The organism is Nitratireductor mangrovi, assembly GCF_007922615.2.
GTDB classification, from domain to species: Bacteria; Pseudomonadota; Alphaproteobacteria; order Rhizobiales; family Rhizobiaceae; genus Mangrovimarina; species Mangrovimarina mangrovi.
Genome location: NZ_CP042301.2, coordinates 113,905 through 171,176, shown reverse-complemented (window position 1 = coordinate 171,176; position 57,272 = coordinate 113,905). Strand labels below are relative to the sequence as shown.

The 57,272-nt window shown below is 64.6% G+C and carries 53 protein-coding genes and 1 tRNA gene (2 of these 54 only partly in view); 29 read left to right on the top strand and 25 right to left on the bottom strand.

Annotated elements, in window-relative coordinates:
* The 8 genes from FQ775_RS00795 to FQ775_RS00760 all read left to right on the top strand — a co-directional run.
* Positions 1-65, top strand: the final stretch of a protein-coding gene (locus FQ775_RS00795) for a long-chain-fatty-acid--CoA ligase (protein ID WP_146301884.1). Its footprint begins 1,582 nt before the window's first position; only the last 65 of its 1,647 coding nucleotides appear in the window; the start codon falls outside the window, past its left edge; it ends in the stop codon at positions 63-65.
* Positions 66-158: 93 nt separating this feature from the next.
* Positions 159-1,280, top strand: coding sequence for an acyl-CoA dehydrogenase family protein (locus FQ775_RS00790; protein WP_146299023.1), 1,122 nt, complete (start codon positions 159-161; stop codon positions 1,278-1,280).
* 15 nt (positions 1,281-1,295) lie between these two features.
* On the top strand, positions 1,296-2,072 hold the full coding sequence (locus FQ775_RS00785; RefSeq protein WP_146299022.1) for an enoyl-CoA hydratase/isomerase family protein: 777 nt from the start codon (positions 1,296-1,298) through the stop codon (positions 2,070-2,072).
* An 11-nt stretch (positions 2,073-2,083) separates the two neighbouring features.
* Positions 2,084-3,235: an acyl-CoA dehydrogenase family protein gene (locus FQ775_RS00780; RefSeq protein WP_146299021.1), complete on the top strand. Its 1,152-nt coding sequence runs from the start codon at positions 2,084-2,086 to the stop codon at positions 3,233-3,235.
* 88 nt (positions 3,236-3,323) lie between these two features.
* Positions 3,324-4,076: an ABC transporter ATP-binding protein gene (locus tag FQ775_RS00775; RefSeq protein WP_432420078.1), complete on the top strand. Its 753-nt coding sequence runs from the start codon at positions 3,324-3,326 to the stop codon at positions 4,074-4,076.
* Positions 4,069-4,815, top strand: a complete 747-nt coding sequence (locus FQ775_RS00770; protein ID WP_146299019.1) for an ABC transporter ATP-binding protein — start codon at positions 4,069-4,071, stop codon at positions 4,813-4,815. The genes FQ775_RS00775 and FQ775_RS00770 overlap by 8 nt, the downstream gene beginning before the upstream one ends.
* Positions 4,816-4,819: 4 nt before the next feature.
* Positions 4,820-5,701 (top strand): branched-chain amino acid ABC transporter permease, encoded by an 882-nt coding sequence (locus FQ775_RS00765; protein WP_146299018.1) that lies wholly within the window; start codon positions 4,820-4,822, stop codon positions 5,699-5,701.
* Entirely contained in the window at positions 5,701-6,675 is a 975-nt protein-coding gene (locus FQ775_RS00760; protein WP_167812718.1) for a branched-chain amino acid ABC transporter permease, read from the top strand. The genes FQ775_RS00765 and FQ775_RS00760 overlap by 1 nt, the downstream gene beginning before the upstream one ends.
* A 24-nt stretch (positions 6,676-6,699) precedes the next feature.
* On the opposite strand, the gene FQ775_RS00755 is transcribed toward FQ775_RS00760, so the two are convergent.
* Positions 6,700-7,479: an IclR family transcriptional regulator gene (locus tag FQ775_RS00755; RefSeq protein WP_146299017.1), complete on the bottom strand. Its 780-nt coding sequence runs from the start codon at positions 7,477-7,479 to the stop codon at positions 6,700-6,702.
* 374 nt (positions 7,480-7,853) lie between these two features.
* On the opposite strand from FQ775_RS00755, the gene FQ775_RS00750 reads away from it, so the two are divergent.
* From FQ775_RS00750 to FQ775_RS00720, 7 genes are all read left to right on the top strand, one after another.
* Positions 7,854-8,612, top strand: coding sequence for an SDR family NAD(P)-dependent oxidoreductase (locus tag FQ775_RS00750; protein WP_146299016.1), 759 nt, complete (start codon positions 7,854-7,856; stop codon positions 8,610-8,612).
* Positions 8,613-8,697: 85 nt separating this feature from the next.
* Complete coding sequence (locus tag FQ775_RS00745) at positions 8,698-9,921, top strand: ABC transporter substrate-binding protein (protein ID WP_146299015.1); 1,224 nt, start codon at positions 8,698-8,700, stop codon at positions 9,919-9,921.
* Positions 9,879-10,892, top strand: coding sequence for an SMP-30/gluconolactonase/LRE family protein (locus FQ775_RS00740; RefSeq protein ID WP_246730236.1), 1,014 nt, complete (start codon positions 9,879-9,881; stop codon positions 10,890-10,892). Before FQ775_RS00745 ends, FQ775_RS00740 begins: the two co-directional genes overlap by 43 nt.
* Positions 10,892-13,006, top strand: coding sequence for an acetate--CoA ligase family protein (locus FQ775_RS00735; protein WP_146299014.1), 2,115 nt, complete (start codon positions 10,892-10,894; stop codon positions 13,004-13,006). Before FQ775_RS00740 ends, FQ775_RS00735 begins: the two co-directional genes overlap by 1 nt.
* 16 nt (positions 13,007-13,022) lie before the next feature.
* Complete coding sequence (locus FQ775_RS00730; RefSeq protein WP_146299013.1) at positions 13,023-13,562, top strand: nuclear transport factor 2 family protein; 540 nt, start codon at positions 13,023-13,025, stop codon at positions 13,560-13,562.
* 95 nt (positions 13,563-13,657) lie between these two features.
* A complete protein-coding gene (locus FQ775_RS00725; RefSeq protein WP_146299012.1) occupies positions 13,658-14,245 on the top strand; it encodes a flavin reductase family protein in 588 nt (195 codons plus the stop codon).
* Between the two features lie 24 nt (positions 14,246-14,269).
* Positions 14,270-15,868 (top strand): SDR family oxidoreductase, encoded by a 1,599-nt coding sequence (locus FQ775_RS00720; RefSeq protein ID WP_146299011.1) that lies wholly within the window; start codon positions 14,270-14,272, stop codon positions 15,866-15,868.
* A gap of 220 nt (positions 15,869-16,088) precedes the next feature.
* Here FQ775_RS00720 and FQ775_RS00715 read toward each other — a convergent pair.
* Positions 16,089-16,162, bottom strand: a tRNA-Gln gene (locus FQ775_RS00715).
* A gap of 245 nt (positions 16,163-16,407) precedes the next feature.
* Here FQ775_RS00715 and FQ775_RS00710 point away from each other — a divergent pair.
* Together FQ775_RS00710 and FQ775_RS00705 are read left to right on the top strand one after the other, a co-directional pair.
* The gene (locus FQ775_RS00710) at positions 16,408-17,817 is read left to right on the top strand and encodes a Ppx/GppA phosphatase family protein (RefSeq protein WP_246730235.1); all 1,410 of its coding nucleotides are present in this window, start codon (positions 16,408-16,410) and stop codon (positions 17,815-17,817) included.
* A complete protein-coding gene (locus tag FQ775_RS00705; RefSeq protein WP_146299009.1) occupies positions 17,814-18,515 on the top strand; it encodes an RlmE family RNA methyltransferase in 702 nt (233 codons plus the stop codon). Before FQ775_RS00710 ends, FQ775_RS00705 begins: the two co-directional genes overlap by 4 nt.
* On the opposite strand, the gene FQ775_RS00700 is transcribed toward FQ775_RS00705, so the two are convergent.
* The 3 genes from FQ775_RS00700 to FQ775_RS00690 form a co-directional block, all read right to left on the bottom strand.
* Entirely contained in the window at positions 18,503-19,927 is a 1,425-nt protein-coding gene (locus tag FQ775_RS00700; protein WP_146299008.1) for an MFS transporter, read from the bottom strand. The two genes, FQ775_RS00705 and FQ775_RS00700, sit on opposite strands and share 13 nt — an antisense overlap.
* A gap of 79 nt (positions 19,928-20,006) precedes the next feature.
* On the bottom strand, positions 20,007-21,080 hold the full coding sequence (locus FQ775_RS00695; protein ID WP_246730234.1) for a M48 family metallopeptidase: 1,074 nt from the start codon (positions 21,078-21,080) through the stop codon (positions 20,007-20,009).
* A complete protein-coding gene (locus tag FQ775_RS00690; RefSeq protein ID WP_146299006.1) occupies positions 21,070-22,170 on the bottom strand; it encodes a YjgN family protein in 1,101 nt (366 codons plus the stop codon). Before FQ775_RS00690 ends, FQ775_RS00695 begins: the two co-directional genes overlap by 11 nt.
* A 229-nt stretch (positions 22,171-22,399) precedes the next feature.
* Between FQ775_RS00690 and guaB the strand changes: the two genes are divergently transcribed.
* The 3 genes from guaB to FQ775_RS00675 all read left to right on the top strand — a co-directional run bounded on the left by guaB (position 22,400) and on the right by FQ775_RS00675 (position 25,167).
* A complete protein-coding gene (gene guaB, locus FQ775_RS00685; RefSeq protein ID WP_146299005.1) occupies positions 22,400-23,896 on the top strand; it encodes an IMP dehydrogenase in 1,497 nt (498 codons plus the stop codon).
* A 102-nt stretch (positions 23,897-23,998) separates the two neighbouring features.
* Positions 23,999-24,724 (top strand): FkbM family methyltransferase, encoded by a 726-nt coding sequence (locus FQ775_RS00680; protein WP_167812717.1) that lies wholly within the window; start codon positions 23,999-24,001, stop codon positions 24,722-24,724.
* A gap of 23 nt (positions 24,725-24,747) precedes the next feature.
* Positions 24,748-25,167 carry an MAPEG family protein gene (locus FQ775_RS00675; protein WP_146299003.1) on the top strand — a complete coding sequence of 140 codons (420 nt, stop codon included), beginning with the start codon at positions 24,748-24,750 and terminating at the stop codon, positions 25,165-25,167.
* 96 nt (positions 25,168-25,263) lie between these two features.
* On the opposite strand, the gene yacG is transcribed toward FQ775_RS00675, so the two are convergent.
* The 11 genes from yacG to FQ775_RS00620 all read right to left on the bottom strand — a co-directional run bounded on the left by yacG (position 25,264) and on the right by FQ775_RS00620 (position 36,345).
* A complete protein-coding gene (gene yacG / locus FQ775_RS00670; RefSeq protein WP_146299002.1) occupies positions 25,264-25,494 on the bottom strand; it encodes a DNA gyrase inhibitor YacG in 231 nt (76 codons plus the stop codon).
* Between the two features lie 161 nt (positions 25,495-25,655).
* Complete coding sequence (locus FQ775_RS00665) at positions 25,656-27,299, bottom strand: ABC transporter substrate-binding protein (protein WP_146299001.1); 1,644 nt, start codon at positions 27,297-27,299, stop codon at positions 25,656-25,658.
* A 149-nt stretch (positions 27,300-27,448) separates the two neighbouring features.
* On the bottom strand, positions 27,449-28,429 hold the full coding sequence (locus FQ775_RS00660; protein ID WP_146299000.1) for an alpha/beta hydrolase: 981 nt from the start codon (positions 28,427-28,429) through the stop codon (positions 27,449-27,451).
* Between the two features lie 45 nt (positions 28,430-28,474).
* The gene (locus FQ775_RS00655; RefSeq protein WP_146298999.1) at positions 28,475-29,158 is read right to left on the bottom strand and encodes an isochorismatase family protein; all 684 of its coding nucleotides are present in this window, start codon (positions 29,156-29,158) and stop codon (positions 28,475-28,477) included.
* Entirely contained in the window at positions 29,159-30,463 is a 1,305-nt protein-coding gene (locus tag FQ775_RS00650) for a M24 family metallopeptidase (RefSeq protein ID WP_146298998.1), read from the bottom strand.
* A gap of 86 nt (positions 30,464-30,549) precedes the next feature.
* Positions 30,550-31,533, bottom strand: coding sequence for a GlxA family transcriptional regulator (locus FQ775_RS00645; RefSeq protein ID WP_146298997.1), 984 nt, complete (start codon positions 31,531-31,533; stop codon positions 30,550-30,552).
* 152 nt (positions 31,534-31,685) lie between these two features.
* Positions 31,686-32,909 carry an ABC transporter substrate-binding protein gene (locus tag FQ775_RS00640; RefSeq protein ID WP_146298996.1) on the bottom strand — a complete coding sequence of 408 codons (1,224 nt, stop codon included), beginning with the start codon at positions 32,907-32,909 and terminating at the stop codon, positions 31,686-31,688.
* 33 nt (positions 32,910-32,942) lie between these two features.
* Positions 32,943-33,953, bottom strand: a complete 1,011-nt coding sequence (locus FQ775_RS00635; protein WP_146298995.1) for a branched-chain amino acid ABC transporter permease — start codon at positions 33,951-33,953, stop codon at positions 32,943-32,945.
* Position 33,954: 1 nt separating this feature from the next.
* On the bottom strand, positions 33,955-34,833 hold the full coding sequence (locus tag FQ775_RS00630) for a branched-chain amino acid ABC transporter permease (protein WP_146298994.1): 879 nt from the start codon (positions 34,831-34,833) through the stop codon (positions 33,955-33,957).
* Between the two features lie 7 nt (positions 34,834-34,840).
* Positions 34,841-35,554 (bottom strand): ABC transporter ATP-binding protein, encoded by a 714-nt coding sequence (locus FQ775_RS00625; RefSeq protein ID WP_146298993.1) that lies wholly within the window; start codon positions 35,552-35,554, stop codon positions 34,841-34,843.
* Positions 35,551-36,345, bottom strand: coding sequence for an ABC transporter ATP-binding protein (locus FQ775_RS00620; RefSeq protein ID WP_246730233.1), 795 nt, complete (start codon positions 36,343-36,345; stop codon positions 35,551-35,553). Before FQ775_RS00620 ends, FQ775_RS00625 begins: the two co-directional genes overlap by 4 nt.
* Before the next feature lie 227 nt (positions 36,346-36,572).
* Between FQ775_RS00620 and FQ775_RS00615 the strand changes: the two genes are divergently transcribed.
* Positions 36,573-37,391 (top strand): IclR family transcriptional regulator, encoded by an 819-nt coding sequence (locus FQ775_RS00615; protein ID WP_206064815.1) that lies wholly within the window; start codon positions 36,573-36,575, stop codon positions 37,389-37,391.
* A 40-nt stretch (positions 37,392-37,431) separates the two neighbouring features.
* Here the strand turns inward: FQ775_RS00615 and FQ775_RS00610 are convergent, their stop codons facing one another.
* Positions 37,432-38,097 carry a TetR/AcrR family transcriptional regulator gene (locus tag FQ775_RS00610; protein ID WP_206064814.1) on the bottom strand — a complete coding sequence of 222 codons (666 nt, stop codon included), beginning with the start codon at positions 38,095-38,097 and terminating at the stop codon, positions 37,432-37,434.
* 186 nt (positions 38,098-38,283) lie between these two features.
* Between FQ775_RS00610 and FQ775_RS00605 the strand changes: the two genes are divergently transcribed.
* The 5 genes from FQ775_RS00605 to FQ775_RS00585 are packed head-to-tail and all read left to right on the top strand — an operon-like array spanning position 38,284 to position 44,868.
* A complete protein-coding gene (locus tag FQ775_RS00605) occupies positions 38,284-39,426 on the top strand; it encodes an ABC transporter substrate-binding protein (RefSeq protein WP_146298990.1) in 1,143 nt (380 codons plus the stop codon).
* A gap of 10 nt (positions 39,427-39,436) precedes the next feature.
* Positions 39,437-41,290, top strand: a complete 1,854-nt coding sequence (locus tag FQ775_RS00600) for a feruloyl-CoA synthase (protein ID WP_146298989.1) — start codon at positions 39,437-39,439, stop codon at positions 41,288-41,290.
* A gap of 51 nt (positions 41,291-41,341) precedes the next feature.
* The gene (locus FQ775_RS00595; RefSeq protein ID WP_146298988.1) at positions 41,342-42,379 is read left to right on the top strand and encodes a branched-chain amino acid ABC transporter permease; all 1,038 of its coding nucleotides are present in this window, start codon (positions 41,342-41,344) and stop codon (positions 42,377-42,379) included.
* A 45-nt stretch (positions 42,380-42,424) separates the two neighbouring features.
* A complete protein-coding gene (locus FQ775_RS00590) occupies positions 42,425-44,149 on the top strand; it encodes a branched-chain amino acid ABC transporter ATP-binding protein/permease (RefSeq protein WP_146301880.1) in 1,725 nt (574 codons plus the stop codon).
* Complete coding sequence (locus FQ775_RS00585) at positions 44,146-44,868, top strand: ABC transporter ATP-binding protein (protein ID WP_146298987.1); 723 nt, start codon at positions 44,146-44,148, stop codon at positions 44,866-44,868. The genes FQ775_RS00590 and FQ775_RS00585 overlap by 4 nt, the downstream gene beginning before the upstream one ends.
* Before the next feature lie 31 nt (positions 44,869-44,899).
* On the opposite strand, the gene FQ775_RS00580 is transcribed toward FQ775_RS00585, so the two are convergent.
* From FQ775_RS00580 to FQ775_RS00560, 5 genes are all read right to left on the bottom strand, one after another.
* A complete protein-coding gene (locus FQ775_RS00580; RefSeq protein ID WP_146301879.1) occupies positions 44,900-45,658 on the bottom strand; it encodes a FadR/GntR family transcriptional regulator in 759 nt (252 codons plus the stop codon).
* 11 nt (positions 45,659-45,669) lie between these two features.
* Positions 45,670-46,674, bottom strand: a complete 1,005-nt coding sequence (locus FQ775_RS00575; RefSeq protein ID WP_146298986.1) for an ABC transporter ATP-binding protein — start codon at positions 46,672-46,674, stop codon at positions 45,670-45,672.
* Positions 46,667-48,616 (bottom strand): dipeptide/oligopeptide/nickel ABC transporter permease/ATP-binding protein, encoded by a 1,950-nt coding sequence (locus FQ775_RS00570; protein ID WP_146298985.1) that lies wholly within the window; start codon positions 48,614-48,616, stop codon positions 46,667-46,669. Before FQ775_RS00570 ends, FQ775_RS00575 begins: the two co-directional genes overlap by 8 nt.
* The gene (locus tag FQ775_RS00565; protein WP_146298984.1) at positions 48,613-49,560 is read right to left on the bottom strand and encodes an ABC transporter permease; all 948 of its coding nucleotides are present in this window, start codon (positions 49,558-49,560) and stop codon (positions 48,613-48,615) included. Before FQ775_RS00565 ends, FQ775_RS00570 begins: the two co-directional genes overlap by 4 nt.
* 75 nt (positions 49,561-49,635) lie before the next feature.
* Complete coding sequence (locus tag FQ775_RS00560) at positions 49,636-51,192, bottom strand: ABC transporter substrate-binding protein (protein WP_146298983.1); 1,557 nt, start codon at positions 51,190-51,192, stop codon at positions 49,636-49,638.
* A gap of 116 nt (positions 51,193-51,308) precedes the next feature.
* Between FQ775_RS00560 and FQ775_RS00555 the strand changes: the two genes are divergently transcribed.
* The gene (locus tag FQ775_RS00555) at positions 51,309-52,577 is read left to right on the top strand and encodes a Zn-dependent hydrolase (RefSeq protein ID WP_146298982.1); all 1,269 of its coding nucleotides are present in this window, start codon (positions 51,309-51,311) and stop codon (positions 52,575-52,577) included.
* Here FQ775_RS00555 and FQ775_RS00550 read toward each other — a convergent pair.
* Entirely contained in the window at positions 52,574-53,413 is an 840-nt protein-coding gene (locus tag FQ775_RS00550) for a beta-keto acid cleavage family enzyme (protein ID WP_146298981.1), read from the bottom strand. The two genes, FQ775_RS00555 and FQ775_RS00550, sit on opposite strands and share 4 nt — an antisense overlap.
* A 78-nt stretch (positions 53,414-53,491) precedes the next feature.
* Between FQ775_RS00550 and FQ775_RS00545 the strand changes: the two genes are divergently transcribed.
* Together FQ775_RS00545 and FQ775_RS00540 are read left to right on the top strand one after the other, a co-directional pair.
* Positions 53,492-54,382: a MurR/RpiR family transcriptional regulator gene (locus FQ775_RS00545; protein WP_146298980.1), complete on the top strand. Its 891-nt coding sequence runs from the start codon at positions 53,492-53,494 to the stop codon at positions 54,380-54,382.
* Positions 54,379-55,707, top strand: coding sequence for an aspartate aminotransferase family protein (locus tag FQ775_RS00540; protein WP_146298979.1), 1,329 nt, complete (start codon positions 54,379-54,381; stop codon positions 55,705-55,707). Before FQ775_RS00545 ends, FQ775_RS00540 begins: the two co-directional genes overlap by 4 nt.
* Before the next feature lie 18 nt (positions 55,708-55,725).
* On the opposite strand, the gene FQ775_RS00535 is transcribed toward FQ775_RS00540, so the two are convergent.
* A complete protein-coding gene (locus tag FQ775_RS00535; RefSeq protein ID WP_146298978.1) occupies positions 55,726-56,166 on the bottom strand; it encodes a universal stress protein in 441 nt (146 codons plus the stop codon).
* Positions 56,167-56,177: 11 nt separating this feature from the next.
* A protein-coding gene (locus FQ775_RS00530; RefSeq protein WP_146298977.1) for a TRAP transporter permease crosses the window boundary here: on the bottom strand, positions 56,178-57,272 show its 3' end. 1,539 nt of this gene lie beyond the right edge of the window; only the last 1,095 of its 2,634 coding nucleotides appear in the window; the start codon falls outside the window, past its right edge — the gene reads right to left on this strand; its stop codon occupies positions 56,178-56,180.

Sequence of the window (57,272 nt, the reverse complement as noted above, 5' to 3'; positions counted from 1 at the left end):
AGAAGACCAAGCTGCGTGAACAGTACCGCAACCACGTCCTCGCCCCTGATGCTTCACATCCATGAAAGAGGTTTGCAGTTCCGTGTTGTCGTTGTGCAGCGACCGCCCATCACCTACCGTCATGTGCAAGTCCACGATTGCCGGATCAGGGAGGAATGATGCCGCAAGCCGTACTCGACGATCCTGACGGGACCGTGGCGATGCTGCGCGACAGCGTAGCAACGCTCGCCTCACGGTTTCCCGGCCCGGCATCGGTGCGCGCCAAGCGGGCCGGTGGCCGCGACGGGGACGCAGCATTGTGGCAAGCCATGGCCGAGGCCGGCTGGACAGGCATTCTGTTGCCCGAAGATCTCGGCGGCGCGGGATTGACGCTTGCCGAACAGGTCGCGCTGAGCGAAGCGCTCGGGCGGGCTCTGGTCAGCGAACCGATCGCGACTTCGGCTGTTCTGTCCTCATGTCTGCTCGGCCAGGCGGCACAGTCGGCGGAACGGGATCGGCTGGCATCAGGCCTCGTCGACGGCAACCTCGTGCTCGCACCCGCGTGGATGGATATGCATGGTCGCGCGACGGTGGCGCGCACTGCGACAGGCGGTGGCTTCACGCTTTCGGGAGCCAAACGTCATGTCGATTTTGCCCTTTCGGCGACGGACTTCCTTGTCGTCGCCGAAACGCCCGACGGTGCAGGGCTGTTCTCGGTGCCCGTCGGCATTGCGGGTCTTTCGGTGGAGACGGCACCCGGCGTCGACGGTGCGGCCATCGGGACGATCCGCTTTGATCAGTGCGCGCTTCCCGCTGAATCGCTCATCGCGGAGGCCTCCTCGCCGAACAGCCTGCTCGACGAGCCCGTGCTCCACGCACGCGTGGCGCTGGCAGCCGAACTCGCCGGGCTCGGTTCACGCGCGGTCGAAATCACGATCGACTACACCAGGGGACGTGTTCAGTTCGGGAAGCCCATCGCGAGCTTCCAGGTCATCCAGCATCGCCTGGTCGACATGTGGACCGACGCAGAATTCGCCTGCGCAGCAGTCGTCAATGCTGTCGACACGATGGCGCTTGGCGATGCGCGCGCAGCACAGATGGCGGTCTTGGCGGCGAAGGCACGCGCGGGGGACGCGGCCATTTCGATCTGCCGACGTGCCGTGCACCTCCACGGCGCGATGGGCTTTACCGACGAATGCGACATCGGGCTCTACCTGAAGCGGGCGACCAGCCTCAACGCAACGCTTGGGCAGCCTGAGGATCTTCGGCTCGAATTCGTCAATCTGGAACGCGCCGCCTGAGGCAGGGAGGACCATTTGCAGAACAAGCTCATCAAGGTGACGATCGAGGACCGTATCGCAGTCGTCAAATTGGACAACCCGCCTGTCAACGCCTATTCACGCGACTTCTCCGACGAGTTGATCGAGGTGTTCGATGAACTCAACGATACGCCCGAGGTCCGCTGCATCGTCATCACCGGCCGCGAGAAGATCTTCTCCGCCGGCGCCGACATCAAGAACCGGCAGGCCGTCGGCGACATCAAGGGCGAGACCTATCGCCATCTGCGCCGCACGCGTGAGGTGTCGAACTGCATCATGGAGTGCAACAAGCCGGTGATCGCAGCCGTCAACGGCCCCGCGCTCGGCGCGGGCCTCGGCCCCATCTACGCCGCGGACATCATCCTGGCCTCCGAAAACGCCGTCTTCGGCCTGCCTGAGATCGACATCGGCCTGATGGGCGGAGCGCGGCACACGATGACGCTGTTCCCGAAATCCCTCGCGCGCCGTATGATCCTGACGGGCTATCGCGTGCCGGCGGAAGAACTCTACCGGCGCGGCATCGTCGAGGCCTGCGTGCCGCTCGACAAGCTGATGGACGAGGCGATGGCGATCGCCCGCACCATCGCCTCCAAGAGCCCGAAGGCGCTCAGCCTCGCCAAGCGGGCCATCAACACAGTCGAGCACATGCCGCTGCGCGACGGCTATCGCTTCGAGCAGAACCTGACAGTCGAGATGACCCGGCACGAGGATTCCAAGGAGGCCATGCGCGCCTTCGTCGAGAAGCGCCCGGCCGTCTTCAAGGACACGGTGTGAAGGCGGGGGCCATGGACTGGAACGCTCTCTCCGATGACGCCTTCCGCGACGCCTTCCACGATCTGGTGGAACGGCGGCTGCCGGCGGACCTACGCTTCATGCGCAAGCAGCGGCCGCTCTTCGACGAGGTAGCCGTCTGGTACCACGCGCTCGCGGAAGAGGGCTGGCTGGCACCGGTCTGGCCGGTCGAGCATGGCGGTATGGGCCTCTCGCCCGCCAAGCACATGATCTATGTCGAGGAATGGGGGCGGCTCGGCTGCCCGCGTATTCCCGATCACGGCATCGGTCTCATTGGTCCGCTACTGCTCGAGCACGGTACGGAAGAGCAGAAGGCGTACTATCTTCCGCGCATCCTCTCCGGCGAACACGTCTGGTGCCAGGGCTATTCGGAACCTGGCGCCGGCTCGGACCTCGCCAGCCTACGCACGGCCGCGCTCCGCGACGGCGAGGACTTCGTCGTCAACGGCCAGAAGATCTGGACAACGCTTGCCCATTGCGCCAACTGGATTTTCGCGCTGGTGCGCACCAGCCGTGACGAGAAGGTGCGGCAGAGGGGCATCACCGTTCTCCTCATCGACATGACGTCGCCTGGTGTGACGGTCCGCCCGATCGCCAATCTGCGCGGCGAGACCGACTTCTGTGAGGTCTTCTTCGACGAAGTACGGGTGCCGGTCGAGAACGTCGTCGGCGAGGTCGATCAGGGCTGGAACGTCGCGAAGTCCGTGCTCGGTCACGAGCGCATCTTTCTGGGCGCGCCAACCCGGCCGGAAATCGCCATCGAACGCCTGGAAAAGCTCGCTCAGGCCCGGGGTGCCTTCGACGACCCGGCGTTTCGCTCGCGCTACGCCCGGCACCGGCTCGATCTCTACGATCTCGGCTCCGCCTTCGAGCGCTTCGCCAAGGTGTTGCGCGACGGCGGGGAACTCGGTGCGGACGTCTCGGTGCTGAAGATTTTCACCACCGAACTCTACCAGCGCATCACCGAGGAAACGCTGACCCTGGCGGGCGAGGACGCGCGGTTTTTCGACGATATCGAAGCCGGCAACGGCCATGTGGACGCGATGAATCTGTTTCTTGATTCCCGTGCGCCGGCGATCTTTGGCGGGTCGAACGAGATCCAGAAGAACATCCTCGCGAAGGCTGTCCTGAAACTGCCGAGTTGACGAAGGCCGCGCGAAGCGCGGTGCCAGGGAGGAGAACATGGGGACCAATGCCGCCGTCGCGCCTCCAGGCGCGGTGTTCGCCAGCGATATTGCCGGCGATGCGCTCGTCGGCGAAGGGCTGACAAAGGTCTTTGGTGGTTTTGCGGCCGTGAAGGACGTGAACCTCGCGGTCCGGCGTGGCTCCATCCATGCGCTCATCGGACCGAACGGCGCGGGCAAGACCACCTGCTTCAATCTTCTGACGAAGACCCTGACGCCGACCAGAGGGCGTATCCTGCTCGATGGCGAGGATATTTCCCGGCTGCGGACGTCCGAGGTAGCACGACGCGGGCTCGTTCGCTCCTTTCAGATATCGGCTATCTTCCCGCATCTGACGGTGCTGGAAAATGTCCGCGTGGCTCTGCAATCATCCCACGGTTCAGGCTACCATTTCTGGCGATCCTTGCGCGCCATTTCCACTCTTAACGGGCGGGCCGAGGAACTGCTCGAGCAGGTCGGAATCCAGGACGATCGCGACAGCCCTGCCGCAGCTCTCTCTTATGGTAGGAAGCGGGCGCTCGAGATTGCGACGACGCTTGCGCTCGAACCGCGCGTCATGCTGCTTGACGAGCCCACGGCGGGCATGGGTCACGAGGATGTCGAGCCGATCACGGAGCTGATCAAGCAGGTCGCTGTGGGTCGGACGATCCTCCTGGTGGAGCACAATCTCTCGGTGGTCTCGACGCTGTGCGACAGGATTACCGTTCTTCAGCATGGTGAAGTCCTCGCGGAAGGCACCTACGAGGACGTGTCGAACGATCCGAGGGTTGTCGAAGCCTATATGGGAGGTATCGATGAATAGGGCGGCTCAAGCGCTCGCCCCGGCGGAGCCGGAAGCCGCAGCACCTAGTCTCGACGTTTGCGACCTGAGTGCGTGGTACGCCGAGTCGCGCGTCTTGCACGGCATGAGCTTCGATGTGCGTCCAGGGGAGCTCCTGACGCTAATCGGCCGCAACGGTGCGGGCAAGACGACCACACTACGCTCGATCGTCGGACTACTCCAGAAGCGGACCGGCGCAATCCGGTTCGAAGGTCGCGATCTCATTGGCATGCGGCCTTTCGAGATCGCTCGGCTCGGCATCGGCTACTGCCCGGAAGAGCGCGCAATCTTTTCCTCGCTGTCGGTCAAGGAGAACCTCTTTCTGCCGCCTGTGCTGAAGTCGGGGGGCATGACCGAGACGGAGCTATTCGAGACTTTCCCAAATCTCAAGGCACGCTCGGCGAGCCAGGGTACCAAGCTCTCCGGCGGCGAGCAGCAAATGCTCGCGATCGCCCGAATATTGCGGACAGGGGCGCGCCTGCTTCTTCTCGACGAACCGAGCGAGGGGCTTGCGCCGGTCATCGTCAAGGAGATCGGCGAGATCATCAAACGTCTCAAGGCCCGTGGGTTCACCATCATCCTGGTCGAGCAAAACCTGCATTTCGCTCGCCTCGTCGCCGACCGGCACGTCGTAGTCGAGAACGGAAAGGTGGTCGACGTCATGACCAATGCCGAACTGGCGGCGGATATGGGCCGCGTGAAATCCTACCTGGGGGTGTGAGCACATGTTCGATGGCATCAGCATTCAGCTTCTCCTCGGACAGGTCCTGATCGGCCTTATCAACGGCTCGTTCTACGCGATGCTGTCCATGGGCCTCGTCATCATCTTCGGCATGATGCACGTCATCAACTTCACTCATGGCGCTCAATACATGCTGGGCGCGTTCGTCGCCTGGCTGCTGCTCAACCATCTCGGCATCGGCTATTGGCCGTCTCTCATCCTCGCGCCTTTCGCCGTGGCGCTGTTCGGCATCTTCCTCGAACGCGTCCTTTTGCGACCGCTCGCGGGGCTCGACCATCTCTACAGCCTGCTCGCTACCTATGCCGTCGCGCTGATTGTCGAGGGGCTGGTACGAATCCGCTACGGGTCGACAGGTCTGCCGTACGACAATCCGATCCCCGGCGGCGTGAATCTCGGCTTCATGTTTATGCCCTACTACCGGCTCTGGGTGGTGGTCTTCTCGGTGATTACCTGCGTCGGCACGTGGCTGCTGATCGACCACACCAGGCTCGGGTCCTATCTGCGTGCGGCCAACGAGAATCCACGGATCGTACAAACGTTCGGCATCAACGTGCCCAAGCTCATGACACTGACCTACGGCTTCGGTGTCGGGCTCGCCGGTCTCTGCGGCGTGCTCGCGGCGCCGATTTATCAGGTTTCGCCCTCGATGGGCTCGAGCTTGATGATCGTCGTCTTTGCGGTCGTGGTCATCGGCGGCATGAGCTCGATCATCGGCGCCGTCGCGACTGGGTATATGCTTGGTGTCGTGGAAGGACTGACAAAGGTCTTCTATCCGGAAGCCGCAAGCGTGGTAATATTCCTCTTCATGACGGTTGCGCTCTATCTGCGTCCACAAGGCATCTTCAGCGGGCGGGAGGCAAACTGATGAGAGTGCCCGTTCTTTTCGCGCTGGTTGCGGTCGCGCTGCTTCTCGTTGCGCCCCTCTACTTCTATTCAGTCACCTTGATGACTATCCTGTGCTTCGTGGTGTTCGCCTGTTCGTTCAATCTGCTGCTCGGCTATTCGGGTCTGTTGTGCTTCGGCCAGGCAATGTTCTTCGGTGGTGCCGCCTACATCACTGGCCACATCCTCAAGACGACACCATTGTCGCTGGAGCTTGCCATCTTGTGCGGAGCCGCGTTCAGCGGGCTGCTTGGCCTCGCGATCGGTTTTCTGGCCATTCGGCGGCAAGGCATACAGTTCGCAATGATCACGTTGGCGTTCTCGCAGTTCGTGTATTTCATCTTCCTGCAATCGTCCTTCACCGGCGGCGAGGACGGAATGCAGGCCATCCCGCGCAACGCGCTCTTTGGCCTGTTCGACGTCTCCGACAACACCGCCTACTATTATGTCGTGCTGGCGGTGACGCTTCTGTGCGTTTTTGTCTACTACCGCATCGTCCACTCCCCCTACGGAGAGGTGCTGAAGGCGGTTCGGGACAACCAGCCCCGGGTCGAGTCGCTCGGCTTCAACCCCGAGCGCATCAAGCTGCTGGCCTTCGTGCTATCGGCCACCATGGCCGGCGTGGCGGGCGGCATGAAGGCGACCGTCTATCAGTTCGCGACACTCACAGATGCCTCCTGGCCGATCTCGGCCGAGGTCATCCTGATGACGCTGCTCGGCGGCCTCGGTACATTAACAGGGCCGATCTTTGGTGCCGGCATCATCATCCTGCTCAACGACTACCTTGCCGGCTTCGGTGAGTGGGCCCTGATCAGCCAGGGCGTGATCCTGCTCGTCGTGATCGTCTTCTTCCGCCGCGGGTTTGTTGGAGAACTTTCCGCGTTCTCGAGCTACCTGCGCAGCAGGCGCGCGTCCGTAGCGGATGCCAAGTCGGCTAGCCCGGCGCGAGCGCACTGACGCTTCGGAGCACAGCTGCAAGCGTCAGAGCTCGATGTCGATCGGCTGGTCGAAGGGATCACTCGGCGTGACGGACTTGGCGGCCCGCTGAAGGATGGTCAGGTATCGCTCCCGGTTCTTCCGTATGCGTTCGGCAGCTCCGCCGAGCCCCATTGCGGCCGGCTGGTTCTGGATGGTTATCGGCAACAGCACGCATACCGTCCCGCCGCCAAGGAATGGGATGTTCTCGGTCCACGCATAGCCTTGCCGCCGAATTTCCCGCACGCGATCCATCATGTCCGAGACCTTGACGCGGTCCGTGTTCCGTGGCGTGGCAATGTTGGCGCGCCGGACGGTATTGTCGATCTTGTCGTCAGGCATGGTAGAAAGAAGCAGCCAGCCGACCGCCGACTGCGTGAGTGGCCGTAGCGTGCCTTCGTCGACATGAAAGCGCAGTGCGTGCACCGACTGGATAATCTTGACATATTGCAGGTAAACATCGTTCCGAGTGTTGATGGAGACTGTCTCGCCTGTCGCGGCGTGCACGTCGTGGAGCGCCTCGAGTGCGCGTCCGGAACCAAAGAGCGCGCGCGGCACCCAGTCGCCGAGCGCCGTCACCTTGGGCGTCGGGAAGTACAGCCTCTCCTTGCGGTCGAAGTTCAGATAGCCAAGCGTGACGAGCGTCTTGAGCAGGACTGTCGCGCTTGATTGCGGATATCCGAGGGCGATGGCGATCTCCGACATCGCGCGCGGCTGTCTGAAACGCTTGAAGTACTCAAGGATTTCGATTGCGCGCGTGGCAGACTTGACCTGCGAATTCTGCATCGAACGCTCCTCCCAGCGATCGTCTTTTTCAAGAATGTGAAACTGCTCGCTACGTACCAATTGCTTCTGGTCCGACCGCACTGCGCATGACAAGCTACCTTTCGTCAAGGTCAGGCCACCGTCCGGTACTGGGAGGAAGAGCGGACAATGGCTGCGGGAAACCCCCGCGCCGGGAGGAAGACGAGCCACGCTGGCCGCTGTCTTCTGGAAAGATCAATTGTCTCGTCCGGCAGGTCAAGCCGGCAAGGCCTTTCGTGGTCAGTCCACGGGAGCCGGAGGCGTTGTGTTGCATAATCCTCTCCAGCCGGCCGACGGGGACCCGCCAACGGGCTTGGGCCGGTCGGCGCGAGAACGAGAACATTGGGAAGGAAAAGATGTCGGGGCGGCTTGAAGGTCGGGTAGCGCTGGTGACGGGAGGCGGACGCGGGATCGGTCGCGCGATCTCCGAAGCCTTCGCGCGTGAGGGCGCCGCCGTCGGCGTGCTCGACCTCAAGTCCGAAATCGCCGACGCTGCGGCTGACGGCATCAAGGCGGCGGGCGGACGGGCGATCCCGTTGACCGGCAATGTCGCGAAACGCGCCGATCTCTTCGCAGCCGCCGAAATGCTCAAGGACACGTTCGGCCCGGTCACGGTACTCGTGAACAACGCCATGTGGAACCGCTACGGATCGCTGCTCGAGCAGGACGAGGCCACGATCGGCCGGATGATTGATGTCGGCTTCAAGGGAGTCATCTGGGGCTATCAGGCGGTGGTGCCGCAAATGCAGGAGGCCGGCGCAGGATCGATCATCAACATCGCCTCGCCGGCGGCGCTGATCGCTATGCGTCATGGCATCATGTACAGCGCCGTCAAGGCTGCCGTTCAGGCCTCGACGCGCTCGGCGGCAGCAGAATTCGGTCCGATGAACATTCGCGTCAACGCCATCGCGCCGGGCTCGACGCGCACGGATGGAGCCAATCTCGTCGTCGACGAGGAAGGCTGGGAGCGGCGCAGGCAGAAAGTGCCGCTCGGGCGCCTGGGCGAACCCGAGGACATCGCCAACGCAGCGCTTTTTCTCGCGGGTGCGGAGTCAGGCTGGGTCAGCGGCGACATGATGCTGGTCGATGGCGCCATGACGTTCGCCTTTTTGTGAGATCGGCCGGCGCGGGGCGCCGGATGTGCAACCCGCTTCCGGCGGTGGAGACAAGGGCCGGAAGCAACAAGTGGAGGAAATTGACATGAACAAACTCGGAAAACTCGCCGTTTTCACCGCCGCGCTCGCCGGCTCGACTGTGCTCGCGTCAGCAGTTTTTGCGGAAGGCATCTCGGGCGACGTCGTCAAGATCGGTATCATGGCGGATCAGTCCGGTCCCTATGCCGACAATGGCGGACCGGGTTCGGTCGAGGCCGCCCGGATGGCGATCGAGGATTTCGGTGGCAAGGTGAACGGCAAGACGATCGAACTGGTCATCGCCGACGACCAGAACAAGCCGGACATCGGTGCGGCCATCGCGCAGAAGTGGGTTGACGAGGAAGGCGTCGACGCAATCGTCGGCGGGTCGGCATCCTCGATCGCGCTCGCCGTGCAGACGATGATGGCTGAGAGGAAGAAGCCGTACATGCTCGCGGGAACAGCCTCTTCCTCGCTCACCAACGACGCCTGCACGCCCTACAGCATGCAGTGGGTGCTGGACACCTACTCCCTGCCCAAGGCGACTGCGAAGTCGCTGGTTGAAGCGGGCGAAGACAGCTGGTTCTTCATCACCGTCGACTACACCTTCGGCAAGCAGTGGCAGGCGGACACGACCAAGTTCATCGAGGACGCCGGCGGTACCGTGGTGGGCTCGGTGCTGCACCCGCTCAACTCGAACGACTTCTCGTCCTATCTGCTGCAGGCGCAGGCGAGCGGCGCCAAGGTGATCGCGCTCGCCAATTCGGGCTCGGATTTCGCCAACGTCATCAAGCAGGCGCAGGAGTTCGGCATCACCTCCGCCGGCCAGAAGCTCGCGCCGCTCGGCGTACAGATCAATCAGGTGCATGGCATCGGCCTGCCGGTGGCCAAGGGCCTGCAGATCGTGACCCCGTTTTACTGGGACTACACTGACGAGACGCGCAAGTTTGCCGAGCGCTTCCGCGAGCGTTTCCGCGGCCGTACGCCAAACGAGACGATGGCCGGCACCTATAGCGCGGTCAATCACTACCTGAAGGCCGTTGCCGCGACCGGCACCGATGAAGGAGAGGCTGTGATCAAGTCTATGCACGAGACGCCGGTCAACGATTTCCAGATGAAGGATGTGACGATCCGCGCCGACGGCCAGGTGATGCGGCCGATGTATGCCGCTACCATCAAGAGCCCGGACGAGTCTAAGGGCGAGTACGACTACTACACCGTCACCGGCGTGGTTCCCGCGGAAGACGCTTGGCGGCCCGCCTCGGAGAGCAACTGCCCCCTGCTCAAGTAAGCCTCCCAAGGCTTGCGGGTGGAGGGGAATTCCTCTCCACCCTTTTCGCGCTTGCCGAACGACTGATCATGAAGTTCAGCTATTCCCTCGTCTCACCAACGCCGGACCTTCTTGGCGAAAGCCCTGTCTGGGATCACGAAAACCAGCGCCTCTATTGGGTCGATGGCGTCTCGCGGCTGATCCATTGCCATGTTCCTGCTACGGGCTCCTTCCAGTCTTGGCAGACGCCTTCAATGGTCGGCTCAATAGCACTTGGACAGGGTCGCACACTGGTGGTGGGTCTGGCCGACGGCATTTATCTGCTCGAAATCGACAAGGGCGATTTCTCGCCCCTGATGGTACCCGACCCTGTCGAACCAGAAGTCCGCTTCAACGATGGCAAGAACGACCGCTTCGGTCGTTTTCTCTGCGGCACGATGGGAGTCCAAGCGGATCCTCTGGGGAAGCTTTGGCGGGTCGACGGCGAGGGCAATTCAAGCGTCTTCGCGACGGGGATACGGATATTCAATTCGCTTTGCTTCAGCCCTGACGGGCTGACAATGTATTTCTCCGACAGTCTCGATCGCACGATCCGCGCCTTCTCTTATGGTCCGGGTGATGCTGAGATCGGCGATCCGCGCGTTTTCGTGGATACCGATGTCTTCGATTCGGGACCGGACGGCGCGACGGTCGACGCGGAAGGCTGCCTATGGGTCTGCCTGGTGCAGGTCGGCAAGATCGCTCGCTTTACACCGCGGGGAAAGCTCGACCGCCTGATCGACGCTCCTACGGACATGCCGTCCTGCGTGGCGTTCGGCGGCGAGGACTTCTCGATCCTCTACGTCACCTCGATCAAGGATTCGGGCTCGGGGCGCGCCATCTCCCGCCATCCGGAGGGCGGATGCTTGTTCGCCATAGAGGGACTCGGCGTCCGAGGTCTGCCGGAAGCGCGTTTCGGCGTGTCTCCCCGCGCCGGGAGTGAGACCGCCTGATGCACGGCCATACGAATTCCCTCGCGCCACTGCTCGCGCCGAGATCGGTGGCGCTGATCGGTGCGTCTGACGATCCGCAGCGCATTGGCGGTCGCCCGCTTCGCTATCTCCGCGAGGGCGGGTTCGCGGGCGCGATCTATCCCGTAAATCCCAAGCGTGAGAGCGTCCAGGGGCTTCGCAGCTATGCCTCTGTTGCCGACCTGCCCGAGGCGCCGGAGGTCGCGCTGCTGGCAGTCCCGGCTGCGGGTACGCTTGATGCCGTAAGAGCCTGCGCGGCACAAAAGGTCCGGGCCGCGATCGTCTTTTCGGCCGGGTTCGCCGAGGCCGGCGAGGCCGGGCGTTTGCTTCAGGAGGAAATGACTGCTGTCGCGCGCAAAAGCGGAATGCGGCTGCTCGGCCCGAACTGTCTCGGCGTCTTTAATTCCTCTGTAGCTTGGTACGGAACCTTCTCGGCCATTCTCGACGGCGAATTTGTCAGGCCGGGGCCAGTCGGCATCGTCTCCCAGAGCGGTGCCTATGGCTCGCACATAGCCCATCTTGCGCGACAGCGCGGCATGGGCGTCGGCAAATGGATCACGACCGGCAACGAATGCGATATCGACGTTGCCGAAGCACTGCGCTGGATGGTGGAGCAGCCCGACATCAACGTCGTGATCGCCTATGCCGAAGGAATCCGTAATCGAGACGTGTTCGTGGATGCCCTGGAGACCGCGCAGCGGATGGAGAAGGCCATCGTCTTCATGAAGGTCGGCCGATCCGAGGTCGGCGCCCATGCGGTGAGTTCGCACACGGCCGCGCTGGCGGGTTCGGACGCGGTCTTCGACGCCGTGCTGCGGCAATACGGAGTGTGGCGGGCAAGAACCACCGCCGAACAGCTCGATGTCGCCCAGGCCTGTGCGCGCGGGATCTATCCGGAAGGCAACAGGATCGGCATCTTCACCCTGTCCGGCGGCTTCGGCATCCAGATGGCCGACGATGCCGAGGCGGCCGGCCTCGACGTCGCGCCCATGCCGGAAGATGCACAGCGCGACCTCAAGGCGATGCTGCCCTATGCCTCGCCGCGCAACCCCGTCGACGCGACCGCGCAGGCGCTGACCGACCTGCCGCTGATGACGAGCTATGTCGCGGCCATGCTCGAACGCGGCGGCTACGACTTCTTCACCGGCATCTTCGGCAGCGGTCCGGCCAGCCCGAGTTTCGCCGGCCGGCTGCGGGACGTGCTCGAGACGGCGTCGCGCGCTTCGGCCAGGACGATCATGTCGCTGACCATGTCCGCGCCGGCCGACATCGTTCGCTCTTACGAGGACAAGGGCTTCATCGTGAACGAGGACGGCAGCGCGCTGATGACCGCGCTGGGCGCGCTCGTCCACTTCCGCAGGAGTTTCGACCGCGCCAGGGCAAACCCCGCGAGGCTCGCGGCCGTACCAGCCGTCGATCTCGGTAGCGGACCACTCAGCGAACACGAGGCGAAGACCATCCTGTCCGCTGCGGACATCCCGTTTCCGGCTGAGGCACTAGCGCGGGACGGCGACGATGTCGGCGCGGTGGCAGCCGCGATCGGCTTTCCCAGCGTCATCAAGATCGCCTCGCCGGACATCGCCCACAAGACCGAGATTGGCGGGGTCGCCGTGGGCGTCAAGGACGAGGCCGCAGCGCGGGAGGCGGGCGCGGCGATCCTCGCCCGCGCGGCCGAACGACGGCCCGATGCACGCATCGACGGCCTTCTTGTTTCACCCATGATCGCGGGCGGGGTCGAGGTGATCGCCGGCGTGTCGAGCGACCCGACATTCGGCCCGGTGGTGATGTTCGGCCTCGGCGGCATCTTCGTCGAGGTTCTGAAGGACGTTGCCTTCCGCGTGGCGCCATTCGATACCGCCGAAGCACATCGCATGATTCGCGAAATCCGCGGCCATTCGATGCTGGAAGGCGTGCGCGGCGCTCCTGCGGCCGATGTCAACGCCTTGGCCGAATTGCTATCGGCGCTTTCGCGCTTTGCGGCCGCCAACGCCGCCGCCATCGCCAGCATCGACCTCAATCCCGTCCGCGTGCTTGACGCTGGCAAGGGTGTCGTCGCACTGGACGCGCTGATCGTGCCGCGTGCGGCCAACAGCTGAAGAACGGAGTGCCATTATGGACGAGGCCGAACTGACAGAGCTCCTCGACCGCGAGGCCATCCGCAACTGCATCTATCGCTATTGCCGGGGCATCGACCGCGCAGACGAGGCGGCGCTGCGGTCCTCCTATTGGGAGGACGCACATGACTGCCACGGCGCCTATGACGGGCCCGCCGACGGGTTCATCCGTTACGCGCTCGAGGTCTTCAAGACCGACCCGCGCAATGTGCACCAGGTGGCAAACATCCTGATCGAGTTCTCCGGGCCTGATGTCGCGGCAGTGGAAAGCTACTTCAATGCCCTCCAACGGGGGCCTGACGCCAAGGGGGTCGCGCGGCAATTCCTGCTCGCCGGGCGCTATTGCGATCGTTTCGAGAAGCGCAACGGCGAATGGCGGGTGGCGCGTCGCACGGTTGCCTACGATTGGGTGGAAGAGCAGATTCCGCCGGCCGACGACGAAGCCACCCGTTTCGGGCCGCGTCGGCCGATCGGGGCAGCCTATCCGGACGACCCGATCTACCAGTTGCTGGCCGACGTCCAGCTAGCATCCAGCTAAGAATCATCCGGCCAGGGATACGGGCCGCGATCACCTCCTCTTTCGAGAATGGGTGGCGAAACCTTGGTGACGAAAGCGACGGAGCGACGATAGTCATGTCTTCCCGCCGACCAGCACGCACCGACAGGAAGGTTCGTCGCGGACAAACGGGCGGCGACGCCAACGTCACCGGGAAGGACGAACAGCGTGCCTGGCCCGCCGTTGGCGAGTTCGAGTTCAAGGCCGCCATACGGCAAGTGGCGAGCGCCGTCTTTGTGCTCACTGCTCGATCGGGCGAAAAGGTCAGCGGGTTGACGGCGACCTCGCTCTGCTCCGTGTCGAGCGAGCCGCCGCTTGTCCTCGTCTCCGTCAACAGCCAGGCCACGGTCGAGCGCCTCGTTTCGGAGAGTGGGGCTTTTGCGGTCAACTTCCTCAGCGAAGACCAGCATCGGATCGGGCGCCTCTTCACCGGCACCGAATTCACCTCCCGAGAGCGTTTCGCCGAAGGGGTTTGGGAGAAGCTCGTGACCGGCGCGCCGATACTCGACGCCGCGATGGCGACCTTCGATTGCGTCGTCGAGAGCACGTTCGTCCATGGCTCGCACACGATCTTTTTCGGCCGGGTTGTTGCGGCGCTGTCCCTCGACCAGGAGTGCCTGATTTATCGCGACGGGTCTTTCCGCCGCTTGGCTCCCGTCATTTGATTAAGCCGCAGGAGGAAGAACTTCATGGAAGGCAGGGTGGTTGTCGTCACCGGCGCGGCCGGCGGCATAGGCAGGGCGCTGGTCGAACTTCTTGCTGCGGATGGCGACCGGGTTGTCGCGGTCGATCTGCCGGGCACGGATGTTGTGCGGCTCGCCGAGGACCTCGGCCCTCGGCATGTCGGACTCACCTGCGACGTCTCGAACGAAGCCGAGATAACCGCGCTTTTCGCGGAGATCGATCGCCGTTTCGGTCGGGTCGACGTGCTGATCAACAACGCGGCCATGGGACCGACCATGGCGCCGACGATTGACACGACGCTCGAGGCCTTTCGGCGGGCTGTCGGCGTCAATCTGATCGGCCCGTTCGTACTGGCTCGCGAGGCGGCCCGCCGGATGAGACCGGGTGGAGCCATCGTCAACACAGCCTCCCTTGCGGGCGTGCTCGGCAATCCGCGGCGCAATGCCTACGCGGCCTCGAAGGCCGGTCTCATCTCGCTCACCAAGTCGCTGGCCTGTGAATGGGCAGCGCTGGGCATTCGTGTCAACGCGGTGGCACCGGGCTATGTCCGCACGCCCATGGTTGCCGAACTCGAGCGGCTTGGCAAAGCGGACCTTGCAGCGGTGCGGCGGCGCGTGCCGATGGGGCGTATAGGCCGCCCCGACGAGATCGCCGAGGCGCTGCGGTTTCTCGCTTCCGACCGGGCGCGCTACGTCACCGGGGCGGTGCTTGCCGTCGATGGCGGCTGGGCCTCGTTCAACCAGCCGGGTGACGCGCATCCTCCGGCGGAGGCTGTCCCCACCGAGGAGCTGGAGCGGCCCGACTACTCGCAGCGCAACCGCATTGTCGTCATCACAGGTGCCGGGCGCGGTATCGGCGAAGCCATGGCGCGTGCGTTCGCGGCGAACGGGGACACTGTCGTGGTCATCGACCAGGATGGACAGCGCGCCGCGGCTGTCGCGGCCTCGCTCGGTGCACCGCATGTCGGTTTTGCGATGGACGTAACCTCGGAAGAGCGGGTTGTTGAGACGTTTGCGGGGATCCGGGCGCGTTTCGGCAATATCGACCTTCTCGTCAACAATGCGGCGATTGCTGACGCCTTCAAGCCGGCATTTGCTCAGTCACCGGCGGACCTCGAAGCCGTATTGGATGTGAATCTCGCGGGAAGCTTCCTCTGCGCCCGCGAAGGGCTCAAGGCCATGGAACCGGGCGCCATGATCCTCAATGTCGGATCGATCAACACCTTCCTGCCCTTTTCGCCGCGGCACGCTTACGGCGCATCCAAGGCTGGGGTCGACATCCTTACCCGTTGCATGGCGGCGGAACTCGGTCCGCAAGGCATCCGTACTGCAACGGTCGCGCCTGGCTACGTTCGCACACCCGGGGTTGCAGAGCTTGAAGCCGCGGGCCGGATCGACACAGATGCGATAAGGCGACGGATCCCGCTGGGCGACATGGGCCGGCCGGAAGATGTCGCCGATGCCGCACTCTTCCTGGGATCGCGGGCCGCTTCCTATATCAACGGCGCGATCCTTTATGTCGACGGTGGCTGGACCTCGTTCGGGAACGCGGGGCCGGCCAGCGATTCGACAATTCCCGAGGCTTCGAGAAACTCGCTAGAGTAGCAGGCCGAGATTGTTCCGATTTGGGCGAGGCCGGTCTGCCCACCAACCTTCTGACCTGCCGGGAGGGCGGTCACTCGTTTGCCCTCGCCGACTGCATGGGAAGCCGAGATCGCCAGCTCGGCGATCAGGAAGCTCGAAGCGGGAACAGAAAAACAAACCGGCCGACAAACCGGCGCAGCCGGTTCCGGGCCACAAGTGGAAAAAATCCAAGAAAATCAATTGGCTGGGGAACCTGGATTCGAACCAGGACTGACGGAGTCAGAGTCCGCTGTTCTACCGTTAAACTATTCCCCAACGGTCCGCCTGCGAACGCAAGGCCACGATCAGCCGCGGAAGCCGGATCGCCGGCCTTCTAACCACATTCGCGGCATCGATCAAGTGCTTACTCGCTCGTCACGTGCCAACGCCTGCACCACCCTTCCGGCCACCACTCCCATCCCCCTTGGTCTTCTCCCGCGCCGCTGCTACATTGCATACAACTGAATGATCGCGGCGCCTGCGGCGGCCCAGAGCTTGCGCGGCGCCGAAAGGACGGCACTTTGAAGAACCTCGAGGACGGCGCGCCGACGCCGGACGCCGAGGCTTCCCATCGTTTCCCCGGCAAGAAGCGCCGCGGAAAACGGAAAGCGGCACGAAACAGGATGCAAGGCGCCGGCGAGGCGCCGGCGTCGCCCGCCGGAAAGCCTGGCCCACAACCCGACAAATCCGGCCACCGCCGGCGCAGAAAGCGTCGACGCGGACGCAAGGTGTTTGCCCGCGACGGCAAGCCGCCTACGCCAACACCCGAGAACGACCCCGAGCGTGGGGGGAGCGGTACCGATCCCGGTGGCCGGTCGGAGCAACGCCCGGCCGACGGCCAGTGCAATGGCCACCCGCATGCCGTCGGTGTCCCCCCTGCCGGGCGACCGCGCAACCTTCGCCGCCCCGACGAGGCATCGGCGCTGCCGGCCTATGCGGCGCTTGATCTCGGCACCAACAATTGCCGCTTGCTGGTCGCGATCCCCGGTCGCCCGGGACGTTTCCGCGTGGTCGATGCCTTTTCGCGCATCGTGCGCCTCGGCGAAGGCCTGACGGCGCGAGGCCGCCTCGCCGACGATGCCATGGCGCGGGCGCTCGAGGCCCTCAAGATCTGCGCCGGCAAGCTGGATGCGCGCACGATACGGCGTTCGCGCCTGATCGCAACGGAGGCTTGCCGTTCGGCGGTCAACGGTGCCGAGTTCATCGCCCGCGTCGAGGTCGAGACCGGGCTGGCACTGGAAGTCATCGACCGTGAGACCGAGGCGCGGCTGGCGGTGTCGGGCTGTGGCTCTCTGGTCGAGCGCGAGACCCGCGGTGTCGTCCTGTTCGATATCGGCGGCGGCTCGTCCGAGATTGCGCTGATCGACATCTCCCGGCGGCGCTCGCGACGCCTCGCCAATCACATCGTCTCCTGGACCTCGCTGCCGGTCGGCGTGGTTTCGCTGTCGGAGCGTTTCGGCGGCCGCCACGTGACGCCGGACATCTTTGCCTCGATGGTCGACGACGTTACGGCAATGATTGCGGCTTTCGAAGGCCGCGAGCGCCTCGGCGACATCGTCAAGGGCGAAGGGTTTCACCTGCTCGGCACCTCGGGCACCGTAACCACGCTCGCCGGCATTCATCTGGAGCTCCCGCGCTACGACCGCCGCCGCGTCGACGGCCTGTGGATGACCGGCGAGGATATCGACCGCATGATGGAGACGCTCATCGGCTGGGAATTCGAACAGCGCGTACAGAACCCCTGCATCGGTGCTGATCGTGCCGATCTGGTTCTGGCCGGCTGCGCCATCCTGGAGGCAATCCGGCGCACCTGGCCCGCCAATCGGCTGCGGGTTGCCGATCGCGGCCTGCGCGAGGGTATCCTCACCGAACTGATGGCTGAAGACGGTGTCTGGGACCGGGATCGTCGCTTCCGGGGACGCGCCTCGTGAAGAAGCCGGGCAAGACCGGCGGCCGTGCGCTCAAGGCCCGGATCAAGCGCAAGAGCGGGCTCAAGGCTTCCTCGCGCCGCTGGCTCGAGCGCCACCTCAACGATCCATACGTGCATCGTTCCAAGGCCGAGGGTTATCGCTCGCGGGCCGCCTACAAGCTGATCGAGATCGACGACCGTCACAAGCTTCTGAAGCCCGGAGCCAAGGTCATCGATCTCGGCGCGGCACCTGGCGGATGGTCGCAGGTCGCCGCGGCCCGCACCGGCTCCGAGCCCGACGCTCCCGGCGTGGTGGCGATCGACTATCTCGGCGTCGACCCCATCGCCGGCGTCACGATACTGGAGATGGACTTCCTCGACGACGACGCGCCGGCCCGCCTGCTAAAGGCGCTGGGCAGCGCACCCGACGTGGTTCTGTCCGACATGGCGGCACCGACCACAGGGCACAAACGCACCGACCACATCCGTACGATGCATCTTTGCGAGGTGGCGGCCGACTTTGCCGTCAAGGTGCTGCGGCCCGGCGGACATTTCCTGGCCAAGACTTTTCAGGGGGGGACGGAAAACGCGTTGCTGACGATGCTGAAGCAGAACTTCGCGAGCGTCCACCACGTCAAGCCGCCGGCCTCGCGCGACGAATCGGTCGAGCTCTATCTGTTGGCGAAGGGCTTCAAGGGCCGGCCTGATCAAGACCCTTGACGCGGCGGCACGACCTGGGTGCGCGCGTTGGCGCCGGCCATGCGATGACCCGAAACCGTGCTGCCGGCCGCCGGGTGGAGTGCCAGGAACGGCAGTGCCGCCAGCGCGGCAGCGGACGCGACCATGTAGAGCGCGATCGAGAAGGCGCCGCTGTCCAGCATCCCGTCGTTGAAGAAGGTGACGACCTCGAGGATCGCGCCGGCAAAGGCAACCCCGAGCGCGATGCTCACCTGTTGGGTCACCGCCGCGATGGCAGTCGCCTGACTGGCCTCGGCATCGGAGAGGTCGGCAAAGACCAATGCGTTCACCGAGGTGAAGAACAGAGAACGCAGAAAGCCGCCGGCAACCAGCACCGCGATGATCGCCCAGGCCGGGGTACCGGATGAAAACAGGCCGCAGAGCCCGATCAGGAAGCCGCCGCCAACGGCGGCAAGCACGAGTACCGTCCGGAACCCGCCCCGCCTCAAAGTGCCCTGCGCGAAGAATTTCATGCCGATCGCCCCGAAGGCGCCGGCAAAGGTCAGCATGCCGGACTGAAACGGTGTCATGCCGAAGCCGAGCTGGAACATCAGCGGCAGCAGAAAGGGCGTCGCGCCGGCGCCGATCCTGAACACCGAACCGCCGGCGATCGCGGCGCGGAAGGTCGGCTGCGAAAACAGACCCAGATCGAGGATCGGCCGCTCCGCCCGCCGGGCATGGCGGACATAAAGCATCGTGCAGATGACGCCGATCGCCAGCGTGACGACCCCGACGACCGGCGGCAGCGCCGGAAGGCTGACGACCGAAAGCCCGAAGACGATGCCGGCGGCGGCCAGCCCCGAAAGGACAAAACCGCGAAAGTCGATCGGTGTCGCTTCAGCGTCGCCGAACTCGGGCAGCAGGAACATCGCCGCCACGATGCCGGCAAGTCCGATCGGCACATTGATCAGGAAGATCCAGTGCCAGCTGAAATAGGTGGTTATGAAGCCGCCCAGCGGCGGACCCAGGAGCGGCCCGACCAACGCCGGAACAGTCAGCCAGGCCATCGCGCCGACGAGCTCGCTACGCGCGGTCGCCCGCACCAGGAGCAGCCTCGCCACAGGCGTCATCATCGCGCCGCCCATGCCCTGCAGGAAGCGCGCGCCGACAAAGCCGGCAAGCGAATTGGCCAAGGCACAAGCGATCGAGCCCACCACGAACACGCCGATCGCCGCGCAGAACACGCGCCGTGCCCCGAAACGGTCGGCCATCCATGCGCTGACCGGAATGAAGATCGCAACCGAGACGAGATAGGCGGTGAGGGCCAGCTTCAGCGCGACAGGGCTTGTGCCGATATCGGAGGCGATGGCCGGAAGAGATGTCGCGATGACGGTGGAATCGAGGTGCTCCATGAACAGGGCTACAGCGAGCACCAGCGGGACGATGCGGTTCAAATTCTTTGTCCGTGGAATCCTTTGCCGGGCGCCTAGCATGTCCATCGCGGCTTGTCGCCATGGAACGGTTCGGCCAGGCCTATCCGTCGCCGCCCTTTGCCGTAGCGGTGATTTCCCGGGCATAGCGCCTAGCTTCCTCGATCCGCTCCGAGGTGGCCGGGTGGGTGGTCAAGATAGCGCCCTTGCCGGTATCGCCGAACCGGTCGCGCATCACCTCGAAGAAGCGCGCGATCGCCTCCGGATCGCGGCCAGCACGGTGCATGATCTCGATACTGTAGCGGTCGGCATCACGCTCCTGATCACGCGAATAGGAAAGGGAGAGCAACGCCGATCCCTGGATCAGAACATCCTCGACGCCGCTGCCGATGTCGCCGCCGATCAGAATGATCAGACCGGTGATCCCGGCCGCGCGATAAAGCCGCCGCAGGCTGTGTTCGTCCGCGACATGGCCGATCTCGTGCCCGAGCACGCCGTAGATCGAGTCATCGTCATCGCCGGCAAGTATTATCAGTTCGTCGGTGATGATGATCGTGCCGTCCGGAAGCGCCAGAGCGTTGGGTCCGATCGCGCCGCCCTTGCGGAAATACAGCGTGTAGCCGTCGCTCCCGCGCGGCGCATGTGCCGCCAGGGCCTTGAACCCGTTCGTTATTTCCTGTTGCCGCTCTGCATCGAGCTCGCTTTCAGAGAGCACCGCCTCATCGAGCGTGGCGAGTGCACCACTGCTCATCAGCCCGGGCACGACGTCTGGTGTTACGGCAATGGCCACCTCGACCAGGACCGGCACCGCATAGCGATAGACGGCAAACGCAAGCACGGCGATCAGTGCCACTGCGATTGCCAGACGTGGCCGGAAGCGCTCCATCTCGACAAGCCATTTCGTGCCCCGGCCGACTGACGCACCGAGAAGCCGGTCGACCCCGTCATTGTCGCGCGTCACGAACATGCTCTGGTCGGGGAAGAAGATGCGTCTCGGTACGGATCCGACCCGACGCGATATCCTGATCTGAGCAGAGGCGGCCGACACGAGTTCCCCGCCGCTCTCCACATCGGCAACGCTCACGTTTCCGTCGGCGCTCCGCACAAGCCGCGCAGCAACGTCGCGTCCAGACCGCGGAGCGTGCCACTTGCCTTCCAGTTCCGGGTCAGAAGCCAAAATCGAGCCCCTCCACGTCCATGTATTCCTGGCCCACGGCCGCGCCTTCGTGTTCCACCGTATCGACATATTCGTCGAGCGAGCCGACCGTATCCAGCGCTGTGCAGGCCGCCAGGTAGTGTGCCATGCGAACGGCCGCCCACGGCCTGAGCAGTCCGAGCGAGGCGACCGTCGCGGCGAAATTGCTGATCGCAATCCATGTGTAGCGCCAGCGATTGATCGACGAGGCGAGCGCATGCTGGCCGTCGATCACGGTCTCTTCGAAGGCAACGTTGCGCGAGCCGGCATGGTAGAGCAGGCCGACGGTGACATAGAGCAGCACCAGCGGCAGCAGGCCGACATAGATCAGCGCCAGAATACCCGCAGTCAGCGTGCCCACGCCGCCGCCGCCGCCGACCAGTTCGGCCAGTTGCGGCCCGTAGACATAACCGAGTGCAATCGATCCGGTCAGGAACAGGCCGATGCCGCCGGCAAACAGGATCGCCGGTAGCCACCACTGCCCGAACAGCTTCTCCAGCCGCGGGTCGCAATCGATCGGCCGACCGCCATAGGTCAGGTTGCCGAGCGTGTAGCTCCATATCCAGCGCGACGCCAGCGGGGCGAGCACGCCGAGCGTACTCCAGGTGAGTATGCCACCCAGCACATAGGCCAGAAAAGCGCCCCAATAGCCGCCCTCGAAGTCGAAGCGGACGTTGCGGTAGCTGGTCACGCGGGCCCGGAAGCGCAGCCCGCGCATCACGAGATATGGAAGTGCCGCTACCAGCACGATGCCGAGCAACAGGCTGGCAGCCGGAAAGAAATTGAGGGCCAGGTTGTAACCGGCAATCACCGCCAGGGCGACGATGCGCCCAATGAGTATCTGCACTGGCCGGGCATGATATTCGAAGCTCGCGTCGCCCAATCTGGTGCTGCCATGGAAATAGCGCATCCGACGCACCTTGGCCCAGGCCGAATAGACGCCCAGCGTCAGCAGCGTCAGCAGGATGTTGACGATCCAGATACCGAAATACTCGCGCGCCGTACCCGTGAAGACAAACGGCTCACGTTGCATGCGGACACTTTCGCCCCAGCCCTGTGCTGTATCGTTCATCGAAAGACGACTTTCGGCCAACCGCTCCTGCTCCGGCAAAATCTTGGACCGCAACAGCCATGACGGCAAGCGCGGACTTTGCGGTGCAAGGGCCTTCGCGGCTTCTTTTCATCGTCATGTTTACGTGGTACCAGCCAGCGCCAATCCTTAAGGGAACGAACGAATCGGCGCGGCCGGAACGGCACGCGGCGGCTCCTCCATTCCCGCTTTCATCGGTCAAGGAATGGCAATGGCAAAAATCATCGAGAGCGCGACCGGCGCCGAAGCGCTGACCTTCGACGACGTGCTTTTGCAACCGGCACATTCCGAGGTGCTGCCGGGGCAGACCGATGTGCGCACGCGCATCGCAGGTGACATCGAACTCAACATCCCGATCCTGTCGGCGGCCATGGACACCGTGACCGAGTCGCGGCTCGCCATCGCAATGGCTCAGGCGGGCGGCATTGGGGTCGTTCACCGCAACCTGACGCCCGAGCAGCAGGCCGAAGAGGTCCGCCAGGTCAAGAAGTTCGAATCCGGCATGGTGATCAACCCGGTGACGATCGGACCCGACGCAACACTGGCCGATGCCCAGGCGCTGATGCGCGCCCATGGCATTTCGGGCATTCCCGTGGTCGAGAATGGCGGCGTGGGCGGACAAACCGTCGGGCGGCTTGCCGGCATTCTCACCAATCGCGACGTGCGCTTCGCATCGGACCCCGACCAGAAGGTCGCGGAACTGATGACACGCGACAACCTCGTCACCGTGAAGGACGGCGTCGACCAGCAGGAAGCCAAGCGACTGCTTCACCAGCGTCGAATCGAGAAGCTGCTCGTCGTCGATGATCAGGGGCGGTGCATCGGGCTGATCACCGTGAAGGACATCGAGAAATCGCAGCTCAATCCGCACGCGTCCAAGGATGCACAGGGCCGGTTGCGCGCCGCGGCCGCCACCAGCGTCGGCGACGACGGGTTCGAACGTGCCGAACGGCTGATCGACGCAGGCGTCGACCTCCTGGTGATCGACACCGCGCACGGTCATTCGCAGCGCGTGCTCGACGCCGTGGCGCGCGCGAAGAAACTGTCGAACTCGGTGCGCATCATCGCCGGCAACGTCGCCACCGCGGAAGGGACGAAGGCGCTGATCGACGCGGGCGCCGATGCGGTGAAGATCGGGATCGGTCCGGGTTCCATCTGCACCACGCGTGTGGTCGCAGGCGTCGGCGTGCCCCAGCTTTCCGCGATCATGGCGGCGGCCGAGGAAGCCGACAAATCCGGCATCGGCGTCATCGCCGATGGCGGCATCAAATATTCCGGCGACCTTGCCAAGGCGCTAGCCGCCGGCGCCGCCGCGGCCATGGTCGGCTCGCTTCTGGCAGGCACCGATGAGAGCCCCGGCGAGGTCTATCTGCATCAGGGCCGGTCCTACAAGGCATATCGCGGCATGGGGTCGGTCGGCGCGATGGCGCGCGGCTCGGCCGACCGCTATTTCCAGGCCGAGGTGCGCGACACGCTGAAACTGGTACCGGAGGGGATCGAGGGCCAGGTGCCCTACAAGGGGCCGGTCAGCGGGGTGCTGCATCAGCTTGTCGGCGGCCTGAAGGCGGCGATGGGTTATGTCGGTGCAGCGAACCTCGACGACCTGAGACGCCGCGCCACCTTCGTGCGCATCTCGGGAGCCGGCCTGCGGGAGAGCCACCCGCACGACATCACCATCACCCGCGAAAGCCCCAACTATACCGGATAGGGGCCCACGCGTGTTCCCGGGCGTGAATCGCTGGGTCCGTTGTCAATGTCGACGGCTTGGCGCTAGTTTGGCGGCATCGAAGGGTGGGTTTCGGAGCAGGGCGTGACGCTTCCAGTTCAGGACAGGATCAGGTTCTACATTCCCGGTGCTATCTACTACCGGCACAAGGTGTGGGCGGACATTCGCAAGGGCGAGCCCGAACTCGCGGTGCTGAGCGACCTCGTTCCACCCGGTTCCGCCCTCGCCGTTGATGTCGGGTGCAATCGTGGTGTCTACAGCTACGCGCTTTCCAGGCTCTGCGAGAAGGTCATTGCCTTCGAGCCCAATGGCGATCTGATCGCGTTTTCGCGCCGCAAGCTTCCGCCGAACGTGGAATTGCGCCAACTGGCGCTCGGCAGGGAAAACGCGTCCGGCAAGCTCCGGATACCGATCTCGCCGTCCGGAAACGAGCGGCACCTGAGCGCCAGCCTGTGGGATGCCGAGGATGCCGGGCCGTCACGTATCCAAGAGGTGGACGTACGCCGGCTCGACGATCTGGGCCTCGGTCGACTGAATTTCATCAAGATCGACGTCGAAGGCACCGAGATGGACGTCCTCGCAGGCGCGGCGGAAACCATTGCCCGCGAGCGACCCACTCTGCTGATCGAGATCCTGGCCGGCTACTATTCGCAGCCGATCGAGAAGATCGAGGCGATCTGCAGCCAATATGGCTACGAAGCGCGATTGCTGGCCAATGATGGCAGCTGGCAGGATGCCGTCGATTACCTTCACGCTGGCGGCTCTTTCAGCACCCGCAACGTTGTCTTCCAGCCGCGCAAGACGAACTAGACGCTCCAACCCGGACCGACGCCATGAACTCCACCGCCATCTTCTGGCCGATGATCGCGCATGTTGCACTGGTCTACGCCGTCTATGCGCTCATATCACGCCGGCGGATCGCCGCGATCAAGGCCGGGACCGCGACAGCGGGCCAGTTCCGCGAGAACGAGGTCGAGCCACCTGAAAGCCGCTTCGTTCGAAACAACCTGGCCAACCAGTTCGAGCTCCCGGTCCTGTTCCATTCCGCGTGCGTCGCGCTGTTTGTGACAGGAGCCGCGACATGGCCCGCCATCGCGCTCGCCTGGCTCTTCGTGGCGTCACGCTATGTTCATGCGGCGATCCACGTCACGACCAATCGCATCCGCCACCGGCGGCCGGTCTTCGTGATCGGTTTCGTCAGCCTGGCCCTGATGTGGTTCTGGCTCGCCCTGCATCTTGCCGGGCTTGTGTAGGCGAGAGCAATTCCAGGACATACGGAACCCGGTTCGCCGTCCGTAATTGCGCGGAAAATGAGCTGTTCGACGCTCGTTCTGAGACGGTGAACGGCCTTAGCCGTCGTCTTCGGAGGTGACGTTGTCGGCCGGCTCGCCGGGGATCACGTAGCGGCCCGAAAGCCAGCGGTTGAGGTCGACATCCTTGCAGCGCGGCGAGCAGAACGGGTAATCGGCTCTTGTCGACAGCTTGCCGCATTCGGGGCATTTCGTGCGCGGCTTGAGCGGCGTGACATTGGAGCTCTTGCCCGGGTTCAAAAATCCATCTCCAGCCTGCTCAAGGTTCATCGGCACCGCCGATGACCATGACTGCCCCCACGCGGGCAACGGTGTCAACCCGCCTCGCCTCCCCCGAAGGGACTGGAGTCAACTACAGCAGCTCGCAGCCAATCCGGGGCCGCGGGTATCGGCCACGACGCCTGTACCGCCAGGAGGAGAATACCCAGGGCTCAGCTTTCGAGCCAGACCTTGTCGAAATGCTGTTCGAGGGACTGGTGCTGCTCGATCCCCATCACGCCCTCGCGATAGGTGCGGTAGACCGAGCGCCAGTAAGGCTGGATGATGATGCCTGAATCACGCAGGTTCTGCTCGATCTTCGCCATGATCTCGCGACGCGCGCCGGGTTCAGGCGTGGCCAGCGCCTCGTCGAGCAGGCTGTCGAATTCGGGATCGGAATAACCGCTCTCGTTCCAGGCCACGCCGGACTTGTAGGCTAGCGCCAGGACCTGAACACCGAAAGGACGGCCCAGCCACTCCGTGCACGAGAACGGGTATTTGGTCCAGTCGTTCCAGAAGGTCGCCGCCGGCAGCACGGTCCGTTTCACGTTGAGACCGGCATCGCGCAACTGGCCGGCGATGGCGTCCGCCGTCGCCTTCTGCCAGTCGACATCGACCGAAATCAGCTCGAATTCATGGTCCCCCTTGCCGGCTTCGGCAAGCAACGCCTTTGCCTTCTCGATGTCGCGGACATGCGGGCCGATATCGGCATATTCGACATGCATCGGGCCAACGTGATGATTTTCGGCCTCGGAGCCGCGCCCGCCAAGGCCGATCGCCAGGATCACCTTGTTGTCTACAGCGAGTTGCGCGGCACGCCTGACCCGCGCGTCGCCATAGGGCTCGGCAGCCGCGCTGAAGCGCGCCACGATAGTCGATCCGGTGGCGATCTCGGAACTCGCCAGTCCGATCGCCTCGGCCTGGACCAGCGTGTCGGCGGCGGTCTCGTGATTGGTGTCGATCTCGCCGGATTCGAACGCCGAGAACATCGGATTGGGGTCGGAGCCGTAGTCGGTCCAGCGAATGCCATCCAGATGGAAGTCCCCCCTCCACCAAGGCGTTTCCTTGCGCCGCACCTCGGCAGAAACCTCAGTATCCCAGCCGACGAGTTCGCACGGTCCCGTGGTGATCGCCAGCGCCTTGAGCGGATCCTGCTCGCCGTCATAGCTGCGGTGCATGATCAGGGCCGGATAGTCGGCCATGCCGGCGATCAGAGATATGTCGGGCTTGGGAAGGTTGAGGCGCACCGTGAAGTCGTCGACGCGCTCGATCGCTCCCTCGACCGCCTTCTTCGTGGCGGGATCGACGAGCGCGCCCATGCGCGTGGCGACAGAGTTGCCTTCCGCCGTGGCGTCGCACCAGCGGGTCAGGTTGTGGATCACGTCATCGGCGGTGAAGGCATCGCCGTTCGACCATGTGACTCCCTGGCGGACGTTGAGCGTCAGCGTGCGCGCATCGTCACTCGCCTCCCAGCTTTCAAGCAACCACGGCTCGAAACTGAAGTCGGTATTCCAGCGAACAAGATATTCATTGCACTGGCGCGCGACGTTCGCCATCTCGACCCCGTCGAAGGTGCGCGGGTCGCGCCAGCCCTTGATATTCATGGCAACGCGAAGGACACCACCGCGTTTCGGCTCGGCGGCGCGCACCGGCGCCACCGTGAGTCCGCCGAGGCCCAGCGCACCGGCCGCACTCACGCCGAGACCGGCCATCAGCGCCAGGTATTCGCGCCGGCTGACGCCGCCGCGGCGGAATTCTTCTGCCACCGGCTCGGCTTTCGGATGCAAGGGCCGTTTGGTCAGCATCACGTTTTTCATGCTCGCTTCTCCCGGGGTTGTCCGGCCTCGCCCTCGGTCTCGGACGGCCGCGCTGGCATTTTTCGGATAAGGAATCCTACGATCAGACGCGCCTGGTCCGCGTGCCAAAATCCGCATTTCTTGTGCGAAGTTCGGTGATCGTGACATGCTCAAGCTGCGGTCGGGCAACGCCTCGCCCCGGCAAAGGGCTCCTCACCTCGTGCCAGGGCGGTCAGCCCGCTCGCGATCCTCGAAAAGGCTTCGGCCGCCCGCGGCACCATCGCGCGGGCGCGAAGAAAGCCGTGGACCAGGCGCGGCTCCTCGCGCCACCAGCCGCGTCCCCCGGCGGCCAAGAGGCGGTCGCGGTAGATTTGGCCCTCGCTGGACAGGGGATCACATTCTGCGGTGATGATGGCGGTCGGCGGCAGGCCGGCAAAATCCTGATCACACAACGGCGCGAATGACGGGTCTCCGAACGGCGGGGCGTCGCCGCTGCGCAGGTTGTCGTAGCGATCAACGTCGCTGGCCGAGAGCAGCGGAGCGTGCGCGTGTTCGACGAAGGAACCGGCCATTCGGTCGCTGCCGAGCGTCGGATAGACCAGCATCACGCCAGCGGGCCGACGGTTGCCGAAGCGAACGGCGTGCGCGACGGCCGCGGCGAGGTTGCCGCCCGCGCTTTCGCCACAAAGCAGGACCGGCCCACGACTGGTCGCCGCCACGGCATCGAACACGACCAACGCATCCTCGAACGCCGCCGGGTGCGGGTCTTCAGGCGCCAGCCGGTAGTCGGCCGACACCACATCGAAGCCCGTTGTCGCGCAGAGTTCTGCGCAGATGTCGTCATGGCTGTCGAGCCCGCCAAAGACAAAACCTCCACCATGGTAATAGACGACCACGGCGTTGGACTCGGTGCCGCCGATCGAGTAGCGGCGCGCTGGCACCGTGCGCCGCGCAGCGCCGAAGCGCAGATCGCTGATCCTGACGCCCGGCGGGCGTCCGGCGTGGAACGCCTGACACATCGCATCGTACGCAGCACGCTGCCACTCGATCGGAAACCCTTCGGCAGCGGCCGGGAAGAGCGCGTAGGTCCGGTCGATGAAAGGCCAAAGCCCGGCATCGATCAGGCATTCGTATCTGCCGCGGCTCGTCATGCCCGGCTCCCGATCGCCCTGACCGGCATGACACCGCCGAACGCCCTAGAGTTCTGCAAAAAGGCTGGCCGCATTGTCGTAAGTGAAGCGTAGCGGCACGGAACCTTGCACCCGCCATGCCTCTACAGCTTCGCCATTGATCAGCCGGCAGGCGCCGTCAGTGTCGGTGATGGCGCCGCCGTAGAGCCGGTTGGCGATGTTGAGGATAGCCGTCTGGTGCATGGCGGCGGTACCACTGCCGCAGGCATCCTTGACCAGCAGCACCCTGAAGCCATGGCCGATTGCGTCCTTGACGGTGGCCGCAATACAGGCCTCCGTCCAGACGCCGGCGATCAGCAGCCATTCCACGTCGCGCGCCTTTAGCATGGCGGGTAACTTGGCCTCCGCCAGCGAACTGGCCGTGGTCTTGATCAGCAGCACCTCGTCCGCCGCTGGTCCGACCTCGGCGCAGATCGCCGACAGAGGGTCGCCAACATCACTGAACGCCGAACGCCCGTCCTCCAGCATGGGGTGGAAAGGGCTCGCGCCGCCGTTGCCGGGATCCACCACATAGGCTGAATGGAACACCGGCATGCCGGCCGCGCGCGCGGCGGCCTGCAAACGCCTGACCCGCAGGACAAGGTCGTCAAAGCCCTCCACCAGGTAGCGGCAATCCTTGCGGTGTTCTTCCTGGAGATCGACAAAGAGGGCGGCGCTGCGCGCCGGATCAATCGCAAGATTTGTTCTCATTCAGGCATGACCATCGAGGAAGTCTTCTTCGTAAGGGAATCGTGACAGAAGCTCGGTGCCGTCCTCCGTGATCAGGATCTCGTCCTCGAGTTTCACGCCCTCGCAGCCGCCCTTCTCGCCGATATAGCTTTCGACGCTGATCACCATGCCAGGCTGCAAATGACCGTCGCGGCCATAGGTCTCGTAGTCGATGGCATGGGCAATGAAGGGCGTCTCGCCGTGCATGCCGACGCCATGCATGACCGACGTATAGCGCTGCTCGACATAGCGCTCCGGAATCTTCCAGGCTTTTTCTGCAATCTCGCGAAAGGCCATCCCCGGACGCACGATGGAAATATTGTACTGCACCTGGTCATAGGCCATGCGGTAGAGCGTCTTCTGGTCGTGGGTCGGCTTTCCCGGCCCGCAGCGGAAGGTGCGGGAGAAATCGGAATAGTACCCGTAGCAGCCGATCGTGTCGGTATCGAGCGCGACCAGTTCGCCGGGCCGGACAACACGGCCGCTCGCCTCGCTGAACCAGGGGTTGGTGCGCTGGCCGGAGGTCAGGAGCCGCGTTTCGATGAACTCACCGCCTTGACGGATCACCTCGTGATACATGATCGCGAAGAGCTCGTTCTCGGTGACACCGGGCTTGATCGCCTCGCGCACCGCGGCCACCGCGGCTTCGGCCCCGGCCATGCTGGCCTGCAGGCATTTGACCTCCTCAGGGGTCTTGATCGCGCGCACGGCGAGGATTTCCGCCTGGCAGTCGCGCACCTCGCAACCCGCTTCCTCAAGCGCCAGCGCATGGAGATGGTTGCAGCGGTCGAGGCCGATCTTCATCAAGCCGCCGCCCTGGGTCTTCAGGAGATCGGCGATCTCCGAGGCAAAGTTTCGTGCGGCCTCGTCGTCCCGGTCGGAGACCGACGACCAGACCAGCTTTGAGGGCCGGGCCTCGTCGACCGTGTCGAGCACCATGGAGACGTGGTAGCTCTGCGGGTATTCGAACAGGATGATCGGCCCCTCGACCGGCACAAAGAAATAGCGTGTCGAGTTGCGCAGGAAATAGCCGAACATGTTGCGCGAGCCGGTGGCGTAGCGCTGGTTGTAGGGGTCGAACAGGACCACGGCGCCATAGCCCGCCTCGGCCATCCACGACCGCAGGCGGCCCAGTCTGCCCTGACGCAACGCAGTGACGTCTATGAAAGACGGCTCGGTATCGGAAAGCCACATGCCGCCGGCCGCATCACCTGCCGCGGGGTGACGCATGCGATCTGCAAAATCGACATCGTCGGTACGATCCGGGTCGAAAACAACTACGCTCATGATGGCCTCCGATGCGGCCGAAGACTGGCTTACGGTCCCATCCGGCGTTGTGCCAGATTCCGCATCACTTGAGCGGAACTCCGCAGCTAGCGCCTACGCATCATCGTCGGCGACAGGCCGTGCTCTTCCCGGAAAGCCCTGGCGAAACTGGACATGCTGACGAAGCCGCAGGCAAGGGCGACCTCACGCACCCTGAGCGTCGAATGGGCAAGAAGGTCGGCGGCGCGTTTCAGACGCAGGCGCCGGTAATAGCTGTTGGGCGACATGTCGAACTCGTCTCGGAAGCTGCGCTCGAGCCTGTCGGAGGAAACGCCGAGCCGGCTGGCAAGCCTCGCCATGGACAGACGCTCTTCAACCTCGTCCTCCATGATCGCGATGGCCGACAGCACCAGTTCGCTGCGCACGCCCGTGCGCAGCCTCAGCGGCATCAGCTTGCGGTCGACGCTGTTGCGGAGCGGGCTGTGGACAAACCACTCGGCGACGCCGGCCGCAATCTCGGCGCCGCAGTCGCCGCCGATGATCTCGAGCATCATGTCGAGGCTGCCGACGCCGCCCGCCGAGGTGAAGCGTTTGCGATCGATGACGTAGAGATCGCGCCGCAGCGTGATCTCGGGAAAGGCTTCGACGAAAGCGGCCTGACTCGTCCAGTGCAGCGTGCAGGCATGCCCATCGAGGAGCCCAGCCCGCGCCAGGAAGAAGGCGGCATCAGCCACGGCACCCAGTTCGCTCCCGCCGCGCAGGCACTTGCGGATCCAGTCGACCGCGCCCTCGGCCACGACCTGATCGGCGTCACCGCCGGAGCAGACGACGATGCGATCGGGGCGCGGCGCGTTCGCCACGTGAAAGTCGGGATGGATGACAACCCCGTTGGAGGCTTCGACAGGTTCTGCCGTCGCCCCGACGGTCAGCCAGCGGTAACGCCGGCTCTTGGCAAGCGCGTTTGCGGCCCGCAGCGGCTCGATGACCGAACTGAAGGCCATCATCGGAAAGCCCGGAAAGATCAGGATGGCGAATGACAGCGGTGGGTTGTCCGCCAGGCGGTCGCCGATCGTATCTTCCTGGCTGTTCATCGGTTCTTTGGTCGCCCCTCCGGACGGCCGGAATCTGGAGCGGTGGCGGCCGTTGCGTCAAGCACCTCCGCCATGATCGCCAGAACACCGTACCTCGCGAACGAACGGGCCGCCCGAAGGCGGCCCGTGGAGTTACCATTTGCCGGAGATGCTCAGTTCGTCGCGGCGGAGCCGTCGATCACGTCGCCAAACAGTTCCCAGCGCTCGCCGTTGAACTTCATCAGCTGCATCTGCTCGATCGGATAGAAGTCACCTTCGCTGGTGTTCATGGTGATGCCCGGAAGGGCTGTATCCGTGGTCATGTCCTGCATGTTGGCAGCAGATTTCATCACGCCAGCGCGGGTGAAGTCGTCACACGACGCCTTCAGAACCTTCTCGAGCGTTTGGGTGACGCCGTAACCGTAGACCGTGAAGCTCGAGGTCTTGTCGCCGTCGGGATAATACTTATCCATGAAGGCGTGCCATTTCTTCATGCCTTCATCGTCAGCCCACTGCGGATCCTGGGGATCCTTGCCGTAGTTGGCGCTGATGATCTCCTTGGCGTTCTCAAAGCCGGCCGGCTTCAAAACCGAACCCACGGAGTTGGACACGCTGTTCAGGATGTGTAGCGGCTGCCAGCCGATCTCGGCCGCCTTCTTGATCGCCTGCGCCGCGAACTTCGGCGTTGTGATATTGACGAACACGTCAGCGCCCGCGGCCTTGATGTTGATGACCTGGGAATCGACGGTGGGGTCGGCGACCTCATAGGGCTGTTCCGAAACGATCATCTCATCGGCCTTGTCGCCGAGTGCGTCCTTCAGACCATTGAGATAGTCCTTGCCGTAGTCGTCGTTCTGGTAAAGCACGCCGATCTTGCCGTCAGGCTTGGTGTCCAGAATGTAGCGGGCGTAGATCCGAGCCTCCGCAACGTAGTTGGGCTGCCAGCCCATCGTCCACGGGAAGTTGTCGGGATCACCCCATTTCGACGCGCCGGTGGCGACGAAGAGCTGCGGCACCTGCTTCGCGTTCATGTATTTATGGATCGCGGAATTGGTCGGCGTCCCGAGGCTGTTGAAGATCAGGAACACCTCGTCGCTCTCCACCAGCTTGCGCGCCTGCTCGACCGTCTTGGGCGGGCTGTAGCCGTCGTCATAGCTGATGAACTCGACCTGGCGACCGCACACACCACCGGTCTCGTTGATCATGTTGACATAGGCGACCGAGGTCTTGGCGATCTGAGAATAGGCCGAGGCCGGTCCGCTATAGGGCTGGATGTTCCCGATCTTGACAGTCGTGTCGGTCACGCCCGGATCCTGCGCGGCCGCCGCGAAGGCGACAATCGAGAATCCGACGGCTGCGCCAAGTCCGCCAATACGTCTGCTGGTGCTGGTCTTCATGGCTCACTCCCTGCGTTTTTGGTTGGGCGACGGTCAGCGCCGCCTCAGGCGATCCGATACGGTCCGGATCAGACCTCCCGCCCCGGTCGGCATCAGGTAGATCAGCAGGATCAGCATGACGCCGTACATCGCGCCCGAAAGACCCTTGCTGATCTCCTCGGCGATGTTCGGGACGAATACGATGAAGGCGCCGCCGGCGAGCGCGCCCGGCAACCAGCCAACCCCGCCGACGACGAGGCCGACGAGCAGGGCGACGGACAGCACGAAGGTGAAGCTGTCTGGCGCGACGAACTGGATGACGATCGCGCCGAGCGAGCCGGCGATGCCGGTGAAGAAGGCGCTCACGCCGAAAGCGAGCGACTTGTAGAGCGCCACGTTGATGCCCATGGAGCGCGCCGCAAGCGGATTGTCGCGAATGGCCATCAGCGCTCGCCCGGAGCGGCTCGCCACGATGTTGCGCGCGGCCCAGTAGAGCAGCAGCCCGATCGCCAGCGTGAAGAAATAGAGCCACTGGTCCTGGCTCAGCGGTAACCCGAACGGCGCGTCCGGCTTCAGGATGACGATGCCCTGCACGCCCCCTGTCCAGTGCTCGAAGATCGAGAGTTTCAGCATTTGCGGCGTAGCGACCGCCAGCGCAAAAGTGGCGAGCGCCAGATAGACGCCTTCCAGCCGCAGCGCCGGCAGGCCGAACAGGAAGCCCGAGACAAAGCAGATCACGCCCGCCGCCGGCAGCGTCCAGTAATAGCTGACGCCAAACTGGTCCATCAGGATTGCCGCGGTATAGGCGCCGATTGCATAGAAGGCGCCATGGCCGAGCGAGAACTGGCCGTTGAAGCCTGTCAGGAGGTTCAGCCCCATAATGGCGATGGCGTAGATCAGCATCAGGTTGAGCTGGAACACCTGGAAGCCGCTGATGAAGAATGGGCACAGGACCATCACCGCCAGGAGCAGCAGCGAAAGCGCGGTGCCCGGGCTCAGCGTGCGGGCCGCCGCTGCCCGTTGCGCGGGTGTCGTCACCGAAACGTTTTCCTCGCCGACCGTCATCCTACACCCGCTGTATGACCCTGTGCCCAAAGAGGCCGGTCGGCCTGAAGACCAGCACCGCCACGATCAGGAAGAGCGCGATGGGCAGCTTGAGCTCCGCGCCGACGACCGGAATGTAGGTTCCGGCAAGGTTCTCCACGACGCCGACCGTGAAGCCGCCGAAGACGGCGCCGCCCGGGCTGGTCAGCCCGCCGAGCACGGCGCCGGCGAAGCCGTAGAGCAGGATCGAGAGCATCATGTTGGGCTCGAGAAAGACCATCGGCGCGATCAGGATGCCTGCCACCGAGCCGATCGCCGACGCCATGCCCCAGCCGAGACCTGTCATCGTGCCGACGCGAATGCCGACAAGTCGCGCCGATTCCGGATTGGCCGCGGCCGCGCGCATCGCCAAGCCTATGCGCGTGTAGCGGAAGAACGCGAAGAGGAGCAGAAGCACCACCAGCGTAATGACGATCATGCCAGCCTGATGAGCGCCGATCAGACCCTCGCCGAACAGGGCGGCAGAGCCGAACGGGCTCGGAAATGGCTTGATGGTGAAGTCCCAGATGAAGCCGGCGAGACTGTTGAAGATCGCGAACAGGGCGATGAAGACAACGATATGACTGAGGACCGGAGCGTTCTCGATGGGCTTGAACACGGTGCGTTCGAGAATGAAGCCGCCGGCGAGCGAAATCATCACCGTCAGGCCGAACGCCAGCCAGTAGGGGATGCCCCATTGCAAGAGCTGCCAGGCGATGAAGGTCGAAAACATCGCCATCTCGCCCTGGGCGAAATTCAGATGGTGGATAGCCTGGTAGATCATGACCACGGCAAGCGCCATGCACGCATAGATGCCGCCCGTCGCTATGCCGGCCAGAACCTGTTGAACAAAGGTCTCCATCGCGCCCTCAGTAACCGAGATAGGAATTGCGGACGGAATCGTTGTCGCGGATTTCCGCAGCGCTGCCCGAAAGCGCGATCGATCCGGTCTCGATCAGGTAGGCCTGGTCGGCGAGTTCCAGCGCCATCGTGGCGTTCTGCTCCACCAGAAGCATGCTGACGCCCATATTGGCGCGAATGTCGGCGAGGATGGCAAACAACTCGCGCACGATGAGCGGCGCCAGACCGAAGGAAGGCTCGTCGAGCAGCATCAGGCGCGGCCTCAGCATCAGCGCGCGCCCGATCGCCAGCATCTGCTGTTCGCCACCCGACAGCGTCCCGGCCTGTTGCGCGGCGCGCTCTTTGAGGCGTGGGAAGAATGAATAGATGCGGTCGATATCCTGGGCGATGTTGTCGCCGCCTCGGCGCGTCATGGCGCCGAGTTGAAGGTTTTCCTCGACGGTGAGCGAGGTGAACGTGCCGCGACCTTCCGGAACATGCGCGATACCGAGACGGACGATGTCTTCGGTCTTCATGCGCGCGATGGAACGGCCGTCGAACTCGATTGTTCCTGAACGCCGGATCATGCCGCAAAGGGCGCGCAAGGTGGTCGTCTTGCCGGCCCCGTTGGCGCCAAGCAGCGTGGTCACGCTGCCCTCGGCAATTTCGAAATCGAGCCCATGCAGCACCTTGAAGGCGCCGTATGAGGCTTCGAGGCCGCGTACCGAAAGCGAGGCGCTCATTTGCCGTCACCGAGGTAGGCTCGGATCACTTCCGGGTCGGCCTGCACCGTCGCCGGCGAGCCCTCGCTGATCTTGCGCCCGAAATTGAGCACGACGACGATGTCGGAGATCGCCATGACCAGGTTCATGTGGTGCTCGACCAGAAGGATGGTGACGTTGCGGTCGTCGCGGATCTTGCGGATGCGCTCGCCGAGTTCGGTGATCTCGTCATGGTTGAGGCCGCCTGCCGGCTCATCGAGCAGCAGCAAGGTCGGCTTGCTGGCCAGCGCCCGCGCCAACTCGACCCTTTTCAGCGTACCGAACGGCAAGCCGGAGGCCGGCATGTCGGCCACGCGTGCCAGTTCGAGGTAGTCGATCAGTTCGTCTACGACGCCATCGATCTCGGCCTCGTTACGTCTCACCCAGGGTAGCCGCAGTGCGTCGCTGGCGATATCGCTGTTGCTTGCCGAATGCGCGCCGATGCGAATGTTGTCGCGCACCGAAAGTCGCGAGAATGTCGCCAAGTTCTGGAATGTGCGGCCGATGCCGCTCTCGGCAACGCGGTGGGCCGGGCGATCGAGCAGCGTAGCGCCCGCGAACAGGATATCTCCCGAGGTCGGCGTGTAGAGGCGGCTCAGGCAGTTGAAGAGCGTGGTCTTGCCGGCGCCGTTGGGGCCGATCAGGCCGAGAATCTGCCCGCGCTCCAGTCCGAAGCTGACCCCGTCCAGCGCCTTGATGCCCCCGAAGTGAACGGCGATGTCGCGTACCGAAAGGAGCGGCTGCCGATCCTGCGCCTGCGCGAAGGCGTTCACGCCGGCATCCCCCCGAACGCCGGCCGGCCGGCAGCCGCTATCGCCCGAACGAGCCTTTTGGAAGCCGACCTGCCGTTGATGAGGTATGCGGGCTCGTCGCCCGCCTGCACAGGCAAGGGCAAAGTCGATACTCCTCCCGTTCCGCATTGCGAAATTTGCTTTCGCATTTTGTTGGCAATTGTTATGCATCCACCTGTCGCAATGTCAACAAGGAGAAGACAAACGTGTTGGGCAAACCGCCCCAGGATGCCGAGGACGATGGCATCGGGGACGTCCAGATCGGTCAGGACCGCAAGTTCGTCGTGTCGTTGGCGCGTGGTCTCGAAGTGCTCAGGGCCTTTCGCGTCCGTGACGGTTTTCTCGGCAATCACGAGATTGCCGAACGTACCGGCCTGCCGCGCCCGACGGTGACCAGATTGACCTACACGCTATGCCAACTCGGCTACCTGATGCAGGTGCCGCGCATCGGCAAGTATCAGCTCGCCCCTTCTGCGATCACGCTCGGCTATTCCGCACTTGCCAATCTCGGCGTGCGCCAGGTGGCGCGTCCGCTGATGGAAGAAGTCTCCGACAGGCTCGCCGCCCCGATCGCGCTCGGCGTGCTCGACCGCAACCGCGCGCTCTATGTCGACATTTCACGTGGTTCCTCGACCTTTACCGTCCAGCTCGACATCGGCGCCCGCGTGCCACTGGCGAAGACCGCGATGGGCTGGGCGCTGATCGCCGCAATGGAGCCCGCCGAGCGAGATGCGGTCTTTGACCGTCTCGCCGAACGCCATGGCGACGATTGGCCGGCGTTGCGGGCCCAGATCGAGGCCGCGATCGAACGCTATCCACAGCGCGGCTTCGTCGCCTCGGAGGGAAACTGGCGTTCCGACATCAACGCCGTCGGCGTGCCTTTGGTAACCGCTGACGGGTCGGGTGTTTATGCCTTCAACTGCGGCGGGCCGCCGCACCAGTTCACCCGTGACAAGATGGAAACCGTCTACGGTCCGGCCATCGTGGCGCTCGTACGCGACATCGAACGGGTTCTCAACGGCACGTAAGACCGGCGTCAGTGTCGATCGAAATTCCTCCTTCGAGCCTTCACGGGCGTGCCGGCGCCGCGATCATCTCGGCGCAGGCGCGCACCGTGGCGAGACGCTCAGCCTTGGTGCGTCCGGTCTGCAACAGCGCCTCGCCGAGCATGAAGGATTGAGCAATCGCGGCTCGCTTTGCCGCTTCCTCGCCATCAAGGCCGAGGTCGGCCATCAATTCGCGGAAAAAGTCGGCACGTACCTCGTCGACTTTCCTGACCGTGTCGGCCGCCAGCTTCTCGCGGCGCGCCCAGGATCTCACCGCGAGCTCGATCTCGGCGCCGCGCTTGTCCGGCGGCGTGTTCGCCGGCAGCGACAACAGCCGCTCAAGTCGCTCCAGGCCGCCTTCCTCCTCCGAACGGGCCCAGCGCGTGACCTGTATCGTCGCCCGGTCCATCCAGTGTTCCAGGACGCGTTCGACCAGATGTTGGCGGTTGCGGAAATGCCAATAGAAGCTGCCCTTGGTCACGCCCATCTCGCGTGCCAGTTCCTCAACGCGGATGTCGTCGAAGTTGGCCTTGGCGATGTGTCGGAACGCTGCGTCTATCCATTCCCGTTCGGTTAGCCGGCTGGCGGCGGCGCCCCTGGGGCGAATGCTCGGTTCGTTGCGGTCGGACGTGATCGACATCACCGGATTGTCGACAAGGCGCGCTGGAAAAGCAACCGAAATCTCCATACGACAGCGTATTGACACATACCTTATGTTCGGCCAACATAACGAAAATACATAGAAAACAGCATACGCTTCCGTATGGTATGAATTGTGCAATGCACAAATCCGGAGGCTGAACTCATTGCGGTGCAACCGCGGAAGCCAGTCGTCGGCGAGGCTCGCCATATCGACGCGAAAGGGAGGATACCGATGAAGCATCTGAAATACACGACGGCCATAGCCGGCATCGCCGGCCTGCTCGTCGCAACGCCCGCGGTCGCCGACGTATCGGTCTGCATCACCGTTTCTGCCACAGGCCCGGCGGCCTCGCTGGGTGTGCCCGAAAACAATACGATCCCGATGCTGCCGGCCGAGGCCGGTGGCCAGAAGCTCAACTACACCGCATTCGACGACGCAACGGATCCTACCGCGGCGGTGAAGAACGTGCGCAAGTGCATCGAGGAACAGCAGGCGGACCTGATCATCGGCTCGTCCACCACACCGACCACGATCGCCGTGGCCGGCGTGGCGGCTGAGACCAAGACACCCGTCGTGGCGCTGGCGCCGGTTGGCCTACCTCCGGAATCCGAACACTGGACTTTCCGCGCGCCGCAGCCCGTCGGTCAGATGGCCGACGCCATCGTCGAGCACATGAAGGCAAGCGGCGTGAAGAGGCTCGGCCTCATCGGCTATTCCGACGGCTACGGCGAATTGTGGATCAACGTGATGAACAAGGCGCTGGAAGGCAGCGGCATCACGATGGAGCCTATCGAACGTTTCGCGCGCAACGACACCAGCGTGACCGGCCAGGTGCTGAAGCTGATCTCGGCGCGTCCTGACGCGGTGCTGGTCGTTGCCTCCGGAACGCCGGCGGCGCTGCCCAACCTGGCGCTGGCCGAGCGCGGCTATCGGGGCCAGATCTACCACACGCATGGCTCGGCCAGCCTCGACTTCATTCGGGTCGCGGGTGCTAGCGCCGAAGGCACGATCCTGCCGGTCGGTCCGCTGGTCGTGGCCGCTCAGTTGCCGGATTCGCACCCCTCCAAGGCGCTCGGCGTCGAATACACCAAGGTCTACGAAGAGGCGCACGGCGAGGGTTCGCTGTCCTCGTTCGGCGGGCATATGTATGATGCCGGCCAGATCATCCTGGCGACCGTGCCGAAGGCGATGGAAAAGGGCGAGCCGGGCAGCGAGGCTTTCCGGGCCGCGCTTCGCGACGCGCTCGAAAACATGGAAGAGGTCGTGGGTGTGCATGGCGTCTTCAACACCACTGTCGAGGACCACTATGGTCACGACGAGAGAAGCCGCGTCCTGGTGAGGGTCGAAAACGGCGCCTGGAAATACATGGAATAGGCGCTCACCGATGGTTGCGGCGAGGAGGAGCGTTGCCGACATGCCTGCCCTGTTTGCAGAACCCCGCGTGAATGCCGAAAGGCGCGCGGACGGCACGCTCATCCTGTCGAGCCCGGTAGCACTGCCGGAGCCGGCGCGCTCTGTCGGCGCATGGCTGGTCCGGTGGGCCAGGGAGGCGCCCGGGCGCACCTTCCTGGCCGAGCGCGCCGACCCGGCCGGGCCGTGGACGAAGCTTGCGTATGGCGAAGCGCACGAAAGGGTTCGTGCAGTCGCATCCTCCCTGCTGGCGCGCGGCCTTTCGGCCGCGCGACCGGTGGCGATTCTTTCCGACAACGGAATCGACCACGCCGTCCTGGCGCTCGGAGCGATGCATGCCGGCATTCCGGTGGCAACGATCTCGCCAGCCTATTCCCTGATGTCGTCCGACCACGAAAAGCTGCGCGCGATGATCGCGCTGCTGACGCCCGGGCTGATCTACGCCTCGGATGCCGCGCTGTTCGCGCCGGCGCTGGCGGCGATCACGGGCGATCACGACGGATTGGTCGTCGCGAGCCGCAATGCCGGCGACGGCATCTTGCCGTTCGCCGAACTTCTTCCGGAAACCGATGAGGCTGCCGTCGATGCGGCCTTCTCCTCCGTGGGCCCCGACACGGTTGCGCGCTATCTCTTCACCTCCGGCTCGACCGGCTTGCCGAAAGCGGTCATCAACACGCAAAGGATGCTGACCGCCAGCCAGGAAGCCCGCGCTCTCACATGGCCGTTCCTTGAGTCCGAGCCACCGGTCATTCTTGACTGGCTGCCATGGAGCCATACCTTCGGCGCCAACCACAATTTCAATATGGTCCTGCGCAATGGCGGTACGCTGTACATCGATGGCGGCAAGCCGGCGCCGCATCTCTTCCACATTACCGTCGCCAATCTGAAGGATGTCGGACCCGACATCTGCTTCAACGTCCCGCGCGGCTTCGACATGCTCGTCGCTGCGCTGCGCGACGACGAGGAACTGCGACGCCAGTTCTTCACCCGCACCCGGCTGATCTTCTATGCCGGCGCCGCTCTGCCGCAGAACCTGTGGAGCGCACTGGAGACGTTGTCGCGCGAGACGACCGGGGCTGTGGTGCCGATGGTCAGCGCCTGGGGCTCGACCGAGACCGCGCCGCTCGCCACCGATTGCCATTTCCAGGCCGACCGCAGCGGCAATATCGGTGTTCCGGTGCCCGGCACGGAACTGAAGCTCGTGCCCTCCGCCGACAAGCTGGAAATCCGCGTACGCGGTCCGAACGTGACGCCCGGCTATCTGAACAACCCGGAACTGACCGCGCAGGCGTTCGACGATGAAGGTTACTACCGTATCGGCGACGCGGTGCGCTTCAGTGATCCCGAACGGCCGGAAGCAGGGCTCTTCTTCGACGGCCGGGTGGCGGAGGATTTCAAACTCACCTCCGGCACCTGGGTCAGCGTCGGCGATATCCGGGTGCAAGGTATCGCCGCGCTCGATCCGGTCGCGCAGGACATCGTCGTCACCGGCCACGATACCAACGAGGTCGGCTTCCTCGTCTTTCCGAACCTTGCCGTCTGTCGCAAGCTTGCGGGCCTCGGAGACGACGCGCCGGCGCGGGCGGTCCTCGACCATGCGGCGGTGCGCGCGCATGTGAAAGCCGGCCTGAGGAAACTGAAAAGCCAGGGCGGCGGCAGTTCACGCTTCGCGACGCGGGCCCGCCTGCTGGCATCGATGCCAGCCGTCGATGCCGGGGAGATCACCGACAAGGGCTACATCAACCAGCGCGCCGTCTTGGCGCGGCGGAGCGACGAGGTTAGGCTCCTTCAGGGCGACGACGACACAGCGTGGATCGGCCTCGACTGAGATGGCCGCGTTCACCCTCTCTTCCCGGACCTTCTGAACGGCGGACCGACATTGGACAGCACGATCGCCCTCTTCCTGATCCAGGACGGCGTCATCAACGGCGCCATCTACGCGTTGCTGGCCGTCGCGCTGGTGCTGGTCTTCGCGGTCACACGCGTCATCCTGGTGCCGCAGGGCGACTTCGTCACTTTCGGTGGGCTGTCGCTGGCCGCCCTCGAGGCAGGCCGGACGCCCGGTGCGATCTGGTTGCTGGTCGTGCTGGCGGCGATGGCGGCGCTGATGGACGCGGTCGTGGCGCTTCGCGAAGGCGATACGCTGAAGGCCGGCAAGCTGGCGCTGCGCAACATCGCGCCGGCGGCGATCGTCGCCGTACTCGTCCTCGTGCTGGCGCCGCTCAAGCTCGGTCTCCTCGTCAACATCCTGCTTTGCGTCGCCATCATCGTGCCGATGGGCCCCTATCTCTACCGTGTCGCCTTCCAGCCGCTCGCCGACGCCTCGGTGCTGGTGCTGCTGATCGCCGCGGTCGGCGCACATCTGGCGCTGACCGCGCTCGGGCTGGTGCTGTTCGGGGCCGAGGGCTACCGCACCTCGCCGGTGCTTTCGGGGTCGTTCGAGATCGGTCCGTTCTTCGTCACCGCGCAGAGCCTTCTGGTCCTCGGCGCAACCCTTGCCCTGCTGGCAGGGCTGGCGCTGTTCTTCGGCCGCACCCTGACCGGCAAGGCGCTCCGCGCATCGGCGATCAACCGCCGTGGCGCGCGGCTGGTCGGCATCCCGACCATGCTTTCCGGCCGTATTGCCTTCGCCATGGCCGCGGCGATCGGCGTCGTCTCCGCTGTGCTCGTCGCGCCGCTGACCACACTTTATTACGACAGCGGGTTCATCATCGGGCTCAAGGGTTTTGTCGCCGCCATCATCGGCGGGCTGGCCGCCTACCCCGCCGCGGTCGCCGCCGCCATGGCGGTCGGGTTGCTGGAGGCCTTCTCCTCCTTCTGGGCCAGCGCCTTCAAGGAAGTGATCGTGTTTGCCGCCATCGTGCCGGTGCTCCTGTGGCGATCGCTGACCTCGCAGCACAGCGACGAGGAGGAATAGGTGAGCGGCCCTGCCCTGACGCGTTTTCTGGTGTTTGCCGTCGTCATGCTGGCAATCCCGCTGCTCCCCTTCGTGCCCGATTTCTGGGTCACGCTCCTCGACTTCGTCGGCCTCGCCAGCCTTGTCGCCCTCGGCCTGGTGCTCCTGACCGGCGTCGGCGGCATGACATCGTTCGGACAGGCAGCGTTCGTCGGCTTCGGCGCCTATGCCAGCGCGCTCCTCACCACAGCCTATGGCTGGTCGCCATGGATGACGCTGCCGGTGTCGCTGGCCGTCACCATTGCCGCGGCACTCCTCATCGGGCTCGTGACGGTGCGGCTTTCCGGACACTACCTGCCGCTCGGCACCATCGCCTGGGGCATAAGCTTCTATTACCTGTTCGGCAATCTGAAGGCGCTCGGCGCCTATGACGGCATCTCCTCGGTGCCGCCGCTCAGCCTGTTCGGCTACGATCTCCTGGACAGTCGTGCCTTCTACTTCATCGTCTGGGGCTTCGTGCTGCTCTCGATTCTGTTGACGGCAAACCTGCTCGATTCGCGCGTCGGCCGGTCGATCCGGGCGCTGCGCAGCGGCGCGGCAGCTGCTGAATCGGTCGGCGTCAATGTCTGGCGCGCCAAGCTCACCGTCTTCGTCTACGCCGCCGTGCTGGCGGGCCTTTCCGGCTGGCTCTACGCCCACTTCCAGCGCGCCGTCACTCCCGGCGTGTTCAACCTCTCCGCCGGCATCGAATATCTGCTGATGGCCGTTCTCGGCGGCGCCGGCCACATCTATGGCGCGATCCTCGGCGCCGGCATCGTGGTCGTGTCGAAGAACTTCCTGCAGGACCTGCTGCCCGTGTTCTTCGGCCACACCGGCAATTACGAGGGCATCGTCTTCGGCGTCATCCTCATCGCCATGCTGCAGGGCGCTCGCGAGGGCATCTGGCCGCTGATCGCAGCGCGCGTTGCCCGCGGCGAAGCGCGCGCCGTCGATCCCGCCGGCACCCTGACCGGCCGCGGCTTCGACGCCAAGGACGAGACGCTGCTGTCGGTCCGCTCGGTGCGCAAGGAGTTTGGCGGCCTCGTCGCCGTAGACGACGTTTCCTTCGATGTCGGTCGCGCCGAGATCGTCGGCCTGATCGGTCCCAACGGCGCTGGCAAGAGCACGACTTTCAACCTGGTGACCGGCGTCCTTCCGTTGTCGGGCGGCGAAATCCACTTCGCCGGCGAACGCATTGACAGGCTGGGGCCCGAAAAAATCGCCGAAAGGCGCATCGCGCGCACCTTCCAGCACGTCAAGCTCGCGCCTGCCATGAGCGTGCTCGAAAACGTCGCCATCGGCGCCCATCTTCGCGGCAGCGCCGGGCTCGTCGCCGGCATGCTCAAGCTCGACCGCGCCGAGGAGCGCGACATTTTCGGCGAGGCAGCCCGCCAGATCGAGCGTGTCGGACTGGCCGACGTCATGCATCGGCCGGCCGGCACGCTGGCGCTCGGCCAGCAGCGGCTGGCCGAGATCGCCCGTGCACTCTGCGTCGACCCACGTCTGCTCCTGCTCGACGAACCGGCGGCTGGCCTGCGTCACATGGAGAAGCAGGCACTCGCCGACCTCATCCGCGGGCTGCGCGAGGAAGGCATGAGCGTGCTCCTGGTCGAGCACGACATGGATTTCGTGATGCGCCTGACCGACCACATCGTCGTGCTGAATTTCGGAGCCCGTATCGCCACTGGCGCGCCCGCCGCGATCCAGAGCGATCCCGCCGTCATCGAGGCATATCTCGGGAGCCCGGCATGACAGCCCTGCTTTCGATCGATGGCCTGTCGGTCAGCTATGGCCGCGTCGAGGCCGTGCGTAACGTGTCGCTCGCCGTCGAGCGCGGTCGCATCGCCACCGTGATCGGCGCCAACGGAGCAGGCAAGACGACGCTGCTTGCCGCGATCATGGGATTGCTCCCAGGCTCCGGCGAGATCAATTTCGACGGCGAGGACATCGCCCGTGTGCCCGCCGAGGAGCGCGTCGCTCGCGGCATCAGCCTGGTGCCCGAGCAGCGCGACCTGTTCGGGACGATGAGCGTGGAGGAGAATCTCGAGCTCGGCGCCTTCCGGCGCGGCCGCAGTGAGATCGCCGACCGGCTCGATGGCGTTTTCGCACTGTTTCCCCGGCTCAAGGAACGCAGACGTCAGGATGCCGGCACCCTGTCCGGCGGCGAGCGGCAAATGCTCGCCATGGGCCGCGCACTGATGGCGAAACCGAGCGTGCTCATGCTCGACGAGCCGAGCCTCGGCCTGGCGCCGCTGATCGTGCGCGACATCCTGCGCACGGTTTCTGAGCTTCGCGACAAGGGTGTGTCGGTCCTGCTCGTCGAGCAGAATGCGCGCGCCGCACTCGCCATCGCCGACCACGCCTATGTCATGGAACTCGGAGAGGTGACCCTCCAGGGCCCGGCCAGCGAACTCGCAGCCGATCCGCGGATCGCCGAGGTCTATCTCGGCGTCGCGCACGGGGCTGCGTAAAGGCATAGACAGAAGTAGGGAAAGCGGCCGCCTACGGTTTGCCGCGTATTTCGGCCCGGCTCAGCATGTAGCGCTCGGCCTCTTCCATATGCTCCTGCATGAGCCGGCGCGCGCCTTCGGCATCACCAGCCTTGAGCAAGCGGATCAGCCGCACTTGATAGTTCAGCGCCGTCTCGCGCAATTCCGGGTTTGGCTTGGCGTAGATTGCGCGACACACGGTCATGTCACGCAGCAGCGTGTGCAGGAACACGCAGACAAAGCCCAGCAGCTGATTGTCGGCGAAGCCGGCCAGTACGGACTGGAAGTCGAGCTCGGCAATACGTTGCCGGAACTCCTCTTCCGCAGTCGTTGGCTCGTTCTCGTAAAGTCGGATCGTTGCCTGCAGGTCCGCATAGGCCTTGTCATCGAGGCGACCGGCCAGGCTTGCCGCCAGCGACGGCTCCAGCAGCTTTCGCAGCGCATATATCTCCGCGATGCCGGGCGGGTTGAACAGGAACAGATTGCTCAGGAGACCCATCGCCTGTTCGCCGGAAAGCGCGGTCACGAAGGCGCCGCCACCGGGGCCGGTACGCGTCTTGATCAGGCCCTGCGTCTCCAGCGACTTCATCGCCTCGCGAACCGTGCCTCTGGAGGCACGCATCTCCTCGCGCGCCAGCCATTCCGCCGGGATGCGGTCGCCGGGCTTCAGGCCCTGCAGGGAGATCAGATCGCGGATATGCGCCGCGATCAGGTCCGACCGCTTCTGCCGCCCGGCCGGCATCGCCACGACTGGTTTTTCGCCCGGTTTCATGCCCTGCCGGCTCACCCCTTTCTGACTTCTCCTGACATCGAAGCCGGGTGGAAGCAAGCAGCGACGTGGCTGGGCGATCCGGGCGCCGGCTCCAGCGGCGGCTGGCTTTGACGGCAGTCGGCCTTGGCCGCCGGACAGCGTGCGTGGAATGCGCAACCCGCCGGGGGATCGTAAGGGTCGGGGAGTTCGTCCGTGCCGGTATCGGCAACCGACAGCACTCGCCCGGGTACGGGCGCCGACGCAAGCAGCAGCCTTGTGTAGTGATGGCGCGGCTGGCGGAAGATGTCCTCGGCCGGGCCAAGTTCGGCGATGCGGCCGAAATACATGACTGCGACGCGGTCGCTGACGCTTTCGACCACCGACAGGTCGTGGCTGATGAACACGTAGGTCAGGCTGAAGCGGGTTTTCAGATCGTCGAGGATGTTCAGCACCTGCGCCTGAACCGAAACGTCGAGAGCCGAAACCGGCTCGTCGAGCACGATCAGTTCCGGTTCGGCGGCGAGCGCGCGGGCGATGCCGATACGCTGGGCCTGCCCACCGGAGAACTCGTGCGGGTAGCGGTCGAGAAAGTCGGCGCGCAGATTGACTGCGTCCATCAATTCGGCCAGTCGCGCCGCGCGCGCATCGCGCTTCATGCCGAGAAGGTGAATAAGCGGTGCTTCCAGGATGTTGCGGATGGTCTTGCGCGGGTTGAGCGAGGCTACGGGGTCCTGGAAGACATACTGGATACGGCGCGCCAAGCCGCCCTTGCCACGGCTGGCCGAATCGAGGCTTTCGCCCTTGAAGCGGATCGCGCCGGCGGTCGGCTCGTCGAGACCACACAGCAGGCGCGCCAGCGTGGACTTGCCGCAGCCGGACTCGCCGACGATGCCAAGCGTCTCGCCCTGCCTCACCTCGAGGCTGACACCCTGGACGGCATGCACCGCCAGTTTGTCCACCCCAAACAGTGTCCGCCCGCCGCCGAAGCGGCGCACCACATCGTCGATATCGAGCAAGGGGGCCTGGCGATCAAGCATCGGCTTCGGCCCTTTCTCCGGGCGCAAGCGGGAAAAGGCAGCGCACCGCACGTTCCTCGCCCTGCGATCCGAGCGCGATGTCCCCCTCCCGGCATGCTGGTCGGGCGCGCGGGCAGCGCGGGGCAAACGCGCAGCCAGGCGGCAGATCGCTGACGGCAGGCGGCAGGCCCTCGATCGCGTCGAGACGTCGGCCGGGTTGCCCCAGAACCGGCACGCAGTCGATCAGCTTGCGCGTATAAGGGTGAGCGGGGGAGGACAATATGTCCTCGGTCAGCCCGGTCTCCACGATGCGGCCGGCATACATCACGGCGACACGGTCGCAGATCGCCGAGACGACGCCAAAATCATGGGTGATGAACAGGATCGACGCACCGCTTGAGCCGCGCAGCCGGTTCATCAGCGCCAGGATCTGCGCCTGCACCGTGACGTCGAGGGCGGTGGTCGGTTCGTCGGCGATCAGCAGCCGTGCATCGTTTGCAAGCGCCATGGCTATGCAGACGCGCTGGCGCATGCCGCCCGAAAGCTGGTGAGGATAGGCCGAGAGCCGCTGGCCCGGGTTGGGAATACGTACCAGCGCCAGCAGTTCCTCGGCCTTCCTCGTCGCCTCGGTCGTTGAAAGCGACTGATGCGCGCGGATCGCCTCGACAAGCTGGTCGCCGACAGTGAAGAGCGGATGCAGGGTCGACAAGGGGTCCTGGAAAACGTGGCTCACCGCGCCGCCGCGCAGGGAGCGGATGCGGGCGTCGGTCGCAGCCAGCAGGTCCTCGCCTTCAAGCAGGATGTTGCCGCCGGCGATACGGCCGGGCGGCGTCGGCACCAGTTGCATGACCGACATCGCTGTGACCGACTTGCCCGAACCGGATTCTCCGACGACGCCGAGGCACTCGCCCTCGCCGATATTCAGGTCGACACCACCAACGGCCCTGTGCACCGTCTTGCCGATCCGGAACTCCGTCTCGAGCCCCGCAAGCTTCAGGACGTCGCCGGCAGTTGCCTTGGCCGGTCCCGCACCGTCTGCCGACCTGGCAATCGCCGTGCGCGCGACCGGTCTTGAGAGTGCGCCAGACTTGAGCCGCGGGTCGAGAACATCGCGCACGCCGTCGCCGAAAAGGTTAATGCTCATCACCAGCAGGAAGATCGCGATGCCGGGAATGATGGAGACATGCGGCGCGGTGAACAGGATCTTGCGGCCCTCACCGAGCATCGAGCCGAGATCGGCCTGAGGCGGCTGGGCGCCTAGGCCGAGGAAACTCAGCCCGGCTGTTTCCAGGATCATCCAGCCAATCGTGGTCGACATCGTCACCACGATCACCGGAAGAACGTTGGGCAGTATCTCGGTCGCGAGGATGCGGATGTTCGACTTGCCCGACAGCTTCGCCGCATCGACGAACTCGCGGTGCGCCAGGCCAAGCGTGACGCCGCGAATGTTGCGCGCAAAGAACGGGACGTTGACCACGGCGATGGCATAGAGCGCGTTGAGCAGGCCCGGCCCCAGCGCGGCAACGATGGCGAGGGCCAGGAGGATGTAGGGAAACGCCATCACCATATCGATCCCGCGCATCAGCAACGTGTCGGTCCGCCCGCCGGCATAACCCGCCACCAGCCCGATCATCGACCCGAACAGCGCGGCAATCAGCGTGGCCGAAATGCCGACTGCGAGGCTGACGCGCAGCCCCCAGACAAGACGGGAGAGGATATCGCGGCCGAGCGCGTCGGTGCCAAGCAGATGTCCCTCCGCAAGTGGCCGCAGCAGGCGGTTGGCCGGCGCCGTCACGTCCGGATCGGCAAGCCCTAGGAACGGCGCGGCGAGCGCCAGCAGGATCATCAGAACGAGGATGACCAGACCGGCCGTGGCGAGCCGGTTGTTGAGAAGCAGCTGGACGCTGTCGGGACGCCCGCCGGCGCGCCGCACTGCGGGTTTCGCTTCGGCGGTCGCCGTCATCGCCGAAGCCTCGGATCGAGCAGCGACTGCACGACGTCGGCGGCCAGGTTGAACAGCACATAGCTTGCCGCCACCACCAGCACGCCGCCCTGGACGAGCAGGATGTCGCGCGTCGAGATCGCGTTCACCAGCATCGCTCCAATGCCCGGCCACTGGAACACGGTCTCGATATAGACCGCGCCGCCGAGCACGAAGCCGGCCTGGATGCCGATGACCGGGATGACGCTGACCAGAGCCGCCTTGAAGGCATGATGGTAGATGACGCGGCGCTCGCTCAGGCCCTTGGCTCGGGCGGTGCGGATATAGTCCTGGCGCAACACCTCCAGCATCGCGGTGCGTGTAAGCCGCGCGATGACGCCGGTCGCCACGACGGCCAAGGTGACCGCCGGCAGGACGAGATGGTGGATGAGGTCCGGCAGGTCGCCGCCGCCATAGATGGCGAACATGCCGCTCGCCGGGAACAGCCGCATCTTGACCGCGAAGAAAAGGATAAGGAGCAGACCGAGGAAGAAGGACGGCGTCGAGATGCCGATCAGCACGAAGAAGGTGACGATGCGGTCGGTCCAGCCAAACTGTCGCACGGCCGTGACGACACCGGCGAGAAGACCGAACACCGCGCACAACAAAAGTGACGTTCCCGCGAGAATGAGCGTGGCTGAGAACCGCCCGAGCACCTCGTCGAGCACCGGCTTGTTGAGCGCATAGGAGCGCCCGAAATCACCTTGCAGCAAATTGCCGAGCCAGATCAGGTATTGCTGGGGAAGCGGCTTGTCGAGACCTAGCGCCTCATTGATCCGGGCGACATTTTCCGGGGTCGCGTATGAGCCGAGGATCGCGGTCGCCGGGTCGCCCGGAATCATCGCCATGATCAGGAAGACGATCACCGACAGGCCCAGAAGCACCGGGATCGCGGCGAGCAGACGCTTGGCGATGTAGAGTCCCATGAACTGGCTCCGGGCTTGTTCCGGGGAGAGGCCCGGGCGGGGTTCACGCCCGCCCGGGCCCGAAGCCCATTGAGGTCAGGGCTTGGCCACGTCCTGCAGCATCAGGAAGAACGAGGGCTGTAGCTTGAAGTCCTCGACGCTGGCCCTGGTTACCGCGTTCTGCTTCCAGTTGGCGACGAACACCCAGGGAGCGTCCTCGTAGACGATCTCCTGCATCTCCTTGTAGAGCTTCGCCCGCTCGTCCTGGTCGGTCGAGGTACGCGCGTCGGACAGAAGTTCGTCGACCTTCTCGTTGGAATAGTAGCCCGAGTTGAAGCCGCCTTTTTCCGGCCACGCCTCGGTGCGCAGCGCCAGGAACGGCAGCGTGTCGGGCGAGTTGGTCATCCACGCCATCTCGGCCATGTCGGCCTTGCCTTCCAAGCCGGGATTCACCTTGCCTAGGAAGGTGTTCCATTCATAGGTCTCGATGTTGACGGTCATGCCGACAGCCTTCAGGTCGGCCTGGATGGCCGTGCCCATGGCGATCGGATCGAGCATGCCCGAGCCCCCTTCGGTGACATAGAAGGTCAGTTCCTCGCTGTCATAGCCGGCTTCCTCAAGAAGCTGCTTCGCCTTATCGGGATCGTATGGATAGGGCTCAAGCGTCTCGTTATACGCCCAGGCAAAGGCCGGCGGTGTCGGTCCGGCAGCAACTTCGGCAGTGCCCTGGAGGATGTTTTCGACCAGCGCCGTCTTGTCGATGGCGTAGTTGGCCGCCTGGCGCACCTTCTGGTCGGCGAAAGGCCCTTCCTTCAGGTTCAGGATCAGGAACCACAGATGCGGGCCCGCCTGCTCGTGAACGGTAAAGCCGGGATCGTCGCGGAACTGCGCCACACTGTCCGGCGGTACCTCGACCATGACGTCGAGTCCGCCCGAAAGCATCTCGGCGATGCGCGTATTGGCATCGTTGATCGGGCGATAGATGACCGCCTCGAGCGGTGGCGCGCCGTCCCAGTAGTCCGGGTTGCGTTCGACCACCACCCGTGAGTTGTCCTGCCATTCGACGAATTTGTAGGCGCCGGTCCCGGACGGGTTGCGGCCGAAATCCTTGCCGTGTTCCTTCACCGCCGCCGGTGACACCATCAGGCCGGGCGTATAGGCAAGATTCGACAGGAACGGCGCAAACGGCTCCTTGAGCTGGAACTCGACCGTGTGATCGTCCACCACCTTCACCTCCTCCACGGCGGAGAAATAGAAGGCGAGCGGAAACGGCCCTGTGTCATGCGAGGGATGATCTTCGTCGATCATGCGGTCGATGTTGAACTTCACCGCGTCGGCGTTGAAAGGCGAACCGTCATGGAACGTCACGCCCTCGCGCAGATGGAACGTATAGGTCGTTCCGTCGTCGGAAATGTCCCAGCTCTCGGCCAGCGACGGCTCGACTTCGAGCGTGCCGTCCTTATAGCGCACCAGCCCGTCATACATGTTGAAGACGATGCGGAAATCGTTCACCGCCGTGACGGCGTCCGGGTCGAGTGATTTCGGCTCGGCGATCTGGCCGACCACGAGCACGTTGGGTGGGGTCTGCGCCAGGACCGGCGCTGACAATGACATTGCAAGGGCCGCTAACGCGGAAGCGATCGTCCGTTTCATGGGCTGGCTCCATTCGGCTCGAATGTGACGCGTAATTAATCCCCATAAAATTGCACTTTGCAAGAATTTATCATTATAAATAGGCTTATGCAGGATATGAACACGAAAGCTGAGTCATGAACGGCAGGTCCGCCCCGGCGATCGACAGCGGCCGGCTGCGCGAATTGCTGAGCGACATCAACAGCTTCGGTGTTGACTCAAGTGGCGGATATAGCCGGCCGGGCTTTTCTGATGCCGACATGGCGGCTCGGCACTGGCTGAAGGACCGCATGACGTCTGAAGGCCTTGCGACATGGCTGGACGCGGTCGGCAACCTGTTTGGCAGGCTGGGTCCGCAAGACGGGCCTTGCATCATGACTGGCTCGCATCTCGATACCGTGCCGCAAGGCGGCGCCTATGACGGCGCGCTCGGCGTCGCGGTCGCACTCGAATGCGTGCTTGCCATCCGCGACGCCGGCATCGAGCCCGCGATCCCCATCGAGGTCGTCGCAACCAGCGAGGAGGAAGGTCGCTTCGGCGGCATGCTTGGCTCACAGGCGATTGCGGGCCTGGTGACGTCCGAATGGATCGCAAACGCCAGCGACGCCGATGGCGTTCGCCTGCCCGATGCAATGCGCGCGCAGGGTCTCGATCCGCTCCGCGCCGAAACGGCACGACGCGAACCGGGAATGGTGACCGCTTTCGTCGAATTGCATGTCGAGCAGGGCCCTGTGCTCGAGGCGGCGAGTGTACCGATCGGCATTGCCGACAGCGTCTCCGGCATCATTCACAGGGGCGTCACGCTGTCGGGCGCAGCCAACCACTCAGGCACCACGCCGATGGAGATGCGCGCCGACGCCTTTGCCGGGCTGGCCGGCATTGCCGCCGCGATCCCCGATATCGTTTCGGCAGCCGGCACCGATCAGTCGCGGATCACGATCGGCAAGGTCGAGCTCAAGCCGAATTTCCCGCACACGGTCCCAGGCGAAGCTGCGTTCTCCGTCATCATTCGGGACACGGATGAAGCCGTCATGCGACGCCTTGCCCGCGCCATTGATGACGCCATCGAGCAGGGCGCGAAGCGAAACCGCCTCAGATACGAGTTGGTCGAACGCAGCCGGATCGCCCCGGTCCTGCTCGACGTCAGGCTGGCCGATCTTCTGGCGGCGGAGGCCGAAAAGCTTGGTCTCGGCCATCTGCGCATGGCCTCCGGCGCCGGTCACGATGCCCAGACCATGCAGGCGCTGTGCCCCTCGGCGCTGATCTTCGTTCCGAGCCGCGGCGGCATCAGTCATGCGCCGGAGGAATGGACCGATTGGGAGGCGATCCTGGCTGGTGCCAGGCTGATGCTGGCCTCGCTGATGCGTCTTTCGGCATCCGACCTTAGGTTTGCCGCGACGCGCTAGGAGAACATGCCGGCCCATTCCTCGCGAAGCTCGGAAGCCACGGCGGATCTCAGGCCACTTGCGCCGATCGCGGTCGCGGTCGCCTCGACCAAAGCCGCGTTGTCAGGGGCACGACGGCCGTCCGGCAGAAAAAGATTGTTCTCGAAGCCGACGCGGGCGTTACCGCCAAGCAGCGCCGCAGCCGTGACGCATGCCGTCTCGCGCAATCCGAAGGCGCAAAGCATCCAGCTCTCGAAACGCGGCATGTCCGGTGCCAGGAATGGCAGCACGTCGTCTGGGGCGGATTGCTGCCCTGGCACGTAACGGCCAAGGACAAAAAGGACTGGAATACTGTCGAAAGGTATGACCCCGCGGCGGGCCATGTCGTCCAGCCGGCACGCTTCCCCAGGTTCGTAGAGGATGATCTGCGGCACGATGCGTTCTTGCGACAGCCACGCCAGAAACGTGGCGAATTCGGCCTCTGCCGCTTCGTCGGGCGCCAGTTCGCGCAGCGCGAGCGAGACCGCTTCGGGGCGGACAGACCGCACCACATCCATCTGCTCCGCCGGCGAATAGATGCCGAGCGCCTCGCTGGTGATCTGGACTACCAGCTCGTCGCCGACCGCTGCGCGGACCGCATCCGTCGCCCGCCGGTAGGCTTCAGCGTCGAGCAGGTGCCGACCGTCCCGGTCGCGCACATGCAGGTGGATCATGGCAGCGCCGGCGTCACGGCAAGCGGAAGCCGTGGCGGCAAGCTCGCTCGGCTCGACGGGAAGCGCGGGGTGGTCGGCTTTCGTCAGACGGCCGCCATTCGGCGCCACCGCAATCGCCACGGGTCGATGAGCGCTCGCGTCCATGTTTCACCTTTTGTTGCTTTATCGACAATTGATGCAACATTTGTTGCACAAGATCGCACCGCAGTCTAGAATGCACCCATGGATCGTAACGCCCTCGCCGCCAAAATAGCTGACAACTTCGCCGAGCTACCGCCCGAACTTGCTGCAGCGGCACGCTACATCGTCGACAATCCCGACGACGTCGCTCTGTTTTCCATGCGCGAGCAGGCGCGCCGCGCCGGCGTGCGCCCATGGACGATGACACGGCTCGCCAAGCGGCTGGGTCATGATGGTTACGATGCCATCCGCGCCATCCATGCCGAGGCGATCCGGCAGGGCGACCTTGGCTTTGCAGGCCGTGCAGGGACACAGGCCGCACGGCAGGCCGGCACCGGCGACGCCGCGTTTGCCGCCGACATCGCCGACACGGCCGCAGGGCAGATCGGACAACTGGCGGCGCCGGCAACACTCGAGGGCATGGTGACAGCCGCTTCACGGCTCGCGGCGGCGCGGCGCGTCTACTGCCTCGGGTTGCGATCGAGCCATGCTGTGGCGGCGCAGTTCTCCTACGTGCTGTCCTTCCTGGGCGACCGCACGACATTGCTTGGCGCCGACGGGTTCAGGGGTTTGGACGCCATCCGAATGGCCGGCCCGCAAGACGCGCTCTTCGCCGTCAGCGTCGCGCCCTATTCGCGCGCCACGATCGAGGCCACGGGCTGGGCCGCGGACCAGGGCGTTCCGGTTGTCGCGCTGACCGACAGCGCGGTTTCGCCCTTGGCAACGCGTGCCGACGTATCGGTCATCGTGGCGACGGAAAGCCCGTCCTTCTTCCATTCCATGGCTCCCGCCTTCGCCGTGGCCGAAATCCTGGCGGCGCTGATCGCCGGTCGCGGCGGCGCGGAAGCGCTCGCGGCGATAGCGCACGCCGAAAGGCAACTCGCCGATTTCGGTGTCCATCATCAGCCCCTTTCGAAACGGACCGATCCATGACCCATATCCTCCACCGACAGATCCATGCCTCTCTCCCGGTCGCCACGGCCGGGCGAGGCGTCGAGCTCTTCGACGCCGACGGCAGAAGCTATATCGACGCCTCGGGCGGCGCCGCGGTCTCGTGCCTCGGCCACGGCCATCCTGATGTGATCGCCGCCCTGCACCGGCAGGCAGACAGGCTCGCCTATGCGCACACCGGCTTTTTCACCAGCGAGCCAGCCGAAGCGCTCGCCGACCGCCTTGTTGCCGGCGCGCCGGAGGGGATCAGCCACGTCTATTTCGTCTCCGGCGGCTCCGAGGCCGTCGAGGCGTCGCTGAAGATGGCGCGGCAATATTTCGTCGAGAAGGGCGAGAGCGGGCGCCGCAACATCGTCGCGCGGCGGCAGAGCTATCACGGCAATACGCTCGGTGCGCTGGCCGCGGGTGGCAACGAGATGCGCCGTACGCAATTCCGCCCGCTACTGGTCGAAACCCACCATATCGACCCTTGCTACGCGTACCGGTACCGCCGCGAGGGCGAAGGCGAGCGGGAATACGGGCAGCGTGCCGCGCAGGCCCTTGAGGACAAGCTCCTCGAACTCGGGCCCGACACCGTGATGGCCTTCATGGCAGAGCCGGTCGTCGGCGCGACGGCGGGCGCGGTGCCGGCGGTGCCGGGCTATCTGAAACGCGTTCGCGAGATCTGCGACCGCTACGGCGTTCTTCTCATCCTCGACGAGGTCATGTGCGGCATGGGACGAACGGGCACCCTGCACGCCTGCGAGCAGGACGGTGTGGCTCCGGACCTGATGACGATCGCCAAGGGGCTGGGCGGCGGCTACCAGCCGATCGGCGCCGTGCTCCTGTCCCGACAGATCTTCGACACCTTCGCTAACGGTTCGGGCATGTTCCAGCATGGGCATACCTATATCGGTCACCCGATGGCCTGCGCGGCGGCGCTTGCCGTCCAGGAGGTGATCGAGCGTGATGACCTGCTGGCCAATGTGCGGACGATGGGCGCGCTCCTGAGAACCCGTCTCGACGAGCGTCTCGGCCAGCATGCGCATGTCGGCGACATCCGCGGCCGCGGTCTGTTCATCGGGCTGGAGATGGTGGCCGACCGCACAGACAAGACGCCCTTCGACCCCAAGCTCAAGGTCCATGCCCGCATCAAGAAAGCGGCCATGGAGCGCGGCCTTGCGGTCTACCCGGCCGGAGGCACGGTCGACGGCGTCGAGGGCGACCACGTGCTCGTCGCGCCGCCCTTTATCGTTAACGAACACGACGTCGATCAGATTGTCGACCGCCTGGCCGGGGCGATCGACACGGCGACGAAGGACTTCTGAGCCGGGAAAAGTCTCGTCTCAGGCCTTTTCCAGATCGCGCACGACGAATACCGACTGGCGCGCATGGCGCACCACGCGCGCCGCGTTCGGCCCGAGCAGGTAGTCCTTCAGTTCCGGCCGGTGCGAAGCCATGACGATCAGGTCGCTGCCGAGCGCGTTCGCCGCCTTCATGATTTCGTCGTAGATCGTGCCGTGCGCGACATGCCCCTTGACCGTCACCTTGCCGTCCGGCCGGGCGTCGAGCATTTCCTTCAGTCGCGCGCGCACGGCCTCAAGCGTGGTCTCGGCGAAATCCTTGGGAAACGCGGCCCCGACGATCGACATCGTATAGGTCGGCACCACGGTCAACACGTCGAGGCGGGCGCCATGTTTGTCGGCAAGTTCCTCGGCGACGGCCAGCGTGCGGTTGGCGATATCCACTTCACCGAGGTCGACCGGCACCAGGATACGTTCGAACATGGCCGGTCTCCTCAGAATGCCGGGACGGTCTGGCGACGGCGCTGGAACAGCACGATCACGCCGAGAAGCAGGACGGCCGGGATGTAGAACACCTCCTTGGGCATGCGCTCCGCCGCCGTCTGCACCAGCTTCACCTGCACCGGCTCGTCACCGTAGAAATCGAACGTGTCAGTGAAGTCGGTAAAGAACCGCGTTCCAGCGAACGGCTCGTCGAGGACCGCCACCCCGTCTTCGATGCGGACCGGCAGGCCGGCCTGGTCGAGCCGCATCAGCCCGTCGCCTGCCGCGCCGAGCTCGGCAAGGATGGTGCGTTCCACGATCTCGTCGGGATTGTCGAAGTCCGGTCCCGAGATCACCATGCGCAGGCTGGCATTCTCCGGCAGTTCAGCCGCGATATCGACCACCTCGGTCCCCGGCCTGTCAATGTATGGCGGCTGGACGTAGTCGAGCCAGAAGCCGGGCCGGAACAGAGTGAAGGCGACCAGAAGCAGTGCGAGGGTCTCCCAAAGACGACTCCGGGTCAGGAAGTAGCCCTGGGTGGCGGCAGCAAACAGCATCATGGCGATGACGGCCACGATGAAGATGAAGACCGCCTTGTAGACCGTCACGTCGATCAGCAGCAATTCGGTGTTGAAGATGAACAGGAACGGCAGCAGCGCGGTGCGGATATCGTAGGTGAAGCCCTGCACGCCGGTGCGGATCGGGTCGCCGCCGGAGATCGCAGCCGCCGCAAAGGCCGCCAGTCCGACCGGCGGCGTATCGTCGGCCAGGATGCCGAAATAGAACACGAACAGGTGCACCGCGACCAGCGGTACGATGAGCCCCGTCGAAGCGCCGACCGAGACAATGACTGGGGCCATCAGCGAGGAGACGACGATGTAGTTTGCCGTCGTCGGCAGGCCCATGCCGAGGATCAGGCTCATCACCGCCACCAGCAGCAGCATGGCGATCAGATTGCCGCCGGACAGGAATTCGACGAACTCGCCGACGACCTGGTGGGCGCCCGTGAGCGACACCGTGCCGACGATGACGCCGGCGGCGCCGGTCGCCACGCCGATGCCGATCATGTTGCGCGAACCGGCGATCATGCCATCGAAGAAGTCGTT

Coding starts and splice junctions, on each gene's coding strand:
- FQ775_RS00660 (WP_146299000.1), bottom strand. CDS start 28,429: ATGACGAGCCGCGGCAGATACGAATGCCTGATCGATGCCGGGCTTTGG.
- FQ775_RS00735 (WP_146299014.1), top strand. CDS start 10,892: ATGCACGGCCATACGAATTCCCTCGCGCCACTGCTCGCGCCGAGATCG.
- FQ775_RS00650 (WP_146298998.1), bottom strand. CDS start 30,463: ATGAGCGTAGTTGTTTTCGACCCGGATCGTACCGACGATGTCGATTTT.
- FQ775_RS00590 (WP_146301880.1), top strand. CDS start 42,425: ATGCTGGCAATCCCGCTGCTCCCCTTCGTGCCCGATTTCTGGGTCACG.
- FQ775_RS00655 (WP_146298999.1), bottom strand. CDS start 29,158: ATGAGAACAAATCTTGCGATTGATCCGGCGCGCAGCGCCGCCCTCTTT.
- FQ775_RS00790 (WP_146299023.1), top strand. CDS start 159: ATGCCGCAAGCCGTACTCGACGATCCTGACGGGACCGTGGCGATGCTG.
- FQ775_RS00750 (WP_146299016.1), top strand. CDS start 7,854: ATGTCGGGGCGGCTTGAAGGTCGGGTAGCGCTGGTGACGGGAGGCGGA.
- yacG (WP_146299002.1), bottom strand. CDS start 25,494: ATGAACCTTGAGCAGGCTGGAGATGGATTTTTGAACCCGGGCAAGAGC.
- FQ775_RS00665 (WP_146299001.1), bottom strand. CDS start 27,299: ATGAAAAACGTGATGCTGACCAAACGGCCCTTGCATCCGAAAGCCGAG.
- FQ775_RS00720 (WP_146299011.1), top strand. CDS start 14,270: ATGGAAGGCAGGGTGGTTGTCGTCACCGGCGCGGCCGGCGGCATAGGC.
- FQ775_RS00555 (WP_146298982.1), top strand. CDS start 51,309: ATGAACGGCAGGTCCGCCCCGGCGATCGACAGCGGCCGGCTGCGCGAA.
- FQ775_RS00770 (WP_146299019.1), top strand. CDS start 4,069: ATGAATAGGGCGGCTCAAGCGCTCGCCCCGGCGGAGCCGGAAGCCGCA.
- FQ775_RS00625 (WP_146298993.1), bottom strand. CDS start 35,554: ATGAGCGCCTCGCTTTCGGTACGCGGCCTCGAAGCCTCATACGGCGCC.
- FQ775_RS00640 (WP_146298996.1), bottom strand. CDS start 32,909: ATGAAGACCAGCACCAGCAGACGTATTGGCGGACTTGGCGCAGCCGTC.
- FQ775_RS00560 (WP_146298983.1), bottom strand. CDS start 51,192: ATGAAACGGACGATCGCTTCCGCGTTAGCGGCCCTTGCAATGTCATTG.
- FQ775_RS00565 (WP_146298984.1), bottom strand. CDS start 49,560: ATGGGACTCTACATCGCCAAGCGTCTGCTCGCCGCGATCCCGGTGCTT.
- FQ775_RS00675 (WP_146299003.1), top strand. CDS start 24,748: ATGAACTCCACCGCCATCTTCTGGCCGATGATCGCGCATGTTGCACTG.
- FQ775_RS00545 (WP_146298980.1), top strand. CDS start 53,492: ATGGATCGTAACGCCCTCGCCGCCAAAATAGCTGACAACTTCGCCGAG.
- guaB (WP_146299005.1), top strand. CDS start 22,400: ATGGCAAAAATCATCGAGAGCGCGACCGGCGCCGAAGCGCTGACCTTC.
- FQ775_RS00690 (WP_146299006.1), bottom strand. CDS start 22,170: ATGAACGATACAGCACAGGGCTGGGGCGAAAGTGTCCGCATGCAACGT.
- FQ775_RS00760 (WP_167812718.1), top strand. CDS start 5,701: ATGAGAGTGCCCGTTCTTTTCGCGCTGGTTGCGGTCGCGCTGCTTCTC.
- FQ775_RS00550 (WP_146298981.1), bottom strand. CDS start 53,413: ATGGACGCGAGCGCTCATCGACCCGTGGCGATTGCGGTGGCGCCGAAT.
- FQ775_RS00570 (WP_146298985.1), bottom strand. CDS start 48,616: ATGACGGCGACCGCCGAAGCGAAACCCGCAGTGCGGCGCGCCGGCGGG.
- FQ775_RS00730 (WP_146299013.1), top strand. CDS start 13,023: ATGGACGAGGCCGAACTGACAGAGCTCCTCGACCGCGAGGCCATCCGC.
- FQ775_RS00755 (WP_146299017.1), bottom strand. CDS start 7,479: ATGCAGAATTCGCAGGTCAAGTCTGCCACGCGCGCAATCGAAATCCTT.
- FQ775_RS00610 (WP_206064814.1), bottom strand. CDS start 38,097: ATGGAGATTTCGGTTGCTTTTCCAGCGCGCCTTGTCGACAATCCGGTG.
- FQ775_RS00535 (WP_146298978.1), bottom strand. CDS start 56,166: ATGTTCGAACGTATCCTGGTGCCGGTCGACCTCGGTGAAGTGGATATC.
- FQ775_RS00600 (WP_146298989.1), top strand. CDS start 39,437: ATGGTTGCGGCGAGGAGGAGCGTTGCCGACATGCCTGCCCTGTTTGCA.
- FQ775_RS00780 (WP_146299021.1), top strand. CDS start 2,084: ATGGACTGGAACGCTCTCTCCGATGACGCCTTCCGCGACGCCTTCCAC.
- FQ775_RS00765 (WP_146299018.1), top strand. CDS start 4,820: ATGTTCGATGGCATCAGCATTCAGCTTCTCCTCGGACAGGTCCTGATC.
- FQ775_RS00725 (WP_146299012.1), top strand. CDS start 13,658: ATGTCTTCCCGCCGACCAGCACGCACCGACAGGAAGGTTCGTCGCGGA.
- FQ775_RS00585 (WP_146298987.1), top strand. CDS start 44,146: ATGACAGCCCTGCTTTCGATCGATGGCCTGTCGGTCAGCTATGGCCGC.
- FQ775_RS00745 (WP_146299015.1), top strand. CDS start 8,698: ATGAACAAACTCGGAAAACTCGCCGTTTTCACCGCCGCGCTCGCCGGC.
- FQ775_RS00540 (WP_146298979.1), top strand. CDS start 54,379: ATGACCCATATCCTCCACCGACAGATCCATGCCTCTCTCCCGGTCGCC.
- FQ775_RS00630 (WP_146298994.1), bottom strand. CDS start 34,833: ATGGAGACCTTTGTTCAACAGGTTCTGGCCGGCATAGCGACGGGCGGC.
- FQ775_RS00635 (WP_146298995.1), bottom strand. CDS start 33,953: ATGACGGTCGGCGAGGAAAACGTTTCGGTGACGACACCCGCGCAACGG.
- FQ775_RS00575 (WP_146298986.1), bottom strand. CDS start 46,674: ATGCTTGATCGCCAGGCCCCCTTGCTCGATATCGACGATGTGGTGCGC.
- FQ775_RS00605 (WP_146298990.1), top strand. CDS start 38,284: ATGAAGCATCTGAAATACACGACGGCCATAGCCGGCATCGCCGGCCTG.
- FQ775_RS00580 (WP_146301879.1), bottom strand. CDS start 45,658: ATGAAACCGGGCGAAAAACCAGTCGTGGCGATGCCGGCCGGGCGGCAG.
- FQ775_RS00645 (WP_146298997.1), bottom strand. CDS start 31,533: ATGAACAGCCAGGAAGATACGATCGGCGACCGCCTGGCGGACAACCCA.